Source organism: Janthinobacterium sp. MP5059B, from assembly GCF_001758645.1.
Taxonomy (GTDB): Bacteria; Pseudomonadota; Gammaproteobacteria; order Burkholderiales; family Burkholderiaceae_D; genus Janthinobacterium; species Janthinobacterium lividum.
Genome location: NZ_LRHX01000014.1, coordinates 115,344 through 173,014, shown reverse-complemented (window position 1 = coordinate 173,014; position 57,671 = coordinate 115,344). Strand labels below are relative to the sequence as shown.

Annotated in this window: 35 protein-coding genes (1 of these 35 only partly in view); 11 read left to right on the top strand and 24 right to left on the bottom strand. The window is 61.2% G+C overall.

What is annotated here, in order from left to right:
* From scpB to JAB1_RS16795, 7 genes are all read right to left on the bottom strand, one after another.
* A protein-coding gene (scpB, locus tag JAB1_RS16825; protein WP_070280989.1) for an SMC-Scp complex subunit ScpB crosses the window boundary here: on the bottom strand, positions 1 to 52 show its start. It extends 743 nt beyond the left edge of the window; the window shows 52 of its 795 coding nt (coding positions 1-52); the start codon lies at positions 50 to 52; its stop codon lies beyond the left edge, outside the window.
* A 398-nt stretch (positions 53 to 450) separates the two neighbouring features.
* The gene (locus tag JAB1_RS16820) at positions 451 to 1,470 is read right to left on the bottom strand and encodes a glucokinase (protein WP_034782520.1); all 1,020 of its coding nucleotides are present in this window, start codon (positions 1,468 to 1,470) and stop codon (positions 451 to 453) included.
* Between the two features lie 389 nt (positions 1,471 to 1,859).
* Positions 1,860 to 2,822: a VTT domain-containing protein gene (locus tag JAB1_RS16815; RefSeq protein ID WP_070280987.1), complete on the bottom strand. Its 963-nt coding sequence runs from the start codon at positions 2,820 to 2,822 to the stop codon at positions 1,860 to 1,862.
* Between the two features lie 27 nt (positions 2,823 to 2,849).
* Positions 2,850 to 4,541: an ABC transporter ATP-binding protein gene (locus JAB1_RS16810; RefSeq protein WP_070260499.1), complete on the bottom strand. Its 1,692-nt coding sequence runs from the start codon at positions 4,539 to 4,541 to the stop codon at positions 2,850 to 2,852.
* A gap of 9 nt (positions 4,542 to 4,550) precedes the next feature.
* Positions 4,551 to 5,660: an ABC transporter permease gene (locus JAB1_RS16805; RefSeq protein WP_070280986.1), complete on the bottom strand. Its 1,110-nt coding sequence runs from the start codon at positions 5,658 to 5,660 to the stop codon at positions 4,551 to 4,553.
* Positions 5,661 to 5,669: 9 nt separating this feature from the next.
* Entirely contained in the window at positions 5,670 to 6,608 is a 939-nt protein-coding gene (locus JAB1_RS16800; protein ID WP_034782513.1) for an ABC transporter permease, read from the bottom strand.
* A gap of 28 nt (positions 6,609 to 6,636) precedes the next feature.
* A complete protein-coding gene (locus JAB1_RS16795) occupies positions 6,637 to 8,472 on the bottom strand; it encodes an ABC transporter substrate-binding protein (protein ID WP_083299791.1) in 1,836 nt (611 codons plus the stop codon).
* Between the two features lie 679 nt (positions 8,473 to 9,151).
* Here JAB1_RS16795 and JAB1_RS16790 point away from each other — a divergent pair.
* The 3 genes from JAB1_RS16790 to JAB1_RS16780 all read left to right on the top strand — a co-directional run bounded on the left by JAB1_RS16790 (position 9,152) and on the right by JAB1_RS16780 (position 17,744).
* Entirely contained in the window at positions 9,152 to 11,881 is a 2,730-nt protein-coding gene (locus JAB1_RS16790; protein WP_254672139.1) for a TonB-dependent receptor, read from the top strand.
* Positions 11,882 to 12,059: 178 nt separating this feature from the next.
* Complete coding sequence (locus JAB1_RS16785; protein ID WP_070280981.1) at positions 12,060 to 14,735, top strand: TonB-dependent receptor; 2,676 nt, start codon at positions 12,060 to 12,062, stop codon at positions 14,733 to 14,735.
* A 462-nt stretch (positions 14,736 to 15,197) separates the two neighbouring features.
* The gene (locus tag JAB1_RS16780) at positions 15,198 to 17,744 is read left to right on the top strand and encodes a TonB-dependent receptor (RefSeq protein WP_254672137.1); all 2,547 of its coding nucleotides are present in this window, start codon (positions 15,198 to 15,200) and stop codon (positions 17,742 to 17,744) included.
* Positions 17,745 to 17,930: 186 nt separating this feature from the next.
* On the opposite strand, the gene aroG is transcribed toward JAB1_RS16780, so the two are convergent.
* Complete coding sequence (gene aroG, locus JAB1_RS16775) at positions 17,931 to 18,995, bottom strand: 3-deoxy-7-phosphoheptulonate synthase AroG (protein ID WP_070280977.1); 1,065 nt, start codon at positions 18,993 to 18,995, stop codon at positions 17,931 to 17,933.
* Positions 18,996 to 19,479: 484 nt separating this feature from the next.
* Between aroG and JAB1_RS16770 the strand changes: the two genes are divergently transcribed.
* Positions 19,480 to 22,362 carry a TonB-dependent receptor gene (locus JAB1_RS16770; protein WP_254672134.1) on the top strand — a complete coding sequence of 961 codons (2,883 nt, stop codon included), beginning with the start codon at positions 19,480 to 19,482 and terminating at the stop codon, positions 22,360 to 22,362.
* Positions 22,363 to 22,509: 147 nt separating this feature from the next.
* Here the strand turns inward: JAB1_RS16770 and tldD are convergent, their stop codons facing one another.
* From tldD to JAB1_RS16755, 3 genes are read right to left on the bottom strand one after another with little or no spacing between them, the layout of a single operon-like run.
* Positions 22,510 to 23,970, bottom strand: coding sequence for a metalloprotease TldD (gene tldD / locus JAB1_RS16765; RefSeq protein ID WP_070280975.1), 1,461 nt, complete (start codon positions 23,968 to 23,970; stop codon positions 22,510 to 22,512).
* 21 nt (positions 23,971 to 23,991) lie between these two features.
* Positions 23,992 to 24,792, bottom strand: a complete 801-nt coding sequence (locus JAB1_RS16760; protein WP_034782501.1) for a carbon-nitrogen hydrolase family protein — start codon at positions 24,790 to 24,792, stop codon at positions 23,992 to 23,994.
* Positions 24,793 to 24,822: 30 nt separating this feature from the next.
* Positions 24,823 to 28,983, bottom strand: coding sequence for a YhdP family protein (locus JAB1_RS16755; RefSeq protein ID WP_343215997.1), 4,161 nt, complete (start codon positions 28,981 to 28,983; stop codon positions 24,823 to 24,825).
* Between the two features lie 79 nt (positions 28,984 to 29,062).
* Between JAB1_RS16755 and glnE the strand changes: the two genes are divergently transcribed.
* From glnE to JAB1_RS16740, 3 genes are all read left to right on the top strand, one after another.
* Positions 29,063 to 31,996, top strand: coding sequence for a bifunctional [glutamate--ammonia ligase]-adenylyl-L-tyrosine phosphorylase/[glutamate--ammonia-ligase] adenylyltransferase (glnE, locus tag JAB1_RS16750; RefSeq protein ID WP_343215996.1), 2,934 nt, complete (start codon positions 29,063 to 29,065; stop codon positions 31,994 to 31,996).
* A 13-nt stretch (positions 31,997 to 32,009) separates the two neighbouring features.
* Positions 32,010 to 32,786 carry a YoaK family protein gene (locus JAB1_RS16745; RefSeq protein WP_070280971.1) on the top strand — a complete coding sequence of 259 codons (777 nt, stop codon included), beginning with the start codon at positions 32,010 to 32,012 and terminating at the stop codon, positions 32,784 to 32,786.
* Between the two features lie 138 nt (positions 32,787 to 32,924).
* Entirely contained in the window at positions 32,925 to 33,113 is a 189-nt protein-coding gene (locus JAB1_RS16740) for a hypothetical protein (RefSeq protein ID WP_070260030.1), read from the top strand.
* A gap of 57 nt (positions 33,114 to 33,170) precedes the next feature.
* On the opposite strand, the gene gap is transcribed toward JAB1_RS16740, so the two are convergent.
* Together gap and tkt are read right to left on the bottom strand one after the other, a co-directional pair.
* Positions 33,171 to 34,181, bottom strand: coding sequence for a type I glyceraldehyde-3-phosphate dehydrogenase (gene gap, locus JAB1_RS16735; protein WP_010395244.1), 1,011 nt, complete (start codon positions 34,179 to 34,181; stop codon positions 33,171 to 33,173).
* 75 nt (positions 34,182 to 34,256) lie between these two features.
* A complete protein-coding gene (tkt, locus tag JAB1_RS16730) occupies positions 34,257 to 36,254 on the bottom strand; it encodes a transketolase (protein ID WP_070280969.1) in 1,998 nt (665 codons plus the stop codon).
* Between the two features lie 188 nt (positions 36,255 to 36,442).
* Here tkt and JAB1_RS16725 point away from each other — a divergent pair, with 188 nt between their 5' ends.
* Positions 36,443 to 37,168, top strand: coding sequence for a 16S rRNA (uracil(1498)-N(3))-methyltransferase (locus JAB1_RS16725; protein ID WP_070280967.1), 726 nt, complete (start codon positions 36,443 to 36,445; stop codon positions 37,166 to 37,168).
* A gap of 103 nt (positions 37,169 to 37,271) precedes the next feature.
* Here JAB1_RS16725 and JAB1_RS16720 read toward each other — a convergent pair whose 3' ends face one another.
* A complete protein-coding gene (locus JAB1_RS16720) occupies positions 37,272 to 40,337 on the bottom strand; it encodes a carboxypeptidase regulatory-like domain-containing protein (protein ID WP_070280965.1) in 3,066 nt (1,021 codons plus the stop codon).
* A 590-nt stretch (positions 40,338 to 40,927) separates the two neighbouring features.
* Positions 40,928 to 41,716: an SEL1-like repeat protein gene (locus JAB1_RS16715; RefSeq protein WP_139144589.1), complete on the bottom strand. Its 789-nt coding sequence runs from the start codon at positions 41,714 to 41,716 to the stop codon at positions 40,928 to 40,930.
* A 415-nt stretch (positions 41,717 to 42,131) separates the two neighbouring features.
* Between JAB1_RS16715 and JAB1_RS16710 the strand changes: the two genes are divergently transcribed.
* On the top strand, positions 42,132 to 43,763 hold the full coding sequence (locus tag JAB1_RS16710; protein ID WP_070280961.1) for an NAD(P)/FAD-dependent oxidoreductase: 1,632 nt from the start codon (positions 42,132 to 42,134) through the stop codon (positions 43,761 to 43,763).
* A gap of 76 nt (positions 43,764 to 43,839) precedes the next feature.
* On the opposite strand, the gene JAB1_RS16705 is transcribed toward JAB1_RS16710, so the two are convergent.
* The 7 genes from JAB1_RS16705 to glnA all read right to left on the bottom strand — a co-directional run bounded on the left by JAB1_RS16705 (position 43,840) and on the right by glnA (position 54,285).
* The gene (locus JAB1_RS16705) at positions 43,840 to 46,656 is read right to left on the bottom strand and encodes a TonB-dependent receptor (protein WP_254672132.1); all 2,817 of its coding nucleotides are present in this window, start codon (positions 46,654 to 46,656) and stop codon (positions 43,840 to 43,842) included.
* Positions 46,657 to 46,958: 302 nt separating this feature from the next.
* On the bottom strand, positions 46,959 to 48,332 hold the full coding sequence (locus tag JAB1_RS16700) for a GAF domain-containing sensor histidine kinase (RefSeq protein WP_070280959.1): 1,374 nt from the start codon (positions 48,330 to 48,332) through the stop codon (positions 46,959 to 46,961).
* 134 nt (positions 48,333 to 48,466) lie between these two features.
* A complete protein-coding gene (gene corA, locus JAB1_RS16695; protein WP_034760218.1) occupies positions 48,467 to 49,432 on the bottom strand; it encodes a magnesium/cobalt transporter CorA in 966 nt (321 codons plus the stop codon).
* 139 nt (positions 49,433 to 49,571) lie between these two features.
* On the bottom strand, positions 49,572 to 51,062 hold the full coding sequence (gene ntrC / locus JAB1_RS16690) for a nitrogen regulation protein NR(I) (RefSeq protein WP_070280957.1): 1,491 nt from the start codon (positions 51,060 to 51,062) through the stop codon (positions 49,572 to 49,574).
* 48 nt (positions 51,063 to 51,110) lie between these two features.
* Positions 51,111 to 52,199, bottom strand: a complete 1,089-nt coding sequence (gene glnL / locus JAB1_RS16685) for a nitrogen regulation protein NR(II) (RefSeq protein WP_034782484.1) — start codon at positions 52,197 to 52,199, stop codon at positions 51,111 to 51,113.
* A 5-nt stretch (positions 52,200 to 52,204) separates the two neighbouring features.
* The gene (locus tag JAB1_RS16680; protein ID WP_343215995.1) at positions 52,205 to 52,714 is read right to left on the bottom strand and encodes a DUF4124 domain-containing protein; all 510 of its coding nucleotides are present in this window, start codon (positions 52,712 to 52,714) and stop codon (positions 52,205 to 52,207) included.
* Positions 52,715 to 52,869: 155 nt separating this feature from the next.
* Positions 52,870 to 54,285, bottom strand: a complete 1,416-nt coding sequence (glnA, locus tag JAB1_RS16675; RefSeq protein WP_029496182.1) for a type I glutamate--ammonia ligase — start codon at positions 54,283 to 54,285, stop codon at positions 52,870 to 52,872.
* 385 nt (positions 54,286 to 54,670) lie between these two features.
* On the opposite strand from glnA, the gene JAB1_RS16670 reads away from it, so the two are divergent.
* A complete protein-coding gene (locus JAB1_RS16670; RefSeq protein ID WP_070281077.1) occupies positions 54,671 to 55,129 on the top strand; it encodes a rhodanese-like domain-containing protein in 459 nt (152 codons plus the stop codon).
* Between the two features lie 75 nt (positions 55,130 to 55,204).
* Here JAB1_RS16670 and JAB1_RS16665 read toward each other — a convergent pair whose 3' ends face one another.
* Positions 55,205 to 56,557 carry a TAXI family TRAP transporter solute-binding subunit gene (locus tag JAB1_RS16665; protein ID WP_070281075.1) on the bottom strand — a complete coding sequence of 451 codons (1,353 nt, stop codon included), beginning with the start codon at positions 56,555 to 56,557 and terminating at the stop codon, positions 55,205 to 55,207.
* Positions 56,558 to 56,687: 130 nt separating this feature from the next.
* Here JAB1_RS16665 and JAB1_RS16660 point away from each other — a divergent pair, with 130 nt between their 5' ends.
* A complete protein-coding gene (locus tag JAB1_RS16660; RefSeq protein ID WP_070280955.1) occupies positions 56,688 to 57,293 on the top strand; it encodes a glutathione S-transferase in 606 nt (201 codons plus the stop codon).
* Here JAB1_RS16660 and JAB1_RS16655 read toward each other — a convergent pair.
* Complete coding sequence (locus JAB1_RS16655) at positions 57,290 to 57,670, bottom strand: hypothetical protein (protein WP_139144588.1); 381 nt, start codon at positions 57,668 to 57,670, stop codon at positions 57,290 to 57,292. The two genes, JAB1_RS16660 and JAB1_RS16655, sit on opposite strands and share 4 nt — an antisense overlap.
* Position 57,671: the final 1 nt, after the last annotated feature.

The following is a 57,671-nucleotide window of genomic DNA, read 5'->3' as shown; positions in this document are numbered from 1 at the left end:
GAGCGCACAGCAACGCGGTTTCGAGGACTTTTTTAGCCTCAATTGTATTCATAGCAATTCTGTGCGGATGTGTGTTGCAATTCGTATGCAGAGAAAGAAATCAAAAACGTTCATTTCAACGTAACAGATGGCAGACATCATGATGACGCCGTGCTGGGTTACTAGTTGAGGCTGTTTTTCCGACGCCTTGGCCGATGCGCGCAAGCGGGACTAAAGCGGATGCAGTGAAAGTCCTGCCATCCATGGTGCTGGCCTTAAATAACCAGCAATGAAACGAACTCCGGAGCAGCTGCTTTTCCCGTGGCGGCGAACCAGCCAGACGGGAGAGCGACAGTCGTCGTTTCATCCAACGATGCCAATTGTACCTGATAAAAGTCGGAAAAGCGCAAAACCGGGTAAAACACGCGTTTTACCCGGCCCTGGCGCGACACATCGCCCGCACCCTGCATATCACAGGGAGGCGAGTTTCTCCGAGAGAATGGCCGATGCGCCCAGGAAAGCTGGGTACTGCGCCGTGATGACGAAGGTCGGCACTTGCGACACATAATTGGCGAAACGGCCCTTGCGCTCGAAGCGGGCGCGGAAGCCGGAGCGGTCGAAACGCGCCCCCAGGCGTGGCACGATGCCGCCGCCGATATAGATGCCGCCCAGCGCGCCCAGGGTGACGGCGACGTTGCCCGCCACCGTGCCCAGCATGCAGCAGAATGCTTCGATGACGTCGTCGCACAGCTGGGACTCGCCAGCCAGCGCGCGGCGCGTGATTTCCGCCGCCGGCAAGTCTTCCGCCGGCACGCCGGCGCGGTCGGCCAGGGCGCGGTAGATCAGTTCCAGGCCATCGCCGGAAATCAGGCGTTCGGCCGAGACGTGCTCGTATTCGCGCCAGGCAAATTGCAGAATGCTCACTTCCACTTCATTGAACGGCGCGAAGCTGACGTGGCCGCCCTCGCTTTGCAGGGCGATCCAGCCGCCGTGCGACGGGATCAGGCCCGACACGCCCAGGCCCGTGCCGGCGCCGATCAGGCCGATGGCCGTGTTCGGACGGGCCGTGCCGGCGCCCACCTGGTGCTTTTGCTCGTTCGACAGCTGCGGCAAGGCGCGCGCCAGGGCCGTGAAATCGTTGACCACGTCCAGGGTCGTGAAACCGCACTCGTCGCGCATCGCGCGGATCGAGAACGACCAGTGATGGTTCGTCATGCTGAGGAAATCGCCGTCGACCGGATTGGCGATGGCGATCACGGCATGGCGCACGGCTTGCCCGCCGGCGGCAGCGATGTGCGGCAGGGCCAGGTAGGCTTGCAGGGCGGCGGACAGGCTCGGGTAATCGGCACAGGGCAACACTTCCACCAGGGTGATGTGGCCAGCGGCCACTTCCAGGGCGAAACGGGCATTGGTGCCGCCCACGTCGGCCAGCAGGCGCGGTCCATCGGCGAAGGCGGAAGTCGGCAGTACGGGAGAAGACGAAGCGCTCATGATTTTAAATGATGAAGTGGGACGCATGGGACGCCAAGCTTAAAGGATGAATGCGCCCGGAGGCAAGCAAAGTTTGTAGTTTAAGTACATCAAAACAAGCCTTTATTGGTAGTTCCACTCCAAATGCAACAGGCAGCGCAAAAATTGCTTAGAAACAATGATTTATAGTAAGTGCTTGCACTCCTCAGGTACGCGAAAAGCATGCTGCACAGCAGCAGGAGTGGCCCTGAAAGCAGAGTATGCCGGAGTTTGCGCAAAGGCGCTTTGTACGCGGCGGCGGCGGTGCGGCGCTCCCGTCCTGGCGGCGCCGCCAAGGTGTTTTCGTATTATTACTACCGTTTTTTATTGCGGGTCTTGCTGCCAGCCTGGCGTGCTGGCGGCAGCCCGGATCAGGACGGCAAGCCTTCGCCCACCAGGCTGGCGGGCGCCGGCTGGTCCGAGCGGTAGGCGGCATTCCACGCATCGAGGCCGCCATGCAGGGGCTTGGCGCGGTGAAAGCCGTGCTGGTGCAGCAGCTTGGCCACCTGCGCGGCCGTCACGTCGTTGGGACAGCTGCAATACACGATGATGTGGCGGTCCTTGTCCATGGCGATCATGGCTGGCACGGGTTCCTTGCCATTGAAAAACAAGGCGCCCGGCACGGCCGGTTCCAGCGCCTGCGCCGTGGCGCTGCGCGCGTCGACCATCAGCGGCTCTTCGCCCTGCTCTATGAGTTCGAGCAACTCATCGATGCCGATGCGCTCGATCTGCAAGGCCTGGCGGAAACGCCGGCGTTCGAGGAATTTGTACAGCAGGAACAAGCCCAGCAAGGTGGCCAGCATCAGCAAGGCCGTGCTGCCCATGGTGCTGAGCAAGTCGAGCACCTGCTGCACGCTGGCATGGAAAATCACGCCGACGACGATGCCCGTGCCGGTCCACAGCAGGGCGCCCAGGCCCGCGTACAGGAAGAACAGGCCCGGCGGCGTGCCCAGCGCGCCCGACATCGGTGCGGCCACGGTATTGAAACCCGGCACAAATTTGGAAACGATCAGGGCTTTCGGGCCCCAGCGCTTGAATTTGTCTTCCGTCTGGCTGACGCAGTAATCGGGCGACAGCGAGATGCGGCACAGCAGCCGCAGGATGCGCTTGCCGAAATGGCGGCCCGCGCGGAACCACGTGAAGTCGCTGATCAGGCAAGCGCTGAGCGCGGCGGCCAGCACCAGACCCCCATTCATGTCGCCATCGACGGCCAGCGCGCCCGCCACCACAAGGATGGGAAAGGCGGGAATCGGCAGGCCGAGCTGCTCCACCAGCACGATGCCAAAGACAATCAGGACACCGTAATGTTCGAGCAGGTAAATGAGGTTGGGCATGGCCGCTATCTTACCGTAAAAAGCCCCTTACAACTGCACGCCCTTCGGTATGGCGCTGAGCAAAGTGCGCGTGTACGGATGCACGGGATTGCGGTACAGCTCATCCGAATCGGCCAGTTCCACCACTTGCCCCTTGTGCATCACCATCACCTGGTCGGCGATATATTTCACCACGGACAAATCGTGCGAAATGAAGATGTAGGACAGGCCGAATTCATCCTGCAAGTCCTGCAGCAGATTGAGCACCTGCGCCTGCACCGACACGTCCAGCGCCGACACGGATTCGTCGCAGACGAGAATTTCCGGCTGCATGGTCAGGCAGCGGGCAATGGCGATGCGCTGGCGTTGTCCACCGGAAAACTCGTGCGGATAGCGGTGGAAGGCCTGTTCCGGCAAACCAACCTTGTCGAGCAGCCAGTAGGCCTTGGCGATGCGTTCCTGGTCGTTCGCGCCGATCTTGTGGATGCGCATGGGTTCCAGGAGGATCTGTCCCACCGTAAAGCGCGGGTTCAGCGACGCATACGGATTCTGGAAGATGATCTGGATGCGGCGCTTGTACGGCAAATATTCCCTGTTCGGCATGGCAATCAGATCCTTGCCGTGGAACATGGCCGTGCCGCCCGTTGCCTGGTGCAGGCGCAGCAGGGTCAAGCCCACCGTCGTCTTGCCGGAGCCGGACTCGCCCACCACGCCCAGCGTCTTGCCGCGCGGCAAAGTGAACGACACATCCTTGACGGCCTGGAATTCGCGCTTGCCGAACAGTCCCTCGCGCGTGTAAAAACTTTTACTCAAGTTATTCACCACCAGCACGGGTTCGTCACCGGGCGTGTAGCCGCGCGTGCGCTGTTTCACCTCGATGCCGGGGCCCGCCTTGCCGTCCATATAGTCGGCGATGACGGGCAGGCGCCATGGGCGCTCGTCCAGCGATGGGCGGCAATGCAGCAGCGCCTTGGTATAGCTGTCTTGCGGCGCTTCAAACACTTGCCGCACTTCCCCCGTCTCGCGCACTTCGCCGTGGCGCATGACGATCACCTGGTCAGCGATCTCGCCCACCAGGCCCAGGTCGTGGGTAATGAACAGCACGGACATCTGATGCTTCTTTTGCAGCGCCGCGATCAAGTCCATGATCTGCTTCTGGATCGTCACGTCCAGCGCCGTTGTCGGCTCGTCCGCGATCAAGAGCTTCGGTTCGCAGGCGATCGCCATGGCGATCATCACGCGCTGCTGCTGGCCGCCCGACATCTGGCTCGGGTAGGCGTCGATCTTGGTGGCCGGATCGGGTATGCCCACTTCCTCGAGCAGCGCCAGGGTGCGCGCGCGCGCCTGCTTGCGGTTCATGCCCATATGCTGGCGCAACACTTCGGCGATCTGGAAACCGACCGTAAACACGGGGTTCAGCGACGACATCGGCTCCTGGAAGATCATCGAGATATCCTTGCCGCACATGGTGCGCCGCTCGGCGATCGACAATTTGAGCAGATCGCGCCCGCCGAAATGAATGCTCGAGGCGGTATCGATGATGGTGTTATCCGGCGGCAACAAGCCCATCACGGCCAGCGAACTGACGGACTTGCCGCTGCCCGATTCGCCCACCAGCGCGACGGTGCTGTTGCGCGGCACGTTGAACGAGATGCCCTTGACGGCTTCGAACGTGGTCTTCTTGTCCAGGCGGAAGGTGACGCGCAGGTCGCGCACTTCCAACAGGTTATTCTGGTCCATGAGCAACTCCTATTTCACTTTGGGGTCGAGCGCATCGCGCAAGGCATCGGTAAACAGCGAGAACGCCGTCACCAGCACGGCCATCGCCGTGGCGGCCGCTGTCAGCTGCCACCATTTGCCCAGGATCAGTTCATTTTGTGCCTCGTTGAGCATGCTGCCCCACGAGACGGTACCCACCGGCACGCCAAAGCCGAGGAAGCTCAAGATCACTTCCGCCTTGATGAAGCCCACGACCAGAATCGACATTTGCACCAAGGCAACGTGACTGACGTTCGGGAAGATGTGGGAAAACATCTTGCGCCAGTGCGAGGCGCCGATGGCGTCGGCCGCCATCACGTATTCGCGCGCCTTGTGCTTGATATATTCGGCGCGGATCAAGCGGTACGGCCCCGTCCAGCCCGTCAACCCCAGGATCAGCACGATGGTCAGCACGCCCTTCTGCTGCAGTACGGCCGCCACCGTCAAGATCATCAGGATGGACGGAATCGACGTGAAGATGCTGTAGAACCAGTTGAAGAAGTCATCGACGACGCCGCCAAAGTAGCCGGACACGGCGCCAAAAATCGTGCCCAGCACAACGGCCAGCAAGGCCGCCACCAGGCCCACGACGATCGACGTTTCGCCGCCCTTGATGGTTTTCTGCAGGATATCGTGACCCCACTTGTCGGCGCCGAACGGCAGGGTGGCCGCCTTGTGCGTGACGAGCTTCTTGGCCTTGCCCATGCCGGCGCGCAAGGCCGTCAAGTCGTCGGCCAGCGGGTCCGTGACGCCGTACATCTCGACGCCAGCCGATGGGTTACTGCCCATCTGGGCGCGCAGTTCGGCGATATCGTCGGCCAGCGGATCGAGCACGTTGACGGGTGTCGGTGCGCTGCGCTCGTCCGTCACGGGCATCGCGCCATCAACGGCGACATCCCTGTCGGCACCCACAAACGTGGGCGGCGCATAGCTGACGGCCACTTCGTCTTCCCAGTTCGAGGCGACCAGGCCGCTGGCGGACGCCAGCACCAGCAGGAAAAAGGCGCCGACCACGGCCAGCGATACCATTGCAATCTTGTCGCCGCGCAAACGGCGCCACGCCAGGGCCCACAGGCCGGGCGATGTATGAGGTTTCGACATCGTCTCTTTCTACTTCAGTTGTACGCGAGGATCGACCGCCTGGTACAGCAGGTCGGTGAGCAGGTTGAAGAGCATGGTGGCGGCGGCGACATACACGGTGATCGCCTTGATCACCGGAAAGTCGCTGCGCTCGACGGCCAGGATCACTTCACGCCCGATGCCGGGGATGCCGAAAAAGCGTTCCAACAGGAAGGCGCCGATCAGCAGGGCCGGCAAGTTCGACATCACATAGGTAATGATGGGAATGCCGGCGTTGCGCAGCACGTGCACCCACATGATGCGGCCTTCCTTGAGGCCCTTGGCGCGCGCCGTGCGCACGTAATCCTGGTTGGCCTCGTCCAGCACGAAGGTGCGGAACAGGCGCAGGGTCGGCGCAATCGACACGGCCAGGCCGATCAGGATAGGCAAGGTGGAATAGCGCAGCAGGTTTTCCCAGAAACTGTCGCCCCAGCCCTGCACGGGGAACAGGCCCAGTTTATAGGCGAAGCCGTACTGGAAGACGATGATGTAGACGAGGATGGAAATCGACATGCCCACCGTGCAGGCGATCATGACGGCGCGGTCCGTCAGCGAGCCGCGCACGAAAGCGATGGCCAGCGCCAGCGCCACGCCAAAAAACGTTTCCAGCACGGTCAGCGGGATCAAGACCATCATCGACGGCCCCAGGCGCGAGGTGATGATGTGCGACACGGATTCCCCCGTGGCCCAGCTCTGGCCGAAGTCAAACGTGACGATCTGCTTGATGAAGATCCACAGCTGCACATAATAGGGCTGGTCGACACCGAGCTGCCGGCGGATGTTGGCGATGCTTTCCGCACTAGACATCTTGCCGGCCAGGATGTAGGCGGGATCGCCGCCCACCCAGTTGAACAGGATAAACACCAGCAGGACCACGCCCAGCATGGTGGGCAGCATCTGCCACAGGCGGCGCAGGATATAAGCAAACATAATGATTCCTTGTTGTTATAAGCCGCGCTTATTTGCTGGCGGGAGCCGGAGTAACAACCGGCGTACCCGTGCTGTCGATATCCATGTACGCCCATTCCTGGAACAGGATCGGGTGCTTCTTGTAGCCCTGCACCGACTTTTGCGCCAGCATGTTGCGGTAGCGCGCATAGCCGATCAGGGCGCCCGCATTGACTTCCAGGCGGCGCGCCATCTTGTGGAACAGCTCGTCGCGCTCGGGGCTGGCAGGCATGGCCTGGCTGGCCGCATACCACTTGTCGTATTCCGGATCCTGGTAGCAGCCATTGTTGTTCTGGTGCGTGTTCGGGCCATAGAACAGCTGCATGAAATTGTCGCCGTCCGGATAGTCGGCCAGCCATGGCGCCGTGCGCGTCTGCATCTTGCACTGCTTTTCCGTTTTTAAAATGTCGGAAAAGATCATGCGGTCGTTTTCCATGCGGATGCCCAGCGAGTTGTACGTCTTGCGCCACATTTCCGCCTGCAGCACGCCATTGGCTTCGTTGCGCGAAGCGTAGCGGATCAGCAGCGGCTTGCCGTCAGGCAAAGTACGCCAGCCATCGGCGCCCTTCTTGTAGCCGAATTTATCCAGCAATTTGTTCGCCAGCACGGGATCGTATTGCAGCAGGGATTTGTAGTGCGGATCGTAGCCGACGACGCCGGGCGGAATCGGATAGTCGAGGCGCTTGGCCTGGCCATTCCAGATGATGCGGATTTCTTCATCAATATTGTGCGCCATGGCAATGGCGCGGCGCAGGGCGATCTTTTCCTTGCTGAAGCCACCGAGGGTCGGGTCTTCCATATTCCAGTAGTAATAGCTGATCTCCGGGTCAAGCAGGCGCGACAGTTGCACGCCCTTCTCCGCCAGCTCGGGACGCAGCTTGCCGTTCAGCAATGCTTTCGGCGCCAGCGGGCCGTCGAGCCAGAACACGTCCGTGCCGCCGCTCTGGAAGGACAGCCAGCGCGACTGGTCTTCGATCATCACGGAAATTTCGATGCGGTCGATGGCGGGAATGCGTTTACCTTGCATCTGGCGCACGATGCGCTGGTCGTCCGGGTCGTCGCCGGCCATGAAATTCCACGTTTCCGGCAAATGCTGCGGATTGCGGTTCAGGACGATGCGGTTGCCGCGCGTCCATTCACCGAGCGTGTAGTAGCCGGTGCCGACGGGATTCGAGCCTACTTCGCCCTTCACGTCGCCGTATTTGTCCACCACTTCGCGCGCCACGGCGGCTGTCGGCACGTAGGCGAGGATCATGGGGAAATTGAAATCCGTCTTGGTCAGCGTGATGCGCAAGGTGTACGGGTCGAGGATTTCCAGGCCGGCCACCTTCTTGTTGAAGTCCAGCTTGTTCGCCTTGGCCGCTTCCTTGGCCAGGTCGTCCAGCCCCACCACCTTGCCTTCAAACAGCCAGCTGTGCGGCGAAGCGAGGCGCGGATCGAACAGTCGCTTCCACGAATACACGTAATCGGCCATCGTCAGTTCGCGGCGCTTGCCGCCAAACGCGGCGTCGGGCGTGAACAGGATGCCTTTTTTCAGGCGGATGGTGTAGGTCTTGCCGTCGGCGGATACTTCCGGCATGGCGGCGGCCGCGCCGGGCACCACTTTCACGGGGCGCGCCAGGTAATCGTAGGTGTACAGGGTGTCGAAGACGGCCTGCGTGATGTGGTTCGAATACAGGTCGCGCGCGGTGGCGGGATCGAAGCCCGTCTCGGCGGCCGGCAGGATATAGCGCAAGGTTTTGACCGGCGCGGCCGCGGCGCTTGGGGCATCGGCGGCAACGGCCGCCAGCGGCAGGGTGGCCAGGCAGGCGAGCAGCGCCACGCGCCGCATCCATGGTGACTTCATGTAATACCCTTCATCTCGATTATCTGTCGCACCGTATTGGTGCGCTTGTACTGGCTTCCCCCTGGGATACAGGATTCCACCACCAAAACCAGTCCATCCTCGCAAGATCTATGCCTTGTTCATCGTCCGTCCCGTCCGCAAGCAGGCGAGCTGGAAAAAGGCGTAACGATAACGCATATTTTGTTCGCCGGGCGAAAAGCCGCAGCAATGGCGTGGCACGCAGCCACGCCCGCCTGCCCCGTGGAGGAAATCTTCCGCAGTGCAACAAAGGCAGCTCACCACCATGAAAAACCGACTTGGTAGAAACCCTTACGGCCCAGAATGACAACGGTTTTTATGGCAGTACGGAAAATATGCGGCGCAGTGCAACATTAAAATAATTGCACATATTGAAACACATCAACATTATAAAAAACACTGTTGTTTCCATGCTGAAAGAGCATGTGTGCGCGTTGACAAGGTTTCTCGGCAAGTGGTCTTATCGATGACGGCACTTATAAAAATGCCGCCTTATCCACAGCGATTGCCGACGCAGCAATCTTTATCACCCTGGCAAAGCTGTGCCGCACGAAGGCCAGCCGAGCTTACTTTCGGAGTTCAGAGAATGATGATGGAAACAGTGATATCCCGCTCCGTACGCCTGATTTTTTCGGGTAGCGTAGCAGCGCTCGGCCTTGGCATGATGGCTGCGCCGGCAATGGCGCAAGACGCCAATGTGCAACGTGTGGAAATTACCGGCTCGAGCATCAAACGAGCCACGGCCGAGACCGCATCACCGGTACAGCTGATCACCCGCGACGACTTGATGAAATCGGGCAAGGCCACCGTCGCCGAATACCTGCAAACCCTCACCGCCGATGGCGCCGGCTCCCTGCCGACGGGCTTCGGCAACGGTTTTGCCGCCGGTTCCACGGCCATCTCGCTGCGCGGCCTGGGTGCCACCTCGACCCTGGTCTTGCTCAATGGCCGCCGCATGGCCCCGTTCGCGCGCGCCGACGATGGCCAGAAGAGCTTTACCGACCTGTCCACCGTGCCGATGCAGATCGTCGAACGTATCGAAATCCTCAAGGATGGCGCTTCGTCCACCTACGGCGCGGACGCCATCGCCGGCGTCGTCAACATCATCCTGCGCAAGGACTTCGAAGGCCTGACCCTGAAGGGCGACACGGGCATCTCCGGCGACAGCGACGCCAAACAGCACCGCGCCTCGCTAACCTTCGGCAAAGGCAACCTGGATACGGATAAATTCAACTTCGTCGTCAATGCCGAATACAGCAAATCGGACATGCTGATGAACAGCGACCGCGCCGGTCGCAAATGGATAGGCAAGGGCGACCTGCGCCCGTATGGCTATGCGATCAACACCCAGTTCGCCGGCGGCTACATCAATAGCAACAACGATGCGAATGCCGCGCCGACTGGCCTGATTCGCGACCCCGTCACCAACAACTATGTCTCCCTGCCCGGTTGCTCCACCTTGTCCGTGTCTTCGCCGCAAGATCCGAAAGGCGGCTGCGTGTGGCACCACGACCAGTTCCGTTCGATGCAGCCGAAAATCGAATCGGTCAACCTGTACACGCGCGGTACCTGGCAAGTCAATGCCGACACCCAGGTATATGCGGAAGCAGGCTACTCGAAACGCGATACGGCGTTCACCATGATCCCGCCATCGGTCACGCCCACCGTCGCCTTCCCGCCGAATGCCGGCAACAAGGCGGGCGTCATCAACTACGCTAGCGGCAGCGGCACCAGCATCGTGCTGGCGGCCAACCACCCGCAAAATCCGTACGGCGTGCCGGTGCGCGTGCGCTACCAGGCTTTCGACGTCGGCCCCAGCACGCGCAAGGCCAACAACGAGTTCAACCGCATCGTGCTCGGCGTCAAGGGCAACGCCATGGGTTGGGACTACGATGCCGGCTATACGCATTCGGAATCGAAGCTGCACCTCGATTACAGCAACATGCTGAACATGGCCGTTGTCAGGGATGCCCTGGGCGATTCCAGTCCAAAAAACCCGTATTTCCCATACTACATCGGTGCGCAGGCAAACAAGAATCCCGCCTCGCTGTACGCGGCCATGGTAACGAACGCCACTTCCAATTCCACGACCAAGCTCGACATCATCGACGTCAAGGCCACGCGCGAACTGATGCAGTTGCCGGGCGGCGCCCTAGGCCTGGCCGTGGGCGCGGAACACCGTCGCGACAAGCTCGACAATCCCTCCCTGACGGGCACGGAAGACGGCTCCATCAACGCCAGTTATGTGGCGGCCAAGGGCGACAGCAAGGTCTCGGCCGTGTTCCTCGAAGTGCTGGCACCCGTGATCAAGACGGTGGAACTGTCGGGGGCCTTGCGTTACGACAAATACGACCGTTTCTCGTCGACCACGCCGAAACTGGGCGCCAAGTGGACGCCGCTGAAAACCTTCGCCGTGCGCGGCACGTATTCGGAAGGCTTCCGCGCCCCAGGCCCCGCCGAAAGCAATGCCGATTCGCAATCCACGGGTACCTCGACCGTGACCGACCCCGTGCGCTGCCCTGGCGGCAACCGCCTGCCGGGTGCCAATGCCAGCGACTGCGAACTGCAAGTGGCGGCCGTCAAGGTCGGCGACCCCAGCCTCAAACCGGAAAAATCCAAGGGCTACACCCTGGGCCTGGTGTGGGATCCGTTCAACGATACCAGCCTGTCACTCGATGCCTGGAAAATCAAGCGTGAAAACGAGATCAATCCGCTGCCGTACAACGAAGCGGCCGCCCTGCCAACCGCCATCCGTTCCGACAACAACCTGACCATCAATGGCGTCGTCACGCCGAACACGGGTACTTTGCTGATCACCAAGGCACCGTACCGCAACTCCAGCTTTACGGAGATCAAGGGTATCGATCTGGACGTCAAGCAGCGCGTGCGCCTGGGCGACTACGGCCGCGCCACGTTCGGCCTGACCTGGACCCACATCGCCTCATGGGTGCGGGCCGAGTCGTCCACTGTGCGCTACCAGTTCGCCGGCACGCACGGCAATTGCGATACCTCCAACTGCGCCGGCACGCCGAAGGACAAGATCAATCTCACCGGTTCGTGGGACCTGGGCAACTGGAACGTCAGCGGCGTGCTGAACTACCGTTCGGACATGAAAAATATCAAGTTTGAAGGCGACCCTTGCGCTTCCAAACTGGCGAACGGCACACCGGCGCCGAACGGTTGCAAGCTCGCCTCGTTCACCACGCTCGACCTGTCCTCCCGTTGGAACGTCAACAAACAGTTGCAACTGTTTGCCTCGATCAACAACGTGACCGACAAGATCGCGCCGCTCGACCCGCTGACCTACGGCGGCATGAGCTACAACCCGATGGATGCCAGCGGCGCCATCGGCCGTTACTTCAAACTGGGCGCCAGCTACAAGTTCTTCTAAGCTGGCACAGGCATCCTGACGCGGGCGGTGAGCAATCACCGCCTTTTTTTCGTCGGCGACTGTGGCGCCAGTTCACTCATCCACACGCCTATTGCGCCAGCGCAAACCTTATCTCCTGCGCGCCTGTAAAACTCCCTTGCAAGCCACTTGGCCCATGACCATGCCACAGGAGTGTCAGATGACGCAAACCCGCAGTCCCTCCCCTACCTTGCGCCTGCTGTGCGCAGCCTTGCTCGGCGCGTTTGGCCATGCGGCCATGGCGCAGGAAACCGACGCAGCCGGCACGCCCGCCATGCAAAGAGTCGAAGTCACCGGTTCCTCCATCAAGCGCCTCGTCTCGGAAACGGCGACGCCCCTGTCCATCTTCAAGGCCGAGGATTTCGCCAAGCAGGGCTTGACGACGGCCCAGGAAGTGCTGGGCAGGATCCCCTCGAATGCGTCGAGCATGGGCAGCGGCAATGCCGTCGGCGGCAATACCAGCGGCTTGCCCACGGGCGGCCAGGCCAGCGCCGACTTGCGCGGCCTGGGCGGCGACAAGACGCTGGTGCTGCTCAATGGCCGGCGCATCGCCAACCATCCGTATGACGGCGCCAGTGTCGACCTGAACATCATTCCCATCGCCGCCCTGGAACGGGTCGAAGTGCTGCGCGATGGCGCCTCGGCCATCTACGGCACGGACGCCATCGGCGGGGTCATCAACTTCATCACGAAGCGCTCCGTCAACGTCACGAATATCACCGCCGAGGTCGTTGCCCCACAGCACAAGGGCGGCGGCGAGCACCGCATCAACCTGTCGACGGGCTATGGCGAGCTCGACACCGATGGCTACAATATTTTTGGCGTGCTCGACTATCACAAGCAAAAAGTGCTGACCTCGCAAGACCGCGCCTTCTCGGCCACCGGCATCGTTCCCTCGCGCGGCCTGTCCATCACCAGCGGCACGACTTTCCCCGGCAATTACTTCGACGCGACGGCCAACGGCGGCGACGGCCTGGCTGGCAACCCCTACGCGGCCAGCGGCTGCCTGCCGCCGCTGTCGGTGCCGGCCGTGCCGGTGAATGGCACTTGCCGCCAGGATTACACGCGCCAGATCGACGACTTGCCGGCCCAGCAACAACTGGCTTTCTTCGGCAAGGGCGCCTTCAAGCTCGCTGGCGGCCACCTGGCCACGCTGGAATATCTGCATTCGGAAAACAAGGTCAAGGCGCGCACGGCACCGCCGCCGCAAACGGGCTTGATCCTGCCCAGCACCAGCCCCTACTATCCGGGCAATGCGGCTGGCGTGCCAGCCCAGCCAGGCTTGTCGGGCCAGCCCCTGAGCGTCAACTGGCGTCCCGTCGAGGCAGGCCAGCGGCAAATCGATTCCACCGGCAAGGCCGACCGCCTGGTGCTGGCGCTGGAAGGCGAACTGGCGGGCTGGGATTACAAGACGGGGCTCAGCCATGCGATCAGCAAGTCGTCGGAAAAGTTCACGAACGGCTATGTGCAGGATGCGGGCTTTGCCGCTGGCGTGCTGAACGGCATCCTGAACCCGTTTGGCGTGCAGGATGCTGCCGGCAAGGCTTACCTGGCCAGCACGGCCCTGCGCGGCGAAGTGCAGAACGCCAAGGTCACCACCACGGGTGTCGACCTCAAGGGCAGCCGCGACCTGATGCAGCTGGCCGGCGGCCCGCTGGCCCTCGCGCTCGGCGGCGAAGTGCGGCGCGAAAAGGCCGACTTCAACGTGAACCGCGATATCGCCGGCCAGGCCGCCAGTTCCGGTTTGTCCGGCTCGCTGTCGAAGAGCGGTGCGCGCACGATCCAGGCCGTCTTCGGCGAAATCAACTTGCCGCTGATCAAGGACCTGGAAGTGCAGCTGGCCGCCCGTTTCGACCATTACAGCGACGTGGGCAGCACCACCAATCCCAAGCTGGCCCTGCGCTACCAGGCCAGCAGCGCGCTGGTGCTGCGCGGCTCGGCCAGCACGGGTTTCCGCGCGCCCACCCTGTTTGAAAAGAATGCGCCGCCGTCGAAGAACGATACCAACGATAGCTATGACGACCCGATCCTGTGCCCCGGTGGCGTGCCGCAGCCCGGTGCCAATCCCTTGCGCGATTGCGACTTGCAGCAGTTCAAGCTACAAGGCGGCAATGAAAACCTGAAACCGGAAAAATCCACCACCTTCGCCTTCGGCCTGGTGCTCGAACCGGTGAAGGAAGTGACGGTGGCCATCGATTACTGGAACATCCATCTGAAGGACAAGATTGCATCCTTGCCCGAGCAATCGATCTTCGGCAACTATGAGAAATACAAGGCCTTGTTCCTGCGCAATCCCGACGGTTCGCCCTACGCCATTCTCGACCTGAACGACAACCTCGGTGAAGTGAAAACGGACGGCATCGATGTCAGCCTGAATGCGCGGCTGGGACGCGGCGCGTATGGCGATGTCAGCGTATCGGTCGATGGCACGTGGACCCGCAAGTACGACTACCAGAACGAGCGCGGCGGCGCCTTCATCGCCAACGTGGGCCGCTATGCGGACAACAATCCCGTGTTTCGCTGGAAGCATACGGCGGCGCTGAACTGGCGCAAGGGTAACTGGGGCGCCACCTTGTCGCAATCGTTCAAGTCCGGCTACACGGACCAGAATCTGGTCGCGCCGCCATACCGGCACGATGTGCCCTCGTACAGCCTGCTTGGGCTGTCGGGCAGCTATGCGTGGAAAGGCTTGCTGCTGACGGCCGGCGTGAAGAACCTGCTGGACAAGGAGCCGCCGTTTTCGAACCAGGGCACCTTGTTCCAGAAAGGCTATGACCCGCGCTATACGGACCCGATCGGGCGCGCCTGGTACCTGCGCGGCAGCTATACGTTTTAAGGGGAGAAACTCAGATCGGCAAATAAAACAGGCAGCGCTGGCAACAGCGTACCAGCAACAGAAAAGCGGCGCCATCAGCGATGATGTGCGCCGTTTTATTTTACGCATCTGAGCCAGTCTGACAAGGGTTCGCGATACTTTATTACTGAAGGATTATGAAAAAAACAGGGAAATGTTGCATTTCGTCCAAAAAGTTCGCGCGAAATTGACAATCTGAATCGTGAATGTTTTGATGAGGGCCCTGAAAATTTACAGAATTTTCATTGGTGGATTTTCAAAAAGGCAAATAAATTGTTGGTTAGCAACAAGTTATTTCAAAATAATTGCCGCCTTTATCACAATAACAAGGAATTTCAGATGATGATAGAAAATGTAATATCGCGGTCGCTGCGCCTGATGTTTGCAGGCGGCATGGCCCTGAGCATGCACGCCGCGTATGCACAAGAAACAACAGATAGCCCCATGCAACGTGTGGAAGTCACGGGTTCGAGCATCAAGCGTCTGGCATCGGAGACAGCGCTGCCGATCACCTCGATCAAGGCCGACGATTTCGCCAAGCAAGGCTTGACGACGGCGCAAGAAGTCCTGTCCACCATTTCCATGAACCAGAGCTCGCAAAGCAGCTCGCAATCCGTTGGTTCCGGTACTGGCGGCCAGTCCGTCGCCGACCTGCGCGGCATCGGCGGCGACAAGACCCTGGTCCTGCTGAACGGCCGCCGTATCGCCAGCCACCCGTTCAACGGTTCGTCTGTCGACCTGAACATCATCCCGATTTCCGCCCTGGAGCGCGTCGAAGTGCTGCGTGACGGCGCTTCCGCCATCTACGGCACCGACGCCATCGGCGGCGTGATCAACTTCATCACCAAGCGTTCCGTCAAAGGCGGCTCCGTCACGGTCGAACATTACGAGCCACAGAAATCGGGCGGCGGCGACGAGTCGCGCCTGAACCTGTCCGGCGGCTATGGCGACCTGAACAAAGATGGCTTCAACGTCTTCGGTGTTGTCGACGTACATCGCCAGTCGGCGCTGAGCACGGCCGACCGTTCCTTCTCGAAGAGCGGCTACATCCCGAGCAAGGGCGTGGATAACCTGAGCGGCACCACCTTCCCTGCCAACTTCTACGATACGGGCAATGGCCTGATCGGCAACCCAGCCTTTGCCGGCGGTTGCGTGGGTGAAAACCTGTACAAGAATACCTCGGGCAAGAGCACGTGCGCCATGGATGTCACGCCATTCATCCAGGCCATTCCGAAAACCCAGCAGGAATCCTTCCTGGGCAAGGCCAGCTTCAAGCTGAACCAGGATCACCTGGCCACCATCGAATACCTGCACTCGCGCAGCACCAACGAAGCGCGCATCTCGCCGCCGCCGATGTCGAACATCGGCATCCTCATGTCGTCGAGCTCGCCGTACTACCCGGGCGGCAGCGGCGGTGTGCCAGCCATGGCAGGCCTGTCGGGCGAGCCGCTGGACATCAGCTGGCGTCCAGTGGCGTCGGGCCAGCGCAGCGGCTTCGACACCAGCACCTCGGATCGCCTGGTACTGGCTTCCGAAGGCGTCCTAGGCGCATGGGACTACAACGTCGGCCTGAGCTACTCCGTCAGCAAGGCCACCAGCGCCTTCACGGGCGGCTACCTGAATGACCAGCGCATCATCGACGGCATCGGCAATGGTATCCTGAACCCGTTCGGCGAGCAAAGCGCCGCCGGCCAGGCCTACCTGAATGACTCCGTCCTGAAAGGCGAGTACCTGAGCGCCAAGATGACCAGCACTGCGGTCGACGCCAAAGTCAGCCGTGAGCTGTTCACCCTGCCGGCAGGCGCCGTCGGTTTCGCCGTCGGTACGGAATTCCGCAACGACAAGGCGGAATACAATGTGAACCGCGACCTGGCTGGCCAGGCGTCGAGCTCCGGCTACGCCGAAGCGCAGAACCAGTCGGGCAGCCGCAACATCGCCGCCATCTTCTCGGAACTGAGCATTCCTGTCGTGAAAGACCTGGAACTGTCTCTGGCAGCCCGTTATGACCACTACAACGACGTCGGCGGCAGCTTCAACCCGAAAGTCGGCGTGCGCTGGCAGCCAACGAGCCAGGTGCTGCTGCGCGGCTCCTACAACACAGGTTTCCGCGCGCCAACGCTGTATGACCTGCATGGTCCGCAAACCAAGACCTTCACGGCCAACAAGTATGACGATCCACGCCTGTGCCCAGGCGGCGTACCGATCCCTGGCGCCAACAGCAACGTCGCCTGCGGCGCGCAGCAATACATCCGTTCGGGCGGCAATCCGGACGTCGGCCCGGAAAAATCGAAAACCTTCAGCGCCGGTATCGTCATCGAACCGACGAAATCGCTGACCGTCTCGCTCGATTACTTCAAAATCAAGCTGCGCGACAAGATCGGCACCGTGGCCGAACAGACCCTGTTCGACAACTACGATAAATATCAAAGCAACTTCATTTACACGGCTGACGGCAAGCTCGATTACGTGCTGGCCACCCTGGGCAACCTTGGCGAAATGCACACTTCGGGCATCGACCTGGGCCTGAACTGGAAATTGCCACGCAGCCAGTACGGCAACTTCACCTTCAACTTCGATGGCACCTGGGTACAGAAGTATGAGTACCAGAATGAGCGCGGCGGCGAATTCGTGCAAAACGTGGGCGTGTATGGCGACAATGCACCGGTATTCCGCTGGAGACACAATGCCTCCCTGCAATGGAATATGGACAAGTGGAATGCCACGCTGTCGAACAAGTACATGAGCGGCTACCGCGACCAGAATTATGTCGATCCGCAATTCGAGCAAAGCGTCAAGGCTTACTCGGTATGGTCGCTGTCGGGCGCGTACTCGGGCTTCAAGAACACCGAAGTCACCGTGGGCGTGAAAAACCTGCTGAACGAAGATCCACCGTTCAGTAACCAGATCGGCACATTCCAGTCCGGCTACGATCCGCGTTACGCTGATCCGCTGGGCCGTACTTTCTACGTGCGCGCTACCTACAAGTTCTAAGTACACCTGACATAAGCTACTGCGCGTCGCGATTTGCGGCCTGCGATGCTCACTGTGCTCAAGCACAGTTCCGCGTCTCGGCCGCAACTTGCTGCCGCTCGCTACGCTTCTGTCAGGCGTCTTGAATGCATTAAAAAAGCCCGGAAAGCTTAGCTTTCCGGGCTTTTTTTCATGCTGCGCGCCACGTTATTCCGCGTCGCCCTGCAAGCGGCGCTGCTTGACGGCCGCCGCCAGGTTTTCCAGCACGGCCACGCTGGCGCTCCAGTCGATGCAGCCATCCGTGACAGACTGGCCATAGATCAATTCCTTGCCCGGGATCAAATCCTGGCGTCCCGCCACCAGGTGCGATTCCACCATCACGCCAACGATGCGGTCATCGCCCGCCGCCACCTGGCTGGCGATGTCGGCGCACACGGGGATCTGGTTTTCCGGTTTTTTCGAGCTGTTCGCATGCGAGGCGTCGATCATCAGGCGCGCCGCCAGGCCTTGTGCCGCGATCGCCTTGCACGCCTCGTCCACGCTGGCTGCGTCATAGTTCGGGGTTTTCCCGCCGCGCAAGATGATGTGGCAATCCTCGTTGCCGTTGGTCGAGACGATGGCCGAGTGGCCGCCCTTCGTGACGGAAAGAAAATGGTGCGGCTGCGAGGCAGCCTTGATGGCTTCCACGGCGATCTTCACATTGCCGTCCGTGCCATTCTTGAAGCCGACCGGACAGGACAGCCCCGACGCCAGCTCGCGGTGCACCTGCGATTCCGTCGTGCGCGCGCCGATGGCTCCCCAGCTGATCAGGTCGGCGATGTATTGCGGGCTGATCACGTCGAGGAACTCGGTGCCAGCCGGCAAACCCAGCTCATTGATATCGCGCAACAGTTCGCGCGCCATGCGCAAGCCGTCGTTGATGCGGAAGCTGTTGTCCATGTACGGATCGTTGATCAGGCCCTTCCATCCCACCGTGGTGCGCGGCTTCTCGAAGTAGACGCGCATGACGATTTCCAGTTCGCCCGCGAAACGCGCGCGCTCCTTGACCAGCAGACGCGCATATTCCATGGCCGCCTTGGTATCGTGGATGGAGCAAGGCCCGATCACCACCATCAGGCGGTCGTCCTGGCCATGCAGGATACGGTGCAGGGCAATGCGGGCGCTGGCAGCGGTCTGTTCGGCTTGCTCCGAGCAGGCAAATTCGCGGATCAGGTGGGACGGCGGGGTCAATTCCTTCATTTCGCGAATACGCAAATCATCGGTGCGGGGCATCATTTTCTCCAAAATTTAAGGATGGGTAAAACATCTGGGTAAAAAAAAACCGCCATGAGTGGCGGTTTTTTAGAATTTGCTGGGATCTCGTTTTGCTGCTACGTGAACCGACCGCTACTCCACCGCCTTTGGGTTGGAATTGCTAAAGTAAAAATAAGCGGTAAAAAAGTGGCGAGCGAACATGCGAGTCATCCGTAAGTGATGAACGACTATAAACCTAAATTGCAAGGGTTGGCAAGCATATTTGTCGGCAAAGCCGCATGTCACCGCCGTTTTACACTGCCCAATACGCAAAAAAGCATAAAAAGTTGCGCGCCATGACTCTCGCTGTGCATCTGCGCTGCGACTCTGCATACCGGACGCCACCGCTGTGTCCGTCGTGGCAACCACGCCACGCCAGCCATTCTATCGACGACAAGCGGGGCACTATTTGATCTAGATCAATTCCAGCGTCGCGGGACGGAGAAAACTCAAGGACGTATCGATGACCTTTGACTGCCTGACCTTTCCGGAGAACCGCATGATCCCGACACCATCCTTACAGTCCACCACCTTTTCACCACCCAGACTGGGCCTGGCACTGGCCAGTGCGCTGCTGAGTCTACCCGTCCTGGCGCAGGATGCCGCGCCGATTGCCCGCGTGGAAATCACCGGCTCGAACATCCGCCGCGCGCAGGCGGAAACAGCGTCGGCCGTACAAACCCTGAACGCGGCCGACATTGAAAAATCGGGCAAGTCCAGCGTGGCCGAACTGCTGCAGACCCTGGCCGTCGACAACCAGGGTTCCGTGCCCACGTCCTTCGGCAACGGCTTTGCCGCCGGCGCTTCCGGCGTGTCGCTGCGGGGCCTCGGCACGGCCTCGACCCTGGTCTTGCTGAATGGCCGCAGGGTGGCGCCGTACGGCCTGGCCGACGATGGCCAGAAAGTGTTTGCCGACCTGAACATCATTCCCCTGGAAGCGGTGGAACGGGTGGAAATCCTCAAGGATGGCGCCTCGGCCATCTACGGTTCGGACGCCATCGCCGGCGTGGTCAACGTGATCCTGCGGCGCGACTACCAGGGCACGGCCATCAAGGGCAATTACGGCAAGACCAAGGAATGGGACGGGCGCGACGCGCGCGCCGCCATCACGCACGGCTTCGGCGACATCGACAGCGACCGCTACAACGTGCTGCTGAATCTCGAATACAGCGAAAAGGCCGCCATCTGGAACCGCGACCGGGCCGGGCGGGGGGCCGTCGGCCGCAGCGACTTGCGCGACCTGGGCTTCAGCGCGCAGGAGTCGCTCAGCGGCGCGGGCGCCATCACCACCAACAATGCGGCCGGCAGCGCCGTCAACGGCAATGTGCGCAATCCCGACACGCTCGACTACTACAACCGCGGCAATCTTGCCGGCGCGGGTTTTACGCGCGCCTTCCCCGGCGCCGCCTGCGGCAACTTCACCACGCATCCGCAAGGCGACCCGGGCGGCGGCTGCCTGACCGATGCTGCGCAACAATACGGCCAGATCCAGCCGAAACAGAAGAACATCAATTTCTTTGGCCGCGCCGCCTGGCAACTGACGCCAGCGTTGCAGACGTATGCCGAATTGAACGTATATCACAGCGAATCGCACTCGGCCACCACGCCATCGACGGTCAGCGGCTCGGTCGGCTACCCGGGCGGCCCTGTCAGCAATGCGGGAGTGTCGCTGGGCGCCGCGCACCCGGACAATCCGTATTTCGGCACGGCGGCGCGGCTGCGCTACCTGGCGGCCGACGTGGGGCCGCGCCTGTCGGAAGTCAATTCCACCTTCACGCGCTTTGTCGCCGGCATCAAGGGCGCGGTGGCGGGCTGGGATATCGACAGCGCCTTGCTGTACTCGCAGAACAAGGTGTCGAACGACTTGAACGGCTACCTGCAGCGCGACGTCGCCTTCGCCCTGCTCAACCCGACTGCCGCGAATGTGGCGGCGGCCAGCCTGAACCCCGCGTATGCAGCCCTGCCGGCCGGCAGCCTGTGGCGCATCGCGGAAAACGCGGGCCTCAACTCAGCCGAGCTGTACGCGGCCCTGTCGCCGCGCATTTCCAACGATGCCAAGACGCATATCGCGCAGATCGACTTCAAGGCCAGCCGCGAGGTGGCCAAGCTGGACGGCGGCGGCCTGGGCGTGGCCGTGGGCGCCGAATTCCGCCACGAATCGACGGAACTGAAACCCACCACGGGCACGGAACGGGGCAATATCATTGGCCTCGGCTATTCCGCCTACAAGGGCAGCCGCAATGCCTCGGCCATCTATGCCGAGGTGCTGGCGCCCGTGCTGAAAACCGTGGAACTGTCGGGCGCCCTGCGCGCCGACCATTTCACCGACGTGGGCAATTCCTATACCCCGAAAGCGGGCGTGAAATGGACGCCCCTGCGCGAACTGGCCCTGCGCGGCACCTTCGCCAAGGGCTTTCGCGCACCCAGCGCGGCGGAAAACGGCGTCGGCGGCCTGGCAGCGTTCTCCACCGCCAGCGATCCGCTGCGCTGCGGGCTCGGCGTGGAAGCGGCTTGCGATCCCGCCTCCATCGCCGTCATCACGTCGCCCAATCCCAAGCTGTCACCCGAACGTTCGCGCAGCTATTCCATGGGCGCCGTGTGGGACCCGCTGCCGCGCACCAGTATTTCCGTGGATCTGTGGCAAATCCGCCGCAAGAATGAAATCAACCAGGAGCAAACGGACACCGCCATCGCCGAAGGCCATGTGGCGCGCGACCCATCGACGGCCACGGCCATCGCCGGCGATCCGGGTGCCATCACGGCCGTGCTGGCCAATTATGTGAATTCGGCGCAAACGACGGTGCGCGGCATCGATATCGACGCGCGCCAGCGCTTCAGCCTGGGCAGCGACTATGGCAGCCTGGTGTTCGACCTGAAATGGACGCATCTGTACAAATGGCTGCGCACGGAGCAGGATGGCACGCAACGCGATTTTGCTGGCACGCATGGCAATTGCGATGTGTCCAACTGCATGGGCACGCCGGACGACCGCATCAACCTGGGTGCCACCTGGGAGCGCCAGGACTGGCGGGTCACGGCCAACGTCAACTACCGCGCGCCGCTCGACAACGTGCTGTTCAAGAATGACCCGGACGGCTGCGCCACGCATTTCGCCGACGGCACGGATGCCCCTCGCGGCTGCCGCATCGCCTCGTTCACCACGGTGGACCTGACGGCCCGCTGGCTGGCCACACCCAAGCTGGAAGTGTTTGCAACGGTGCAAAACCTGTTCGACAAGATCGCCCCGCTCGATCCGCTCACATATGGCGCCACGGGCTACAACCCGCTCGACTACGCGGGCGCGGCGGGACGCTTCATCAGCGCGGGGGTGAAGTACAAGTTCTGAATTTCGTCATATTTTCAACGTATCAGGCGTTTCAGGAACCGTAGCGAGCAAGCCCAATATTGGGTTGAGTAGCGCAGCTGTACTTCAGGTACAGCGAGCAACGCAAACTCAAGAGTGGGCTGCGCAGTAGGTTCCTGAAATGGCGATCTAAGCCGTCCCGCCGACCGTGATGCCATCCAGGCGCAAGGTCGGCTGTCCCACGCCCACGGGCACGCTTTGCCCCTCCTTGCCGCACACGCCCACACCCGAATCGAGGCGCATGTCGTTGCCGATCATGGAAACGCGGTTGAGCACGTCCGGGCCGTTGCCGATCAGGGTGGCGCCCTTCACCGGGTAGCTGAGCTTGCCGTTTTCAATCATGTACGCTTCGCTGGCCGAGAAGACGAACTTGCCGTTCGTGATGTCGACCTGGCCACCGCCGAAGTTGACGGCGTACAAACCGTTCTTGACGGACGCGAGGATCTCGCCCGGGTCCTTGTCGCCGCCCAGCATATATGTATTCGTCATGCGCGGCATGGGCAGGTGGGCGAACGATTCGCGGCGCGCATTGCCCGTCACGGGCATCTTCATCAGGCGCGCATTCATGGTGTCCTGGATGTAACCGTTCAGGATGCCGTCCTCGATCAGGGTCGTGCACTGCGTCGGGTTGCCCTCGTCATCGATATTCAGCGAGCCGCGCCGGCCCGCCAGGGTGCCGTCATCGACCACGGTGACGCCCTTGGCGGCCACGCGTTCACCGATGCGGCCCGAAAACGCGGACGAACCCTTGCGGTTGAAATCGCCCTCCAGGCCGTGGCCGATCGCTTCGTGCAGCAGGATGCCGGGCCAGCCCGGTCCCAGCACGATGGTCATGGGGCCGGCGGGCGCCGGGCGCGCTTCCAGGTTCACCAGGGCCGAATTGACGGCGTCCGTTGCGTATTGTTCCAGCACGGCATCGCTGAAATAGTCATAGCTGAAACGCCCGCCGCCGCCGGCTGAGCCCGTTTCGCGGCGGCCATTCTGTTCCGCAATCACCGTCAGCGAGACGCGCACCAGCGGGCGGATGTCGGCCGCCAGCACGCCATCGCTGCGCAGCACCAGCACCACGTCGTATTCGCCGGCCAGGCCCGCCATCACTTGCACCACTCTGGGATCTTTCGCCCGCGCCATCTTTTCCACTCTTTCCAGCAATTGCACCTTGGCCGTGGCATCCAGCGAGGCGAGCGGATCGTTGGGCAGGTACAAGGAACGGCCGCCCTGCGCAAGCATCTGGCCCGCGATCCTGATTTTGCCGCTACCTGCGCGCGCGATGGTACGCGTGGCCGCCGCCGCTTCCAGCAGGGCCCGCTCGGAAATATCGTCGGAATACGCAAAGGCCGTCTTGTCGCCAGACACGGCACGCACGCCCACACCCTGGTCGATGGAAAAACTGCCCGTCTTGACGATGCCCTCTTCCAGGCTCCAGCCTTCGCTCTTGGTCGACTGGAAGTACAGGTCGGCATAGTCGACCTTGTGCGTAAACATCGTGCCCAAGGCTTTCAACAGCTTGTCTTCATCCAGACCGAAAGGCGTGAGCAGGATATCGCGCGCCACGGCCAGGCTGGACAGATTGGGTTCAAATGGGATCATGGTTCTTTCTCACAATTCAATTCACATGGTGCGGTGCGCCAGGGCGGGCAGCGACTCGCGCACGCCGGCCAGGAACACCAGGTCGATCTCGCCGCTGACCACGCCCTCGCCTTCGGGCAGCACGGCTTTCACTTCGCCCCACGGGTCGATCAGCATGCTGTGGCCCCAAGTGCGGCGGCCGTTCGGATGCAAGCCGCCTTGCGCCGAGGCCAGCACATAGCACTGGTTTTCGATGGCGCGCGCGCGCAGCAGCACTTCCCAGTGGGCGCTGCCCGTCGTATGGGTAAACGCGGCCGGCACGACGATCAGCGCGCAATCGCCCATGGCGCGGTACAGCTCGGGAAAGCGCAGGTCATAGCAGATGGACAGGCCGACCCGGCCGAACGGCGTCTCGATCGAGCGCACCTGCGCACCGGGCACGATGGTGCGCGATTCATTGTACGACTCGGTGCCGCGCGTAAAGCCGAACAGGTGGATCTTGTCGTAGCGCCCGGCCGGCGCGCCTTGCGGGTCGTACACCAGCGTCGTATTGAGTACCTTGCCCTCCTCACCGGAAATCAGGGGCAAGGTGCCGCCGATCAGCCAGATGCCGTGCTGGCGCGCCATCTGCGCCATGCCATCCTGGATCGGCCCGCTGCCGGGCTGTTCCGCATGGGCCAGCTTGTCCGTTTCCTGCTTGCCCATGATGGCCCAGTATTCGGGCAGCACCACCAGCTGCGCGCCACCGGCGGCGGCCTGCGCCACCAGCCGGCGCGCCGTGGCCAGGTTGTCTTCCACGGAGGGCGAGGAAATCATTTGTACTGCTGCGACTGTATGCATCATTGCCACCTCTTATCCATTCGAACGCCTCGCCTATTTCGCCACGGCCTCCACGGCTGCAGCGGCAGGCACGGCGACAGGTTCCAATTTACCACCATCGAGCTTGGTCACGACGGGCGATTTCCACGGGCCGGCGATCTGCATGTGGTAAGTGAGCGCCTTCATCACGGGAGCGCGCAGGAACAATTGCGCCAGGAAACTGCCCAGGCCGATGACGGGGTTGACGGCCAGCGCGTACACGAGCGGCCCCGTGCCCAGGTTAAATTCGGGGATCACCACCACGTGCAAATTCGTCGTTTCATTGGCGATATCGGCCGTGCCATCCATCAGCACGGTGGCCGCCACGCCATGCATCTTGAGGTTGTCCGTGGTCACGACGCCGCGCTTGATGCTGGCGTTGGCCGTGATGCCGTCAAAGGCCAGGCCTTCGGAAAACACGTCGTGGAAATCGAGTTTCAGCAAACGGGGCAAGGCTTGCAGGCTGAGCACGCCCAACAGCTTGGCCGCGCCCGGATCCTGCTTGAGGAACTGGCCCGATTCCACGTTCATCTCGATCTGCCCCGACAAGGTGGGAATGTCGAGCGAATACGGCAAGCCATTCCAGGCGATGTCACCGCTCAGGCGGCCCTTGCCGCGACGCACCGTATCGGCAAAGCCGAAGCGGTCGAGCAACTTGCCCGCATCGACGATATCGAGGCCAAAACGCAGGCTGGTCGTGCTTTGCCCATCCTTGATGACCCATTTGCCATTGCCGCTCAACGCGCCATCGGGGTTCGACAGCTGCAGCTTGCCCACGCGCCATTCTCTCCCGCCCGCCGCCATGGTGTTATAGGCCTGCAATTCCAGCCGGCCGATCTTCTTGTTGAACAGTTCAAATTGCTCGGCGACGATATCGAGCGAGGGGATCGACTGGGCGCCACTTTTTCCTTCCAACAGATTCTTCACGTCGTTGGCGGCCGACTCGGGAATGATCAGCGACGACAGGCGCGCCGTCATCTTGCCCAGGCCGGACGGCGTTTCCAGCCACGTTACATAGCCGGACACTTGTTTCGCGTCAATATTGGCTTGCCACACATCCTTTTGATGCGTGGCGCCCACGACCACGTTTTCCAGCTTGCGCTCGCCCAGCATCAGTTCGCTGGCACGGGCCGCCATCATGTCCGGCACCACGTATTGCGCAATATCGGGCGCATCGTCGGCGGCACCGCTGTCGGCGGGGGCCGTGCCGCTGCCGGCGATTTCACTGCCGGCGGCAATCCAGCTGTCCACGTCCAGGGTTTTCATGTTGACGTTGAACATCATGCCGCTGTCTGGTTCCGGCGCCGGCACATTCACGCCGATGCCGCCGCGCACCAGGCGCCAGGCATCCTTGCCCTGCTTCTGGCGCTGGTAGCGGGCAGCGATGCCGGAACCCAGCGCGATGCGGATATCGTCCGTGCGCAAGCCCGCGCCGTTGGTCGCATTGCCCGTCAGGGTGAATTTCACGGGCAGGCTGTCGCCGGCCGGCTTTTTCAGGGGGGCGGGGAAATCCAGACCCAGGCCCGTCAGCGGCGACTCGACATTGACGACCACCTGGTGGTCGCGCGCCGTGATCAGGCCGCTGTAACGGGCGCCGCCATTCAAATGTTTCGCCAGGCGCTGCAGCACGGGCGCCGGATAGGTCTTGCGCAAGCCGTCGATCGTCATGTTGCCGGCCAATTTCACCTGGATGGAACTGTCCGGCTGCGTACCGCCCGAAATGGCCAGCGGCCCGCCCAGCAGGCTGCCATTCAAGCCATTCAGATTGACGCCTTTTTCGTTGAATTCGATCTTGCCCTGCGTGCCGAGCACGGGCGGCATGTCGTGGAACAGCACCACGTCGTTGCCCGCCAGCTGCAAGCTGCCCTGCACGGTCGACTCGAGCATGCGCTCTGTCGGCAAGTGCAATTTGAGGGCCAGCTTGGCATTGCCCGTTGCCGTCGTTTCATCCGTGAAATGCTCGATCCAGCCGAGCACGGGGCTGGCCGTCACGTACTTGAGGAATTCCTGCATCGGGCCGGCCGCATTGCCCTCGATATCGAGCAAGGTGTCGAAGACAGTCAGGTCGGGGATCACGGCTTTGACATTCGTCAAGGCCACACCGCCCGTGGTGGCCGTGTCGCCGCGGATTTCCATGCGCGCCCGCTCGAACACGAAACTGCCCTTGATCTTTTCCGCCTGCGGCCACAGCGGTGCCTTGCCGGCCAGGGGGCCGCTTTCCGCAAATTCGCCGGGCGCGTAGTTCAGCGTGCCATTCTCGATCTTGCCGGCCACGCGGAAGTCACCGCGGTTGCGCTGGGCCGGGGTGTCGGCCTTGAAAGGGAAATGTTCGAGTTCGCCGCGCAGGCGCAGGCTGACATCGCGCGCCACGCCGCCCTCCAATGCGCCCGTCAGCCAGTGGCGCAGGTGCTCGGGCGTTTGCAGCGGCAGATAGCGGCCGATGGTGTTGATCTGGAAGTTGTCGATCGTACCCGTCACATCCACCTGACCCAATTTGCTGCCGTCGAGCGGCAAACGCTGCGAACCATGCAAGGCGACCCGCATGCCTTGTTGATTAAAATCAAGCCTGTCCAGGTCAACTTGCAGCATATTGTCTGCTTGGAAAGCCCAGCGCGCCTCCATTTCGAATTGTTCGAACGGCAAGGCCGGCTCACTCAAGTAGGAGGCCAGTTGCAATACCAATCCCTGTGCATCGATATCGATCTGGCCGCCCTTGTCGCTGGCGTCGATACTGCCCGTCAAATGATCGAAACCGGGGATAGCCGGTGCGGCCGCCTGCGCAGGGCTGGTCGCCGTCTTCGCCACGGCCAGGCGCGCCGGCTGCGCATTCAGGCCCAGATCGATGAGCTTGCCGCGCAAACGGTAGCTGGCCGGCGTCGCCATCTCGCCTTCCCATTGCGCAGAAAAGTCCTGCAAACGCCCGCGCGGCGCCAGGGCGTCGAGGCGCTGGCGCTGCTGTTCTCCCAGCGGCAGCTTGTCGGCCAATGCGGCCAGGGTCTGCAAATCGAGCGACTTGGCCGTGATTTCCGTACGCGCCGGCTTGCGCTTCGTGGCGGCAACAAAGCGTTCGGACAGGGTCGTGGGCGGCAGGCTGAGGCCATCGCGGGTTTCCACCGCAAAATTCGTCAACTCGACCTGGTGCCCATTCGCGCCAAAGGTGGGCTTGCCGTCCGGCACCTGCGCCGACAGCTCTTCTTTTGCCGAAATGCGCCCGCTGACCGACAGCAAGTCGAGCGGCGCGATATGTTCGCCCAGCTGCGCCTGCACATCCGTCAAGCCCACGTCGGCCGTGAAGCCGGCCAGGCGCGCGTGATCCAGGCTCAACCAGGCGCGCAGGGCGCCCTTGCCCTGGCTCAGTTCAAACGGATAGTCGAGATAGCGGCGCCAGGCGGCCAGGTCGGCATTTTTCAGGTCGGCGTACAGTTCCCCCTTCCACATCGACACATCCGAGATGCGCGTGCTGAAAGGCGGATGCGTGAAGTGGGCGCGCACATCGATGGGCGCGGCCAGGCTAGGCGGCGGCGTGGCCTGCAAGCCCAGCCGGTGGCTGCGCCAGCGGTTGCGCAACAGCACATTGACCTGCGATAAAGCCAGCTCGGGTGTGCCGCGCGCTTCGTCCGTCCAGCGCACCTTGCCGTCGCGAATGATGATGTCATGCTGCGACAGCAGCCAGTCGGCGCCCTTGCCATCGCTGCCTTGCGTGCTGTCGATCAATACCCCGGCTACGTACAGCTTGCCATCCTTGCTGCGCCGCACGTCCAGGTCGGGCCGCGTGATTTCCAGGGTAGTAAAGCGCACGGAGCCCAGCACGCTCCACCACGACACCGTGGCCGATATGCTCGGCAGGCTCAACGCCTGGCGGCCCGCCTGGTCGCGCAGGGTCACGTCCCCAAGGAAGAGATTCGGGCGTACGCCATGCCAGGAGGCATAAATCCGCGCAATGCTGACAGGGTTGCCCAGCGCGCGGCTGGCCGCCCGCTCGATATCGCCTTTGTAGTAATCGATATTCGGCAAGATCGCGTAGCGCAGGAATAAAAACAGCACGGCGAAGGCGAAGTACGCCAGCAATACCAGTTTGATGGTAAAACCCAACACATGGTGGGTGGCCAGGTTGGCCATGCGATAGGCAGCACGCAGCCGCTGCCAGCGCAGGGCCAATGGCACATGTTCTGTCACGCTTGCTTCTGGCGGTTTTTGCATCAATAAGCTAATAAACTGGCCCGGCGTCAAATAATGGCAAAAATCGTCTGCATTCGTGGTGCGCGCCTGCATCCTTGCGCTTGCGTCTGAGCAAAGCCTCCCTTACCATCGTCCGGAAGAGCACGCACTGCCGGCGGTATTGGGCCGGCGGCACAATTTTACCGCATCCCCCGCCGTTCGCAGCCAAGTTAAGCAAGAACATGCACGCAGCATCCACGAGACACTTACCGATACCATGAGCACACAGCCTTTGATCTCCGCCTCCCGTTTCTACCAGCGCTGGCTGGACGCCGCCCCCGAGCGCGCCGCGCAGGTGGCGCAACTGGTGCGCGCGCCGCTGGACGGGCTCGACTTTGCCGCCGAGTTGGCCGCCCAGGCGAATGCCGCCACGCCGCCGCTGCCGCCCGAGCGGGCCATGCGCCGCCTGCGCAACCTGCTCGTCTGCGGCCTGATCGCGCGCGATCTTGGCGGCCAGGCCGACTTGAACGAAGTCGTCACGGCCATGACGGGCTTTGCCGATTTCGCCATCCGTACGCATGTGGACGCCATCATGGCTGAAATGGTGGCCCTGCACGGCATGCCTGTCGGCGAGGAGTCGGGCGAGGAGCAGGCCTTGATGGTATTGGCGATGGGCAAGCAAGGCGGCGGCGAACTGAATGTCTCGTCGGATATCGACCTGATCTTTGTCTACCCGGAAGATGGCGACACGCAAGTCACCGTGGCGGGCCAGCGCAGCCTGTCCAACCACGAGTTTTTCATTCGCATGGGCAAGAAACTGATCGCCGCCCTGGCCGAGATCACGCAAGATGGTTTTACTTTCCGCGTGGATATGGCCTTGCGTCCGAACGGCAACTCGGGGCCGCTGGCCGCCAGCCTCAGCATGGTGGAACAGTACCTGATCGTGCAAGGGCGCGAATGGGAGCGCTACGCCTGGGTCAAGGCGCGCGCCGTAACGGGCAAGGCCGAGGATATCGCCTCGCTCGACGCCATCGTGCGCCCGTTTGTCTTCCGCCGCTACCTCGATTTCGGCGTCATCGATGCCATCCGCACCATGCACGGCCAGATCCGCGCCGAGGTCAACCGCCAGGAACGTCTGCACCCGGACCGCAGCAACAACGTCAAGCTGGGCCGTGGCGGCATCCGCGAAATCGAATTCCTCGCGCAAGTATTTCAATTGATACGGGGCGGGCGCGACGCCGAGCTGCGCGAACGTTCCACGCGCGCCACCCTGCGCACGGTGGCAGACAAGGGCTTGCTGGAGCCGGCCATCGTGGAACAGTTGCTGGGTTCCTACACCTTCCTGCGCAACCTCGAACACCGGCTGCAATACCTGGACGATGCGCAAACCCACACCCTGCCAGCGAATGACGCCGACCGCCTGACCGTGGCGCAGATGATGGGCTTGCCCGACACGCCCACCCTGCTGGCCCAGCTGGAAGCACACCGCGTATTTGTCGCCGGCCAGTTTGACGAGATGTTCAGCGACAAGAGCAGCGGCACGCCGCCGGCCGACACGGGCATCGACCCGCAAACGTCGAACGACTGCGCCGCGTCCGACCAGCAGGAAGCCATCGAAGCGCGCTTTGCCGCCCTGGGTTTCCATGAGCCCGCCGCCTGCGCGCGCCGCCTGCTGGCCACGTGGCAGGCGCCCCGTTTGCAATCCTTGCCCGAGGCGAGCCGCACGCGCCTCGTCGCCCTCGTCAATTCCGCCCTGCCCCTGATCACAGATTGCTCCGTATCCAACGGCAATGCCAGCCAGCTGGCCACCCTGGGCCGGCTGCTCGATTTCCTGGAAGCGATTGCGCGCCGCTCGGCCTATCTGTCGCTGCTGACGGAATACCCGCATACGCTCGAGCGCGTCGTGCGCATGGTGTGCGCCAGCGGCTGGGCCGCCACCTTCCTCACGCAGCACCCGATCCTGCTCGACGAGTTGCTCGATGAGCGCATCCGCAACACGGTGCCGGACCCGGCCGCCCTGGCGCTCGACCTGCAGCGCCAGCTCGACGACGCGCCCGGCGACACGGAGCGGCAGATGGATATCCTGCGCGAAATGCACCACGCGCAGCTGTTCCAGTGCCTGGCGCAAGACCTGGCGGGCGACCTGAGCGTGGAAAAACTGGCCGACTACCTGTCGCAGCTGGCCGACATCATCGTCGCCGCCACCGTGCAAGCCGTCTGGCAAACCTTGCCGACGCGCCACCGCGACGTGCCGAAATTCGCCGTCATCGCGTACGGCAAGCTGGGCGGCAAGGAACTGGGCTATGTGTCCGACCTGGACGTCATTTTCCTCTTCGACGACGACGACCAGGAAGCGCCCGGCCTGTACGCCAAGCTGGCGCAACGTTTCATTACCTGGATGACCTCGCACACGTCGGCCGGCATTCTGTTCGATATCGACATCGCCCTGCGTCCCGACGGCGCCTCGGGCATGCTGGTTTCCAGCGTGCAGGCATTCGAGCGCTACCAGAGCAGCGCGGCCTGGGTGTGGGAACACCAGGCGCTCACGCGCGCGCGCTTTTGTGCCGGAGATACCACCATCGGCAAGCATTTTGAGCGCATCCGCGACACGATCTTGCGCAAGGAGCGCCCGGAAAACGGCCCGCTCAAGGGCGAAGTGGTGGCCATGCGCAAGAAGATGCTGGATGCGCATCCACCCCGCCCGGGCAGCTTTGACTTGAAGCAGGATCCGGGCGGCATGATCGACATCGAGTTCATGGTGCAATACCTGGTGCTCCAGCATGCGGCGCAGTATCCGCAACTGACGGCCAACTCGGGCAATATCGCCCTGCTGCGCCTGTGCGGCGAACTGGGACTGATCGACGCCCAGCTGGCCGCCCTGGTCGCCGACGCCTACCGCACGCTGCGCAAGCTGCAGCACCAGTTGCGCCTGCAGGGGCAGGACCTGGCCCGCGTGGAACCGGAACGCGTGCGCGTGCATGCGGATAACGTCGTGCGCCTGTGGCAAGCCATCTTCGGCGCCGCAGCCTGAGGCCGGCCCGGGCATGCCGCTCCATTACCTGTCGCGCCTGAGCGGATCGGCGCGCGATACGCAAGCCAACCTGCAGCTGGGCTGCGTGCTGGCGCTGGTGGCGGGCGCCGTGAATGCGGGCGGTTTTCTCGCCATCGGCGGCTATACCTCGCACATGACGGGCATCGTCTCGGGCATGGCCGATGACCTGGCGCTGGGCAATATCACCGTGGCCCTGGCAGCGCTGGGAGCATGGCTGGCCTTTGTCAGCGGTGCGGCCGTCACGGCCATCATGGTGAACTGGGGCAAGCGGCGCCGGCTGCACAGCCAGTTTGCCGCCAGCCTGCTGCTGGAAGCAGCCTTGCTGTTGCTGTTCGGCTTGACGGGCAATTATCTGGCCGCCATGCCCGACGTGCTGGGCCCCGTCACCATCTTGCTGCTGTGCTTTGTGATGGGATTGCAAAACGCCATCATCACCAAGATTTCGGGCGCCGTCATCCGCACCACGCACGTGACGGGCCTGTCCACCGATATCGGCATCGAACTGGGCAAGATGGCGTATTACAACCGGCGCCACCTGCCGGACCGGATGGTGAAGGTCAACCGCGGCAAGCTGAGAACGCACAGCCTGCTGATCGCCTGCTTCTTCATCGGCGGCGTCAGCGGCGCCCTGGCCTTCAAGCACATCGGTTTTCCCGCCGCCACCATCCTGCTCGCCGGCGTGCTGACCCTGCTGTCCGGCGTGCCCGTGCTGCGCGACCTGCGCCTGCTATGGCGCTTTTACCGGCGCCGCCTGCACGCCTGGCGTTAGCAGGAATATTTTTCTTTATAGCAATAAATTACTGATTTTAATGCTAATATTTTTCTGCGTCTGGCCGGTTCACCATGCCTGCCGTGACGGCCTTTTGATTTGACACCCTACCGTTGTCCAATTGTGAAAGCGAGAAAAATGATTTCCATTAAAAAAGCCCTGTTTATCTTTGCCATCGCCGTCGGCGCCGCAGCTTCGTTCTCCAGCACGGCCGCCGTGCGCGCGTGGATTCCGTCGGAAAACTGCGACTACATCCTCAACATGTGCTACCAGGGCGTCGAGGCGTCGTGCGAGCAGTGGCGCAACCAGTGCGAACCCAAGGAATAAGCTGGCAACAGACGAAAAAAACGCCCCGAAGGGCGTTTTTTGTATGCTAGCCAGGAATTACTTGGCCGACATCAGTGCGACGGTGGTGTCGAGCATGCGGTTCGAGAAACCCCACTCGTTGTCGTACCACGACGATACTTTCACCAGACGGCCCGACACTTTGGTCAGGGTCGAATCGAAGTTCGACGAAGCCGGGTTGTGGTTGAAGTCGATCGAGACCAGCGGTTCGGTCTGGTACGTCAGGATGCCTTCCAGGGCGCCTTCCGAAGCGGCTTTCATCAACGCGTTGACTTCTTCCACGGTGGTATCGCGCTTGGCGATGAAGGACAGGTCGACCAGCGACACGTTGATGGTCGGCACGCGGATGGCGAAGCCGTCCAGCTTGCCATTCAGCTCAGGCAATACCAGGCCCACGGCGGCAGCGGCGCCCGTCTTGGTCGGGATCATGCTCATGGTGGCCGAACGGGCGCGGCGCAGGTCTTCATGCATCACGTCGGACAGCACCTGGTCGTTGGTGTAGGCGTGCACGGTGGTCATCAGGCCCGTTTCGATACCGATGGCGTCGTTGAGCGGCTTGACCAGCGGTGCCAGGCAGTTGGTGGTGCACGAAGCGTTCGAGATGACGGTGTCGGTCGATTTCAGTACCGAGTGGTTGACGCCGAACACGACGGTTGCGTCGACATCCTTGCCGCCTGGTGCCGAAATGATGACTTTTTTCGCGCCGCCCTTCAAGTGAGCCGAAGCTTTCTCTTTGGTGGTGAAGAAGCCCGTGCATTCCAGCACGACGTCCACGCCCAGCTCGCCCCATGGGATTTCAGCCGGATTGCGCTGTGCGAATACGCGGATCGGATCGCCATTGACGATCATGTTGTCGCCTTCGACGGTGACCGTGCCCGGGAACTTGCCGTGCGCGGTGTCATAGCGGGTCAGGTGGGCGTTCGATTTGGCATCGCCCAGGTCGTTGATGGCAACGATCTGGATATCCTGTTTCTTGCCGCCTTCGTAGAAAGCGCGCAACACATTACGGCCAATGCGGCCGTAGCCATTGATTGCAACTTTGATCGTCATACTCTGCTCCTGATTAAAAAAGAAGGTACATGCACGCCCTGGCAAGTGCATCGCCAGGGCCGTTAGAAATCAATATTAGCCAGCGATAACGGCTTTGACCTTGGCCACGACGTTCTCGACCGTGAAGCCGAAGTGCTTGAACAGCACGCCAGCCGGAGCCGATTCGCCAAACGTGTCGATACCGACCACGGCGCCTTCCAGGCCCACGTATTTGTACCAGAAGCTGGTCACGCCCGCTTCGATGGCCACGCGCGGCACGCCTTTCGTCAGCACGCTGGCCTTGTAGGCGGCGTCCTGACGATCATACACGTCGGTCGACGGCATCGACACCACGCGCACGTTGATGCCTTCGGCTGCCAGCGCGCTGGCGGCGGCGACAGCCAGTTCCACTTCGGAACCGGTGGCGATCAGGATCGCCTTGGCATCCGCCACGTCGTTCAGCACATAGCCGCCGCGGTAGATGTTGTCGATCTGTTCGGCGCTACGCTCCTGGTACGGCAGGTTCTGGCGCGAGAAGATCAGGGTCGACGGGCCATCCTTGCGGCGCACGGCGGCGCCCCAGGCAGCGGCCGACTCGACGGTGTCGCACGGACGCCAGTTGTCCAGGTTCGGGATCAAACGCATCGACGAGACGTGCTCGACCGATTGGTGCGTCGGGCCGTCTTCGCCCAGGCCGATCGAATCGTGGGTGAACACGAAGATCGAACGCAGCTTCATCAGGGCAGCCATGCGCAGGGCATTGCGGCTGTAGTCGGAGAACGTCAGGAACGTGGCGCCGAACGGAATGTAGCCACCGTGCAAGGTGATGCCGTTCATGATGGCGCTCATGCCGAATTCGCGCACGCCGTAGTTGATGTGGTTGCCCGGCTGGCCCGAACGCACGGCCACGCACTCTTTCCAGTTGGTCAGGTTCGAACCGGTCAGGTCGGCCGAACCGCCGAGGAATTCCGGCAGGGACGAAGCCAGGGCCTGGATGGCGTTCTGGCTGGCCTTGCGGGTGGCGATGTTTTCTTTCTTTTCGACGCAGGAAGCGATGGCGGCCGACAGCGCCGTTTCAAACGCGGCTGGCAACTCGCCCTGCATGCGGCGCGACAATTCTGCGGCTTGCTGCGGGAATTCACGGCTGTAGGCGGCAAAGCGCTCGTTCCAGTCCGCTTCCAGCAAGGCGCCTTGTTTCTTGGCATCCCAGGCCGCGTACACGTCGGCCGGCATCTCAAATGGCGCGGCATCCCAGCCGATGTATTCGCGCACGGCAGCGATTTCCTTGTCGCCCAGCGCGGCGCCGTGGACCTTGTCGCCGCCTTGCAGGTTCGGCGAACCCTTGCCGATGATGGTCTTGCAGCAGATCAGGGTTGGCTTCGATGCGGTCTTGGCGGCGGCGATGGCGGCAGCCACGGCGGCAACATCGTGGCCATCGACGGCGCGGATGACGTTCCAGCCGTACGCTTCGAAGCGGGCCGGGGTGTCGTCCGTGAACCAGCCTTCGACTTTGCCGTCGATGGAAATGCCGTTGTCATCGTACAAGGCGATCAGCTTGTTCAAGCCCAGGGTGCCGGCCAGCGCGCACACTTCGTGCGAAATACCTTCCATCAGGCAACCGTCGCCAACGAAAGCATAAGTGTAGTGGTTGACGATGTCGTAGCCAGGCTTGTTGAATTCAGCAGCCAGCAATTGCTCCGACAGGGCCATGCCGACGGCGTTGGCGATGCCCTGGCCCAGCGGGCCGGTAGTCGTCTCGATGCCTGGCGTGATATCGACTTCCGGGTGGCCCGGGGTTTTCGAATGCATCTGGCGGAAAGCCTTGATGTCATCCATCGACAGGTCGTAACCGGTCAGGTGCAGCAGCGCGTAATGCAGCATCGAGCCGTGGCCGTTCGACAACAGGAAACGGTCGCGGTTCTGCCATTTTGGATTCGCGGGATTGTGACGATAGTGACCACTCCACAGAGCAACTGCGATCTCGGCCATGCCCATCGGCATGCCTGGATGGCCGGAGTTGGCCTTTTGTACAGCGTCCATTGCCAGTGCGCGGATCGCATTGGCCATTTTGGTAGTCGGGAGCGTAGTTGTCATGATGGTGTGGGTCAGTCGCGAGTTTGGGATTCGTTTGCAACAGCACGGACAGGGAAGCCGGCTGCTTTCTGTGGTCAAGTATTTTACCAGACTGGGGGGCCGCAAATTAGAATTGCGGCGTACTGGCCAGCCAAATGGCTATACTTTGACGTCTTTCCACCCCACATATACCACCGTTGAGGATTTGCATGCCGCGTTTTTTCTGCCCCCAGCCGCTCGTTGCCGGCACCACCATCGCCCTGCCGGAGGCTGTCGCCCACCATATCCAGGTCGTGCGCCTGGCGCCGGGCGATGTCATCACCCTGTTCAATGGCGAAGGCGGAGAAGTGCAAGCGAGCCTGGTAACGGTTGCCAAGCGCAGCGTGACGGCTGAAATCCAGACGCACATAGCGCGCGAAGCGGAGCTGCCGTATGCCGTGACCCTGGCGCAGGCGCTGCCGGAAGCATCCAAAATGGACTGGATCATCGAAAAAGCCATCGAACTGGGCGCGGCGGGCATCGTGCCGCTGTCGGCGCAGCGCTGCGTCGTGCGCTTGTCAAGCGAACGAGCCGAAAAAAAACTCGCGCATTGGCAAGGCATTATCGTTTCCGCTTCGGAACAATGCGGGCGCAACCGCCTGGCGCAACTGGCACCGCTGCAGGATTTCAATAGCTGGAGCAGCCAGCAAGATTTACATAAACGCATCATTTTGACGCCGCGCGCGGAGCAGTCCCTGGCCGACTGGGCCCGCCACCAGCCGCCGCAAGCCATCACCGTGATGGTAGGACCGGAAGGCGGGTTTTCGGAGGCGGAAGAAAAGGCGGCCCTCGCCGCCGGCGCCATCGGCCTGGCTATGGGCCCGCGCATCCTGCGCACGGAAACGGCGGGCCTGACGGCATTGGCCACGCTGGCGGCGTTGTGGGGCGGGATGTAGAACATAACAATCACGTCAGACAATAAAAAAACCGCCGGCTTGCACCGGCGGTTTTTTTATGATCGCCTTGCCCATTCGCATGGGCAAGGCCTATCCAAGTCGATTAGAACTTGTAGTTGTACTCTGCGGTCAGTTTCACAGCGCGTGGCGCGGTGTAGCTGATGACGCGGCCGTACGTTTGGCTGACGTTGAAGTTACCACGAGCAACGTTGTAGGTTTCGTCGATGGTTTGTGCCGTTTGTTTGTTAAACACGTTAAACACATCCACTTTCAAAGCCAGGCCGCTGATTTGCTCTGGACGGTAGGTCACGTTGGCATCGAAACGCACATCCCATGGCAGTTTGCCGAAGGTGCCGCGTGGTGCTTCCTTGCCATCGCAGTAGAAGTAGACCGAACCGTAGTTCGCTACGTCGGCTGGCAGGTCAGGACGGTTACCGAAGCAGCTGCGTGGACGACCCGAAGCGATCAGGGCATTGCCGCCGACGCTGATCTGATTCGTCAGCTCATAGAAGCCGAACGCTTTGATCTGGTGGGTACGGTTGTTTGGCAGCAAGCCATCCGCGCCCATCATCAGCTCTTTGTTGTCCCAGCTCGAAGTTGCAGCCACGTCGGTTTGTGCATTGTCCGAACGGGTTTGACCTTCGGTGTTACCCGTGCTGCGCGACCACGTGTAGTTGATACGGCCATACCAGCCATTGCGCATCGGATGTTCCGCAAACAGATCGATTGCGGTGTACGTACGCTTGGCTTTTTCGAAACCGATATCGGCAGCCTTCAGATCGACGCGGGTGTAGTTCGATTGCGTACCAGCGAAATCGACCCAGAAGCTGTTGTCTTCGCCTGGATTGAACGAAGCGCAGTTAAAGCCGCCGTAGTTCGACGTATCGATGCCTTTGGCGGCAGCGAAAGCATAGATCTGACGGTCGTCGCAGAAGTCATCGATCGTTTGACGCAGTTTGCGATAGGTGACCTTGGCGCCGAAATTCAAGCTAGGCGAGTAGGCTTGCTCGAAACCGACCGTCAATTCATCCTGGTACGTCGGCTTGATATCGATCGCGCTCAGGGTCTTGACATCTTTCGCTTGGCCCAGTTCGTTGTTTGTCGAGAACTCAGGCGTCAAAGCCTTCAGACCCGTCGGACGACCGTACTGATCGGTACCGGTATAGGTGTAGTACTGGTTGGTGAACAGCGAGCGGCTTGCGCCACGCACGGCCAGGTGGGTCGGGATTTGCACGGCATAACGACCAGCGCTACCGTACACTTTCAACGATGCATCACCATGCACGTCCCAGGCAGCAGCCAGACGTGGCGACAGCTGGTTCTTGATTTCCAGGAAGGTTTCGCCGTCACCGTTTTTGTTTTTAAACGATTCGCTGCGCAGACCAACGGTCACCAGCACGTCTTTCGTTGCCTGGTAACGGTCTTCGAGGTACTGAGCCGACTGGTCCGAGAACGCATTGGTCAGCGTGTTGTACAGCGTGCTGCCAACATAGTAACCCTGGGTACCCAGGCCGCCGCCGCTGGCCACCGGCACGCGATAGCCGCCGCCGAAGTTGGTCGCTGCCAGTGGATTGGCAACTTTGCCGTACGTCCACAGACCGCCACCAGCTTGCACATCACCCGCATTCACGGACGACAGCTTGTTGTTGTCCAGGCCGCCACGAATCGTGTGCTTGCCCAGTTTGTATTCCAAGTCGATACGCGACGACTTGATCTTGCTTTGCGCATCATCACCTGGGATCACGCCACTCAGCACTTGCGGGCTGGAATAGTTCAGGCCAGGTGCACGGGCATTCGAAGGCGCGGTGATCGAGAAGATATCCGCAGGAGCGCTGCCTACTGCATCAAAGCGGTTCTTGTTCTTGGTTTTGCTTTCGCCGTACACGGCGGTGACAGTCAGGTCATCGGTCAGATTACCCGTGTAGCGCAGAATTTGCGATTCGGCGCCGACGTTAGGCGAGAACGTTGCATCATTTGTATAGTGCTGCGATGCCGTTTGCGCGCCGCGCAGAGCGGTTACGTAGTCATACGCATACAGTTGACGGTCCGACTTGCCTTCATCGCCGAGGAAGGTGGCTTCCAGGCGATGATTGTCCGTGATGTTCCAGTCGAACTTGGCGATGTAGCGATCGATCGTATCCTGGTTCGATGCAAAGCCGGTGGCTGCATTCGACGCCGAGGTACGGGTGCCGTTGATGCGTTCCCAATCGGTTTTCTTGGTTTCTACCGCAGCGAACATGAACAGCTTGTCCTTGATGATCGGACCACCGACGTAAGCGCCGTAGGTCTTTTCAGTCTTGCTGTTTTCCGAGTTGCGGCGGAACAGGGTGCCGTCGGTCGTTGCATTTTCCGGACGACCCGTTACTGGGTAGTAGCTGTCGCGGTATTTCGCGCGCAGATTGTCCGGCTCGATGCTGACGCTGGCGCCAAATTCCCAGTTATTCGTACCGCTCTTGGTGGTGATATTGACCACGCCGCCAACCGAACGGCCGAACTCGGCGCCGAAGCCGCCGGTCAGGATCTGTGCCTGGGCGATCGCGCCGAAAGGCAGTTCCGATGCGCCCAGCTGTGTCAGCGGGTTGGTAACAGGGAAACCATTGATATAGTACGCGTTTTCAGACGCGCCGCCACCACCGAAGGATGCACCGGCCGCGTAGCGCGAGTCGGCACGGGTGGTGTTTGGTGCCAGCTGAATAATCGCTGCAACGTTTTGCGCGATAGGCAGACGGGCCAATTCTTTGGCGGTAAAGGTCGCGCCATTGTTGGAGCTGGAGACGTCGATACGGTTACGGCGGCCAGTAACCTGAACCGCTTGCACGCCGGGAGCTGCCGTTGCTGTGACAAACGAGGCATCCACGCCCTGGCCCACCAGGACATCGACTTCGACCGTTTTGCTGACTTGGCCATCACGTACCAGTTCCACTTTGTAGTGGCCTGGTGGCAAGGCGGTGGCGAAATAGCGGCCCGATGCGTCAGGCACCACGATACGCTTGGCGCCCGTGTCCGTATTCAGCAGAACAACCGTGCTGCCAGCAGCGGCTTCGACGTTACCGTAGATATTACCGGCAGCGTTCGATTGAGCCATGGCTGCAGGAACCACGGCAGCGGTCAGGGTTGCCGCACCAAACGCGATGGACAACGCGCGTACTAAAACAGTTTTTCTAAACATGTGTTTTCCTAATTATTATATTAAGTGTTATGGGGTACCTCTGATAGAGAGACCCGGCAAAGTTAAGCACTAAATCATGTTCAATACGTTTTTTATTTCCGGTTTTAGTTTTCAATTAATTTCACTCTCAACCCACACTGATAGCGCAGATCCCCAAACGAATAGTTTTAGAAAAAATTATTCGCTTAAGCAATACATAAAACCATATTGCCTGCATTAGTGTCAATACAATAGCTTGTGACTTGTGCGTAAAAGCAACAACTCGCAGAGGGGCAGTTTTGACAGGAACAGGTGTCTGAAATGGAGCATGCGCGCACCACTTTGGTGCAATGCAAAATAAAGAATATGTATATACGAAAAACCAACTTCAGCTCGCGCTCGATCATGGGGTTTGAGACGTTTTTGCCTTGCGCAAATGCACCGAAGTGGCAGCGCAACATAGGTGCAGGCAGGTTGCAGATGGGCGCGACAGCGCCGGGGGAAAGGAAAGGGGAAGAACAGAAGCGGAGACCTTGACGTTGCAACAATACAACATTCCCTTGGATCTCCACTTCTGCGTTTCATTGCAGGAGCGTACGGATTCTTATTTCTTATTTCTTATATGAAGTCGTGAACATGGAATGTTCCATATTTCTTCTGGTAGTTTCCAATACCCGTATTTCATTATCCGATGTTATTTTATCCTGGACCAGTTTCTTGTCATATTCGGCCGCATATAATTCAGTCGATTTTTTCCAGGCACTGCTTTCATTGGAAATGTTTTGTTCTATCGCTGCCGCTTCCGCCAAGATATTGCCGTAGACTTTATTAATCAACGCAGCGGAACGGTTAAATTCTTCATTATTCATCAGCTTGAGAATTTCCGGCTTGATGGTTTTATCCGCAGGAGCGACGCTGCGCAAATTGACGATAAAGCGCCCATAACACTCGGTCCAGGTATTGATCTTGGCATTCACTTTACGAATGTCTTCATTGCTCGTCGATTTCGCGGGAATTTGAGGGCGCTCGCAACCGTAGCGGGAGTACGCAGCGCTACCGCCGTCAAAGCTCGTCGTGTAGTAGGCGATATCGGCGTGATGGGCTTTGCGCTCTTGCACCAGCGCGAGCGAAGCGGCAGCTTCCGGATGCCCTTTGGCGGCAGCCTGCTTCAGCCAATAAGCGGCCTTTTCCGTATCTTCAGCCGTCCCTTCGCCAAAGCCGTACATTTCACCGAGCTGAAGTTGGGCATTCACATTCCCCGCCTCGGCTAATTTATTAAATATCTGAAAGGATTTGTAAAAATCCTTGTTTTCCCATAATTTCTGAGCATCGCTCAATTCATCTGCATGCACAGCCCCGAACCCTGCCAGCAGCAACATGACCAAAGTTAATTTTTTCATCTTCACGCCCGTTAAGAAAATTAGAGATTCAAACCCTGGCTGATCACTTGAAGACACCTACCGCCAGATCAGTACGGGCCCGCACATCAGCAGTTAATCCTAAGTCACAATTTATTATTTTGCAATTTTAAATTGATTGAAAATCACACAAAAATACAGACTCAGGCATGCCTACAGAGTGCCACACAGCAATAAAGAGAGGCTGAAAAATTTACGCACGAGCGAATTTTGTTGCAAATAAATTACATCCATTCCACGCCACATTGTCATTTCCACCAAAAAATCGTTGACAATCCATGCTTTGCCATCACAGCTCACTGCCGATAGTCCGGGGAGTGCGGGTAAAATAGCGCCTTGCCGTACAACACGCATTCACCATGGGGCCTAGACAGCCCCCAACCTTGGACTCATCATTATGTTGCGACTCAACGAAGTAAAACTCCCCCTTGAACACGACGAAGCGGCCCTGCCCGCCGCCATCCTGGCGCGCCTGGGCATAGCCGCCGCCGATTTGCTCGGCTTTACCGTCTTCAAACGCAGCTATGACGCGCGCAAGCGCAGCGCCGTGGTGCTGATTTACTCGCTGCACGTTGAGGTCAGGAACGAGGCCGCCGTGCTGGCGCGCCTTCAGCACGACATGCACCTGATGCCCGCGCCCGACACCGACTACAAATTCGTCGCCGGCGGCGAACAGCTGGCCGGCCACACCAATGAACCGCGCCCCATCGTCATCGGCACGGGCCCCTGCGGCTTGTTCGTGGCGCTGATCCTGGCGCAGATGGGCTTGCGTCCCCTCATCCTGGAGCGGGGCAAGCAGGTGCGCGAACGCACGGTCGACACCTTCGGTTTCTGGCGCAAGCGCGAACTGAACCCGGAATCGAACGTGCAGTTCGGCGAAGGCGGCGCCGGCACCTTTTCCGACGGCAAGCTGTACAGCCAGATCAAGGACCCCAAGCACTACGGCCGCAAGGTCTTGACGGAATTCGTGAAGGCGGGCGCGCCTGAAGAAATCATGTACGTGAGCAAACCGCACATCGGCACCTTCCGCCTGGTCAAGATGGTGGAAGAAATGCGCGCCAATATCGAGCGGCTGGGCGGCGAATACCGCTTCAGCAGCAAAGTGGTCGATCTCGACATCGTGCCGGGTGCCGATGGCGGCCAGGTGCGTGGCGTGGTGCTGGACAATGGCGAAACCATCGCCAGCAACCACGTCGTGCTGGCCATCGGCCACAGCGCGCGCGACACCTTCGAGATGCTGCACCGCCGCGGCGTGTACATCGAAGCGAAACCGTTTTCGATCGGCTTCCGCGTGGAACACCCGCAATCCCTGATCGACAGTTGCCGCTTCGGCCCCAGCGCGGGCCACCCGATCCTGGGCGCGGCCGACTACAAGCTGGTGCACCACGCCAGCAATGGCCGCTCCGTCTACAGCTTCTGCATGTGCCCGGGCGGCACGGTGGTGGCGGCCGCGTCGGAACCGGGTCGCCTGGTGACGAACGGCATGAGCCAGTATTCGCGCAACGAGCGCAACGCCAACAGCGCCATCGTGGTCGGCATCACGCCGGCCGACTATCCGGGCGACCCGCTGGCCGGCATCGCCCTGCAACGCGAACTGGAAGAGCGCGCGTTTGCCCTGGGAGGCGGCAACTACGATGCGCCAGGGCAATTGGTCGGCGACTTCGTCGCAGGCCGCGCCTCGACCGAATTTGGCAGCGTGGTGCCATCGTACAAGCCGGCCGTACACTTGACGGACCTGGCCCCATCGCTGCCCGAATACGCGATCACGGCCCTGCGCGAAGCGTTTCCGGCGTTCAACAAGCAGATCAAGGGCTATTACAAGGCCGACGCCGTGCTGACGGGCGTGGAAACGCGCACCTCTTCGCCGATCCGCATCAAGCGCCGCGACGACGACCTGCAAAGCCTGAATACACGGGGACTGTTCCCCGCGGGTGAAGGCGCCGGCTATGCGGGCGGCATCCTGTCGGCGGCCGTCGACGGCATCAAGGTGGCTGAAGCGGTGGCCCTGTCGATGGCGGCGCGCGGCTAAGCACGCTGTCCCCGCCCTGCAGTGGGACGAAAAAAAACCGGCACCATGTGCCGGTTTTTTTACGCCTGCGCGCTGCTTAAAACTTGTACGAGGCATTCAGGTAGCCAGTGCGGCCGCGCGGATCGTAGTAGCGGTCGTCATAGCCGAATTGCTGGCCGCGGTTCGCGCCGGACGTCGATGGCACGAATGGCGGGCTCTTGTCGGTCAAGTTCAGCACGCCTGCGGTGAGGACCCAGCTCTTGCTGGGCGTCCATACCGTTTGCCAGTCGAGCGTCGAATAGAAGCCCACTTTCATGCGGATCTTTTCCTGGCCCGTCACTGCGCCCGAAGCGTCTAGCACATCGACCGACGTTTCCTGGTCCTTGTAGCCGGACAGGAAGTTGACCGTCAGCGAATTGGCCCAGTTGCCCGTTTTCAGGGTATTCGTCCACTGGCCGCGCGTGCGGAAAGTCACCGTGCCCAGATCGGCGAAGTTGCCCAGCGCCGAATAATATTGGCCATCGCGTTCCAGCTGCACATCCTCGCGCAGCATCTGCGTCGCGTTCAGCTGCGACGTGAACAGGCCGATGCCGGAGCGGTAACGGGCGCTGACGTCGATATCGACACCGGTGGCAAACGATTTACCGAGGTTCTGGTTATCCGCCAGGAAGGCCAGGTAGGTCGTCCCCGTGCCCACGTCCTTGTTGACGCCCCAGGATTTCGGGAAGTTGGCCGGATTGGCGAATACCAGCTGTTCCGTCAGCTGGCCGAAGGAATCGCGGATCTGCACATGCCACAGGTCGGCGCCCAGGGTGATGGCGCTGATGGGCTCGTAGCGGAAACCGATGGTCGCCTGTTTCGATTTCTCGGGCTGCAAGTCGCGGTTGCCACCGGCCAGCTGATCGTACTGGCGATTGCCTGGCTGGCATTGTGCATTCAGACGCGTGGCGATGGCTTGCAAGGCTGGCGAGCACGTGTACTTGTCGCTGGTGACACCATAGCCGCGCTGCAAGGCATTCACTTGCGGCACGGTCGGCGCATGGAAGCCATTACCGACCGAACCGCGGATCAGCAAGGTGGGCGCCGGCGTCCACTTGAAGCTGGCCTTGGCCGTGGTAGCGCCGCCGAAGTCCGAGAAGTCATCGAAACGCAAGGCCGCGCCCAGTTCCAGTTCTTTCAGCACAGGTGCGATAACTTCGCCAAAGATGCCCTTCGAGGTGCGGCTGGCGCTGTATGGCTGGCTGCTGGCCGCGTCGCCGAAACGCTGGTCGCATTCCAGGCCCGTCGTACCGCCGCACAAGGTGCCTTTTACGGGATCGGCCAGGATGCCTTGCGCAAACGGGCTCGGCTTGGCCGAGAATTCCTCGCGGTTGATGTTGGCGCCCACGCCCAACATCATGGCGCCGCCAGCCAGACGCCGCACTTCCGTCGACCCATTCAAATTGATGGTTTGCAGGCGCGAGGTGCCGCCATCCCAGTAACCGGAGAAAGTGGCGCTTTTGATGGCTTCCTGCGCCGCAGTGGACTGCTTGCCCGGGCCGACGAAGGGATCGAGCAAGCCGCTTGACGTGAGATTATTGACGGCGATGGCGCCAGGATAGCCGGAAATACTGCCTTTTACGCGGCTTTCCGAGAAGTTGTACGAGGCGTTGTAATCCCAGCCGGCAGCGACGCCGCGCGTACCGACCACCACGCTGGCGAAGTCAGCCGTATCCTTCGAGGTACGCTGGCCCATGTCGAACAGCCGGTAAAAAGCCGTGCTGTCGCCAGTAATACCGATTGGCAATAAATACTTGTCATGCAGGGGCGTGCCGGCATCCACGGCAATGGCGCCAGGGACGGGCGCGATACGCGAGGTTTGCTTGGTGCGCGACAGCAGCACGTCCGCAAACACTTCGTGGCCGGCAATCTTGAACGTGCCCGAGGCCATGAAGTTGTCACGCTTGCGCTCCGGATAAATTTCCAGATCCTTGGTGAAATCGTAGCCGCAGTAGTCATCGACCAGGCCGCTGCCATCGTTATACGGTTCGATCACGCGGAACGTCTTCTCGGGACAGGATCCGTTGCTCTTCTGGAAAGGACTGATCAACTGGCCATTGTCATCGGTGGCATTGGCCGGAATCGGGCTGGCGGAGAATTGCTGCTTCTGATAGCGCTTGCCGTTGGCCGAGAATTGCACCTTGCCCGTGCTGGCGAACTTGCGGTCGACGGAAGCGAGCTTGTCGCGCTCGTCGTGGCCAAAGGTCAGCACCACGTTGTAGCCATCGTCTTCCAGGTTGCCAAAGCCCTTGGTGGCGCTGATGCGTTTCTCGCGCGCACCGTTTTTTGGTGCGGAGTAGCCGATGGACACATCGCCTTCTGTCGTGTCGTGCTTGGTAATGAAGTTGACCACGCCGGCAATGGCGTCGGCGCCATACAGCGCGGAGGCGCCGTCAGTCAGCAGTTCGACGCGCTGAATGGCTGAAATGGGAATCGAATTCAAATCGAAACCGGCGGCAAAACCGGTCAACGTCTGGCCGCCGAACTGGGCCAGGCGTTTACCGTTCAGCAAGACGAGCGTACGCGTCTCACCCACGTTATGCACGGAAATGCCGGAAAAACCAAAGGTGCTGCCGCCCACCGAGGAACTTTCGCTGGTGGCGCCCTGGGCGGAAGAGAGTTTCTTGACCAGATCGGTGACCGAAGTGGCGCCCGAGGTGCGGATGGCTTCAGCGGTCAGGACGGTGACTGGCAAGGCGCCTTCGGCGGCGATGCGCTTGATCGACGAGCCCGTGACTTCCACGCGCTGGATCTGCGTATCGGCAGCCTGTGCATCTTGTGCAATCGCGGACTGCGAAACAACGGACATGGCGGCAGCTACACCGCCGGCGCAGACGATGCGAACGGCACGAGAGATGACGGTTTCTTTAAGCATGGTGAACCCTTTTTCATTTGTACGGTTATATATGACTCCGGATTTTCGACCCGGATTGCACTCGTTCATCTAAAGGAAACGCCTCGCACGGCACTGCGATCGAGTGCCGCGAATTTCGCTGGGACAGTTGTACAGAGCGACTCCAGACGACTAAAAGTCAACTAGACAACTACATAGAATCACAGCAACAATATGAGTGTCAACAGAACTCAGCATGCGTATGGCGTACATACAACATGTGAAAAGCAGGGATGAAAAGGGACAGGGCGGCCTTTCCCGGGGGCCCGAGAAGCCGCGCGGCGTCAGCCGGCCAGCGGCAGCCTGATCTGTATATGACAGCCGGGCGTGCTGTCGATGGCGCACACCTGGCCGCCCAGCTGCTGCACGATCGTGTAGACGATGTGCATGCCCAGGCCGGAGCCGCCCTGGCCCCGCTTGGTGGTGAAAAACGGTTCAAACATATGCTCGCGCACGGCCGGCGCGAGGCCGATGCCGTCGTCGGAAAAATCCAGCAGCAGCCAGCGCGCAGGCGCGTCATCGCCGTCCGCCTCGATGCGCGCGCGTATCGTGATGCGCCCTGGCCCACCTTGCGGATAGCCATGGCGGGCGCTGTTCATCAGCAGGTTCGAGAGGATTTGCGACAGCTTGCCGGCCGCCAGGCGCACCTGGCAATCGGGGGCGATATCGAGTTCCACGCCCAGCGCCGCCTTGCGCAATTCCGGACTGTGCGCCGATACCAGGCCGTGCACATAGTCGTGCAGCGCCAGGTCGGCCACGTATTCGCTGACCTGGTCCACCGCCAGCTGCTTGAAATTGCCGATCAGGTCGGCAGCGCGCGCCAGGTTGCGCTCGACCAGGGCGGCCGCGCCTTTCAAGGATTCGGCAATGTCGATCAGTTCGGCGCGGCTGACCTTGGCGCCGCCCAGCAGCTGCACCAGCTGGTCGGCATAGCTGCCCATGCTCGACGCCGCCGTCAGCGCCACGCCGATGGGCGTGTTGACTTCATGCGAGACACCGGCCACCAGCGAACCGAGCGCCGCCATCTGTTCCTGCTCGATCAGGTTCGCTTGCGCCGCCAGCAGCGACTCGGTGCGCACGCGCACGATTTCTTCCAGCTGCTGGGTGCGCTCCTGGTGCTGCAGCTCGGCCGCGCCGCGCGCCGAGAAGATCGACAGCAGCAGCAGCGCCAGCAAGCGCTTGCTTTCATCGATGGGCCGCGTGTCGATGGCCGACAGGATGCCCAGGGTCTTGCCATCGGTATCGATCAGCGGCATGCCGACATAGCTTTCCGCCCGCATGTCGACGAGGAGACTATCGAATGGAAAGCGACGCTGGATGTCGCTGCCATGAAAACACATGCTCTGGCAAGTCACGTCCTGGCAAGGCGTGTGCTGCAGGCTGTATTCGATATTCGGCTGGTAGCCGTCGCCGCCCCACAGGGCGAGGGTGCGGATGCCTTCGCTGCCGTCGTCCAGGCGCACCAGCCGCCCGGCGATCACATAGTGCACGTCGAGCGCTTCGGCCAGGTCCTTGACGAGGATGCGCAGGAAGTCGTCGCCACGGGCATGCGCCGTCGAGGCGGTAATCGAGCGCAGCGCCGCTTCCGCCAGGGTGCGCCGCTGCTCGGCATCGAACAGGGGTTCTTGCGAATTCACATCAAACAACGGAATACTCATGAATGCTCCTGCGCAGCACCGGAAGCGCAGGCACACTTGCCGGCGCGGCGACTCTCAGCCATGGCCCGCCCCAGCGGACCTGCCGCGATTGTACCCCTGGCTATTGTTTAATAATACAGATGCACAGGAATTTTTTATAGCCAGCCGGAACGCTTGAACAAGTAATACATATAACCGCAGACACAGCTCATCACTGCCACGGCGGCCGGGTAGCCATAATGCCAGTCCAGCTCCGGCATGAACTTGAAGTTCATGCCCCAGATGCCGGCAAACGCCGTGAACACGGCGAAAATAGCGGCCCAGGCCGCCAATTGCTTGTTCACTTCGCTCTCGTCGATGGCCACCATCGACAGATTCACCTGGATCGCCGTGCTGATCGTGTCGCGGATCGTGTCGAGCGTGCCGTTGATGCGTGCCAGATGGTCATGCACGTCACGGAAATACTCCTGGGTATCGTGGCACAGCGGCGGCACGCGGCCGCCATGCAGCTTGCCCACCGCTTCCATCAGGGGCGCCACCACGTGGCGCAAGACCATGACCTTGCGCTTCAATTGATACAGGCGTTCGATATTGTCGCGCTCGGTGCCACGGTCGAAGATGCGGTCCTCGATCAGTTCCAGTTCCGATTCCAGCGCGTCGAGCACGGGAAAGTAACGGTCGACGACGGCGTCCATCAGCGCATACAGCACAAAGGCGGAGCCCTGACGCAGCAAGTGCGGTTCACGCTCGGCGCGCGCACGGACGCCAAGGAAACCTTGCGAGCTGTTGCTGCGCGACGAAAGCACGTAATTGGCGCCGACAAAAATGTCGACTTCGCCCAGCACCAGTTCGTTCTCGACCATTTCCACGGTTTTCACGACGGCAAACAGGGAATCGCCATATTCCTCGATCTTCGGGCGCTGGTGACCCCGTTGCGCGTCTTCCACCGCCAGTTCGTGCAGGCAAAACTCGTGCTGCATCTGTTTCAGCTCGTCCGGCGTAGCGTCGAGCAGGGCTACCCAGACGAAGCAATCGGGGCGCTCGACGTAGTCGCTGATGTCGTCGATCGGCAAGTCGGCCAGTTTTTTGCCATCCTGGTAGGCCACGCAGTTTATGAGCATGCTATTCCACAGTTCAAGTTAACACCGGACGAAACAGTCCGGCAGGCGCCAGCTTACCTTATCGCCTGCTGTGGGTGTTGTGGCGTGCAAGGAACACCGCAAGAAAAAGCGGACGGGGGAGCCCCCGTCCGGCAAGACGTCAATCGTCCTTGGCGCCGTCGATACCCAATTCGGATATCTTGCGGGTGATGGTGTTGCGGCCGATGCCCAGGCGCACGGCGGCATCGTTCTTGCGCCCGTGCGTATGCTTGAGCGCCGTCTTGATCAGGGCCGACTCGAACTGGCGTCCCAGCACGGCCATGACTTCCTGCTGCCCCGCGCCCAGCATGCCGGCCGCCTGCAATTCCAGCAAACCGATCCAGCCCGGCGGCGCGCCGTTGGCGGGCGCGGCCGCCTCGAAGACCTGGCCGCCATGCGGATGAGCCACGGCCGCCGGCGCAGCTTCGCCCGCCGCCGCGGTGGCCGCGCCATCGCCCTGCCCCTGCGTCAATTCCAGCGGCAAGTCCTTGATTTCCACCGTCTGGCCCGGCGCCATGACGGTGATCCAGTTGCACAGGTTTTCCAGCTGGCGCACATTGCCGGGCAAATCGAGGCTGCTGAGAAACTGCATCGTCGGGTCGCTCATGCGTTTGGCTTCCACGCCCAGCTGGCGCGCGCTTTGCACCAGGAAGTGGCGCACCAGGATGGGGATATCCTCGCGCCGCTCCCTCAAACTGGGCAGGCGCAGGCGGATCACGTTCAGGCGGTGATACAAGTCTTCGCGGAACAGGCCGTCGCGCACGCGCTGCTCGAGATTCTGGTGCGTGGCCGTAATGACGCGCACGTTCGCCTTCATGGGCTGATGGCCGCCGACGCGGTAGAAATGGCCGTCGGACAGCACGCGCAGCAAGCGCGTCTGCAGGTCGAACGGCATGTCGCCGATTTCGTCGAGGAACAAAGTGCCGTTCTCGGCTTGCTCGAAGCGGCCCCGGCGCGTCGTTTGCGCGCCCGTAAATGCGCCCCGTTCGTGGCCGAACAGTTCGGACTCCAGCAAATCCTTCGGGATCGCTGCCGTGTTCAGGGCAATGAAAGGCTGCGCCGCGCGCGGGCTGTGCTTGTGCAGCGCGCGCGCCACGAGTTCCTTGCCGGAACCGGATTCGCCCGTGATCAGCACGGTCACATTCGATTGCGACAGGCGGCCGATGGCGCGGAAGACTTCCTGCATGGCCGGCGCCTGGCCGAGGATTTCCGGCGTTTCCGACGGGCCCGACTCGACGCTGGTCTCGCGCAGGCTTTCTTCCAGCGCGCGGCGGATCAGCTCGACGGCCTTGTCGATATCGAAGGGTTTCGCCAGGTATTCGAAGGCGCCGCCCTGGAAGGCTGCGACGGCCGAATCGAGGTCGGAAAAGGCCGTGATGATGATGACCGGCAAGCCGGGAAAGCGCGACTTGACCGTCTGCAGCAATTCCAGGCCGGATGCGCCCGGCATGCGGATATCGGACACGAGCACTTGCGGCGTGTCAAATTCCAGTGCGGCGATGGCGTCGCGCGCATTGGCAAAACTCTTGGTGGCGAGATTTTCCCGCGCCAGGGCTTTTTCCAGCACCCAGCGGATTGATTCGTCGTCGTCAACTATCCAGATTGGCTTCATTAGTGTGTGCGTCCCGCAATGGATTTCATGGGTGGGATACCTCCTCGCTTATGGCAAGGGTAGAACGATCCTGAAATCGGTGTATCCAGGCCGGCTTTCGCACTCGATCACGCCCAGGTGCTGTTGCACGAAGGTTTGCGCCAAGGTCAGTCCCAACCCGCTGCCGCCTTCCCTGCCCGACACCAGCGGGTAAAAAATCCGGTCGCGGATCTGGGGTGCGATGCCCGGTCCATTGTCAATGATATGCAAGTCTAATGCCAGGCCGTAACGGACCTTGGCCAGGGTCACCTGGCGCGCCACGCGCGTCTTGAAAATCAGCTCCGCATCGCCCGCCTCGATGCGCTCGGCCAGGGCTTGCGCCGCGTTGTGCGCGATGTTGAGCACGGTTTGTATCAATTGTTCCTTGTCGCCGCGAAACTCGGGGATCGAGGCATCGTAATCGCGCGAAATAGTCAAGCCACTGGGAAATTCGGCCAGGATCAGGCTGCGCACGCGCTCGCACACTTCGTGAATATTCACGTCGCCCACGATATGCGGGCGGCGGTGCGGCGCCAGCAGGCGGTCGACCAGGGTTTGCAGGCGGTCCGCTTCCTTGATGATGACTTGCGTGTATTCGCGCAGCTCGCTCAGGTGCAGGGCCGGCAATTCCAGCTCCAGCAGCTGGGCCGCGCCGCGGATGCCGCCCAGCGGGTTCTTGATTTCATGCGCCAGGTTGCGGATCAGCTCCTTGTTGACCTGGCTCTGGTCGAGGATGCGCTCCTCGCGGTCGAGCTTTAGCTGCTGCACGTTTTCGCGCAGCTCGATCAGCACGCCGTCGCGCGGCGCGTCGAGCGCGCTGATGATGCTGTGCACGCGCAGCGGTTCGCGCCCCAGGCGTTCCAGGCTCAGGTCCTGCCGCAAGTCGGAAAATTTATGTTCCAGCGCCTGCGCGCAAATACCGGACAGCTCGTCGGGATTGAGGAACAGCGCCGTCAGCTTTTGCCGCGACAGGGCTTTCAATGAGCTTTCCAGCAGGTTTTCCGCCGCCGCGTTGGCATAGCTGATGCGGCCGTCGCCGTCGAGCAGGATCACGGCTGAAGCGAGCAAATCAAGGCCGGCCAGGTGGGCGGGACGGCTGGAATGGTTGTCTGGTGTCATGTGCTTTACCGAATATTCGCGATCTCGCGTTTCAGGGCCTCGACGTTCTGCTGTGTTCGGCTAATGTTGTCCTTCAATTGCGCCACCCGTTCCAGGTATTTCGCATAGTTGCGCTCATTGCCCTGGCGCTCGGGCTGGCCGGCGTTGAACTCCAGGCGCTGCGCCGCCAGTTTCAGTTCTTCGCTGCGCAATTCGTCCTGCAGTATCTGGCGCCGGTCCAGGTCGCGCGCGCGCTGCTCGGCGCCATCGACCTTGGGAAACGCGCCGGCGGCAGGCGCCGCCGTGGCCGCCGCCTGCATGGCGGGCCGGGCAGGCGCGCCGGCCAGCGGCGCCGTCTTGCGTGGCGGCTCCGTCATGGCGCCCGGTAAATCGAGCAGCTGGCAATGCGCGCCAGCCCGCTTGTCCGTGTACGTCTTGTGTCCTTGCGCATCGGCGCACACATACAGCTGCCCGTGCGCCTGTGCTGCCGCGCCCAGCAATCCTGCCATCAGCGCCATTCTGTAATGCTTGGTCAATCTTCACTCCTGTCGGCACATGCCGCATCGTTCCTGGGCCGACTATACAACACCGCACGATCACCGCCTTGGCGTACTGCATAAAAAAACGCGGGCAAGACCATCGCCTCACCCGCGTTTTTATTCACTACCGGCACATTGCCGGCATGGCGCCATTACAGCGAGTAGTACATGTCGAACTCGGCAGGATGCGTGGTCATGCGCATGCGCTGTACATCCTGCATTTTCAGTTCCAGGTAAGCGTCGATCATCGAATCGCTGAACACGCCGCCACGGGTCAGGAACTCGCGGTCCTTGTCCAGTGCGTCCAGAGCTTCTTCCAGCGAAGCGCACACGGTCGGGATCAGTGCGTCTTCTTCCGGCGGCAGATGGTACAGATCTTTCGAGGCGGCTTCGCCCGGATGGATCTTGTTGGCAACGCCGTCCAGGCCAGCCATCAGCAGTGCGGCGAAGCACAGGTACGGGTTCGCCAGTGGGTCCGGGAAGCGCGCTTCGACGCGGCGGCCTTTTGGATTGGCCACGTGCGGGATGCGGATCGAGGCGGAACGGTTTTTCGCCGAGTACGCCAGTTTCACTGGGGCTTCGTAGCCTGGTACCAGACGCTTGTACGAGTTGGTGCCCGGGTTGGTGATCGCGTTCAGTGCCTTGGCGTGCTTGATGATGCCGCCGATGTAGTACAGGGCGAAATCGGACAGGCCGGCATAGCCGTCGCCAGCGAACAGGTTTTTGCCATCTTTCCATACGGATTGATGCACGTGCATGCCCGAACCGTTGTCGCCAACGATAGGTTTCGGCATGAAGGTGGCGGTCTTGCCATAGCTGTGCGCCACGTTCCACACCACGTATTTCAGGTTTTGCGTCCAGTCGGCGCGCTCGACCAGGGTCGAGAACTTGGTGCCGATTTCATTCTGGCCGGCGCCGGCCACTTCGTGATGATGTACCTCAACCGGGATGCCCAAGGACTCAAGGATCAGGCACATTTCCGAACGCATGTCCTGGAAGCTGTCCACTGGTGGCACCGGGAAGTAGCCGCCCTTGACGGTAGGACGGTGGCCGCTGTTGCCGCCTTCGATGTCCTTGCCGGTCGACCACGAACCTTCGTCCGAACCGATCTTGACGAAGCAGCCCGACATGTCGATCTTCCAGCGCACGCTGTCGAAGATGAAGAATTCCGGCTCAGGGCCGAAGTAGGCGGTGTCGCCCATGCCCGACGATTTCAGGTAGGCTTCGGCGCGTTTCGCGATCGAGCGCGGGTCGCGGTCATAGCCCTTGCCGTCCGACGGTTCGATCACGTCGCACTGCATGAACAAGGTCGTTTCTTCCATGAACGGATCGATATTGGCCGTGTTTGGATCCGGCAGCAAGATCATGTCGGACGCTTCAATGCCTTTCCAGCCAGCGATCGAAGAACCGTCAAAGGCGTGGCCCGACTCGAATTTGTCCATGTCGAAGTGCGACACGGGAACCGTCACGTGCTGCTCTTTACCACGGGTATCAGCAAAGCGGAAATCAACGAATTTGACTTCGTTTTCTTCTACCATCTTCAAGACTTCTGCGGCTGTCATTGCCATGCGTATCTCCTAAATGAATGTGGGGTGAGCCGACCTTAGTGCGTCTGGGCTGATGAAGCGAAGCAAACATTGCGTGCCACCAAAACTCATAAGGATCATAGCAGATTCCATGCCAGCTCCAGGAGCCTCCCTGGTGCCGGCAACAAAATTACTGCCATCCCAGTGAAAGTTTCATGCCCGCGATTTTCCTGCTGCGTTTGCGCCAAATCAAGAATGCACTATGCAAGTGCAAAAAACGAATAACGCACCATTATCGTGCATTTTGTATGAATTTCTGGAAAATGCCTCGTTGTGGTGCAAAGACTGTGCACCATGGTTTCCCGTTTGCGGGGCGCGGACGGCGCACTATAATCGTACACACCTGCCCACTTTCATCGAGGACGCCATGACTACCGCCGACATCCTGACCACCGCCCGCAGCCGGGCCAATGAAGGCACGCCGTATGCCGGCGCCGTCACGCCGCAGGAAGCGTACGACCTGCTGCAAGGCGATGCTGCCGCCAAGCTCATCGATGTGCGCACGAATGCCGAGCGCGACTGGGTCGGCCGGGTCGACATCGCCGATACCCAGCACGGTGCGGTGCAGTGGGCCACGTATCCGGGCGGCGCGCCGAATCCCGATTTCCTCGCGCAACTGGCCGCCCAGGCCGGAAAGGATGAGGTGCTGCTGTTCCTGTGCCGCTCCGGCGTGCGTTCGCGCCATGCCGCCAAGCTGGCGACCGAGCACGGCTACATGAACTGCTTCGACATCCTCGAAGGTTTTGAGGGCGACAAGGACGCCGACGGCCACCGCAAGCAGATCGGCGGCTGGTGCAAGGCGGGGTTGCCGTGGCTGGGCGCCTGACACCGGGAACAACGGAACCGCTGCCGATGACGGCCACGCGTCGTCCAGAGGCAAGTCCCGCCCTGGCTTGATGCTTCAGGCCGGCTCGCCCGCCTCTGCGGCAGGATGCTCGCCCATCAGGGTCAATATGCGCTTGCGCACGAAATTGATGTGGCTGCGCAAGCCATACAGGCCGTCCGCAAACGACAGCGGAATCGAGATCTGATTGACCATTTCCTCGATCTGGTCCAGCCGTTGCAATTGCGCCGCATAGACTTGCGCGCGCTGCGCTTCCGGCACGTCTTCCAGCGCCTGCTCCACCGTGCGCAGCTGGCCGTACCAGCGGTACACGCGCGAGCGGATGCGCCACACGTACAGGGGCGGCACCACGCGCGACAGGGGCAGGATCAAGGCGCCCAGCGCCACCACCAGCACCCACATGCGGTCAAAGAAATTGGCCAGCCAGAAACTCATGTAGCGCTGCAGCACAGGCGCGCCATCCTTGTAGAATTTCAGCGCTTCCGGTGCCACGGGAATCTCCGTGTAGCGCGCGGATGGGAACTGCCCCTGCTGCTGGAACCAGCCTGTGCCGCCATGGATGCCGGCCGCCGCCTGCACGAACAGGTCGACCAGGGCAGGATGCAAGTCTTCGCGCGCGACCAAAGTGGCGGTCGGCGCGATCAGGTGATAATCCTGCGCGGGAATGTTCTGCCCCAGGTCGACGATGCCACGTGGCAAGACGACGTGCGTGAGGAAAGGCAGGCGCCGCGTGTACGCTTCCGCCTGCGAAAAGTCAAACAGCTTGATGCCCGGCGTTTGCAGCAGCATCTGGATCAGCGGCGCTTCCGGCGCCGAGCTGAACACGAGACCGTCGATGCGCCCTTCCAGCAGCTCCACCGTGGCAGGCGTGTTCTGCAAGTCGCTCACCGTCAAGTCCTTGGCTTCGACGCCATTTACGGACAGCAATTGCCGGAACAGGCCGGGCACGCCCGTGCCTTCCGGCCCCAGGTTGATCTTCATGCCCTTCAGTTGCGTCAGTTCCGTCACGGCCTTGTCTTCGCGCAAGAACAGCCAGACGGGTTCCGTAAACAGGCTGCCCAGGGAAATGAGGCCATGGCGCTCGGCATCGTCGTGTTCCGTCGAGCCGCTTTGCACGAAGGCAATATCGGTCTTGCCCGCGTTCAGGCGCTGCAGGTTTTCCTGCGAACCCAGCGATGGCTGCAAGGTCACCTTGATGCCGTGCTTGGCCAGGGTGGCCGCATATTTCTTGCCGAACTCTTCATACGCGCTATTGTCCTGCCCCGTCGACAGGCTCACCTGGCGTGGCGGCGCGGGGTCGACCAGCCAGTAAGCGAGCGCGCAAAACGCGCCGACCAGCAGCAAGGTGGGACCGGCGGTGGCGAGGAAGTCGCGCACGGAAAAGCGGCTGAACGCGAGGATTTTGGACATGTGGTGGCGCATAGGTTTCATGGGTGGCTACGATGCCAAGAAAACCCCAACTATGCAAGGCACTTTCACATGCGCGGCGCGGCCAATTCGGCTACAGTTCTGGATCGCCCACCTGCCTATGGAGTCCCGCATGCTGAAAATTCTTGGAAAAGCCGCTTCGATCAATGTCCGTAAAGTCCTGTGGACGTGCGAGGAACTCGACCTGCCGTATGAACGCGAAGACTGGGGCAGCGGCTTTCGCAGCACGGACGACCCGGCCTTTCTGGCCTTGAACCCGAACGCCATGGTGCCCGTGCTGCTCGATGGCGACCTGGTGCTGTGGGAATCAAACACGATTTGCCGCTACCTGTGCGCCCAGGCGGGCCGCGACGACTTGCTGCCGAGTAATCCCCGCGCCCGCGCGGAAGTGGAAAAATGGATGGATTGGCAAATGGGCGATTTGAACAACAGCTGGCGCTACGCCTTCATGTCGCTGGTGCGCCACAGCCCGGCCCACCAGGATGCGGCGCAACTGGCGGCCGGCATTGCCGGATGGAACAAGATGATGGGCGTGCTGGAACAGCAGTTGCAGCGCACGGGCGCCTTCGTCTGCGGCGAAGCGTTCACCCTGGCAGATATCGTGCTGGGCCTGTCCGTCAAGCGCTGGCTGATGGCGCCCATGCAGCGCCCCGCGTATCCGGCCATCGCCGCGTATCACGCGCGCCTGGAAGGTAAAACGGCCGTGTTTGCCGGTTAGTCCAGTTCGATTGCCTCGACCGTGCCGCCGATGACGTAGCAATCGCCATCGCGGCGCACTTCGTCCAGTGTAGCGGGATCATCGCGCGCATACGTACCGTCAATATCGACGCACCAGACATCGCCGAAACGCAGCAACTTCACGCCGCAGCAGATGCGGTTGATGAAGTTGCCCGGCGTCCTGACCAGTACCTCCCGCACTTCTCCCACCGTGATGGCGACTTTGCGCCAGACATTGCCTTCCAGCCCATGATTTCTTGCGTACACCACGATGCGCACGGCCTGCACGCCTTGGGGCTGGTACATCTGTTCCATCGACACCAGTGAGCCATCGTCAAAGCGGTGGTATTGCTGAAAAATCTGCTGCGTCTTGTCCAAT

What these genes read in the sequence shown, in the direction of transcription:
- JAB1_RS16820 (WP_034782520.1), bottom strand. Translation starts at nt 1,470, where the DNA reads ATGAGCGCTTCGTCTTCTCCCGTACTGCCGACTTCCGCCTTCGCCGAT.
- JAB1_RS16815 (WP_070280987.1), bottom strand. Translation starts at nt 2,822, where the DNA reads ATGCCCAACCTCATTTACCTGCTCGAACATTACGGTGTCCTGATTGTC.
- JAB1_RS16810 (WP_070260499.1), bottom strand. Translation starts at nt 4,541, where the DNA reads ATGGACCAGAATAACCTGTTGGAAGTGCGCGACCTGCGCGTCACCTTC.
- JAB1_RS16805 (WP_070280986.1), bottom strand. Translation starts at nt 5,660, where the DNA reads ATGTCGAAACCTCATACATCGCCCGGCCTGTGGGCCCTGGCGTGGCGC.
- JAB1_RS16800 (WP_034782513.1), bottom strand. Translation starts at nt 6,608, where the DNA reads ATGTTTGCTTATATCCTGCGCCGCCTGTGGCAGATGCTGCCCACCATG.
- JAB1_RS16795 (WP_083299791.1), bottom strand. Translation starts at nt 8,472, where the DNA reads ATGAAGTCACCATGGATGCGGCGCGTGGCGCTGCTCGCCTGCCTGGCC.
- JAB1_RS16790 (WP_254672139.1), top strand. Translation starts at nt 9,152, where the DNA reads ATGATGGCTGCGCCGGCAATGGCGCAAGACGCCAATGTGCAACGTGTG.
- JAB1_RS16785 (WP_070280981.1), top strand. Translation starts at nt 12,060, where the DNA reads ATGACGCAAACCCGCAGTCCCTCCCCTACCTTGCGCCTGCTGTGCGCA.
- JAB1_RS16780 (WP_254672137.1), top strand. Translation starts at nt 15,198, where the DNA reads ATGCAACGTGTGGAAGTCACGGGTTCGAGCATCAAGCGTCTGGCATCG.
- aroG (WP_070280977.1), bottom strand. Translation starts at nt 18,995, where the DNA reads ATGCCCCGCACCGATGATTTGCGTATTCGCGAAATGAAGGAATTGACC.
- JAB1_RS16770 (WP_254672134.1), top strand. Translation starts at nt 19,480, where the DNA reads ATGACCTTTGACTGCCTGACCTTTCCGGAGAACCGCATGATCCCGACA.
- tldD (WP_070280975.1), bottom strand. Translation starts at nt 23,970, where the DNA reads ATGATCCCATTTGAACCCAATCTGTCCAGCCTGGCCGTGGCGCGCGAT.
- JAB1_RS16760 (WP_034782501.1), bottom strand. Translation starts at nt 24,792, where the DNA reads ATGATGCATACAGTCGCAGCAGTACAAATGATTTCCTCGCCCTCCGTG.
- JAB1_RS16745 (WP_070280971.1), top strand. Translation starts at nt 32,010, where the DNA reads ATGCCGCTCCATTACCTGTCGCGCCTGAGCGGATCGGCGCGCGATACG.
- JAB1_RS16740 (WP_070260030.1), top strand. Translation starts at nt 32,925, where the DNA reads ATGATTTCCATTAAAAAAGCCCTGTTTATCTTTGCCATCGCCGTCGGC.
- gap (WP_010395244.1), bottom strand. Translation starts at nt 34,181, where the DNA reads ATGACGATCAAAGTTGCAATCAATGGCTACGGCCGCATTGGCCGTAAT.
- tkt (WP_070280969.1), bottom strand. Translation starts at nt 36,254, where the DNA reads ATGACAACTACGCTCCCGACTACCAAAATGGCCAATGCGATCCGCGCA.
- JAB1_RS16725 (WP_070280967.1), top strand. Translation starts at nt 36,443, where the DNA reads ATGCCGCGTTTTTTCTGCCCCCAGCCGCTCGTTGCCGGCACCACCATC.
- JAB1_RS16720 (WP_070280965.1), bottom strand. Translation starts at nt 40,337, where the DNA reads ATGTTTAGAAAAACTGTTTTAGTACGCGCGTTGTCCATCGCGTTTGGT.
- JAB1_RS16715 (WP_139144589.1), bottom strand. Translation starts at nt 41,716, where the DNA reads ATGAAAAAATTAACTTTGGTCATGTTGCTGCTGGCAGGGTTCGGGGCT.
- JAB1_RS16710 (WP_070280961.1), top strand. Translation starts at nt 42,132, where the DNA reads ATGTTGCGACTCAACGAAGTAAAACTCCCCCTTGAACACGACGAAGCG.
- JAB1_RS16705 (WP_254672132.1), bottom strand. Translation starts at nt 46,656, where the DNA reads ATGCTTAAAGAAACCGTCATCTCTCGTGCCGTTCGCATCGTCTGCGCC.
- JAB1_RS16700 (WP_070280959.1), bottom strand. Translation starts at nt 48,332, where the DNA reads ATGAGTATTCCGTTGTTTGATGTGAATTCGCAAGAACCCCTGTTCGAT.
- corA (WP_034760218.1), bottom strand. Translation starts at nt 49,432, where the DNA reads ATGCTCATAAACTGCGTGGCCTACCAGGATGGCAAAAAACTGGCCGAC.
- ntrC (WP_070280957.1), bottom strand. Translation starts at nt 51,062, where the DNA reads ATGAAGCCAATCTGGATAGTTGACGACGACGAATCAATCCGCTGGGTG.
- glnL (WP_034782484.1), bottom strand. Translation starts at nt 52,199, where the DNA reads ATGACACCAGACAACCATTCCAGCCGTCCCGCCCACCTGGCCGGCCTT.
- glnA (WP_029496182.1), bottom strand. Translation starts at nt 54,285, where the DNA reads ATGGCAATGACAGCCGCAGAAGTCTTGAAGATGGTAGAAGAAAACGAA.
- JAB1_RS16670 (WP_070281077.1), top strand. Translation starts at nt 54,671, where the DNA reads ATGACTACCGCCGACATCCTGACCACCGCCCGCAGCCGGGCCAATGAA.
- JAB1_RS16665 (WP_070281075.1), bottom strand. Translation starts at nt 56,557, where the DNA reads ATGTCCAAAATCCTCGCGTTCAGCCGCTTTTCCGTGCGCGACTTCCTC.
- JAB1_RS16660 (WP_070280955.1), top strand. Translation starts at nt 56,688, where the DNA reads ATGCTGAAAATTCTTGGAAAAGCCGCTTCGATCAATGTCCGTAAAGTC.